Source organism: Pseudidiomarina xizangensis (assembly GCF_052541995.1).
In genome coordinates this window covers 57672-113854 of the sequence record NZ_JBOBQA010000001.1, presented here as the reverse complement: position 1 = coordinate 113854, position 56183 = coordinate 57672, and the positions used below count along the sequence as shown (strand labels likewise).

60 protein-coding genes and 4 tRNA genes (2 of these 64 cut by a window edge) are annotated in these 56183 nt (G+C 48.7%); 11 read left to right on the top strand and 53 right to left on the bottom strand.

The genetic code is table 11. From position 1 onward, the window contains the following. On the bottom strand, nucleotides 1-471 hold the 5' portion of the coding sequence (gene ffh / locus ACQ5ES_RS00555) for a signal recognition particle protein (RefSeq protein ID WP_445014016.1). Its footprint begins 903 nt before the window's first position; the window shows 471 of its 1374 coding nt (coding positions 1-471); it begins with the start codon at nucleotides 469-471; the stop codon falls past the left edge of the window. 157 nt (nucleotides 472-628) lie between these two features. Between ffh and ACQ5ES_RS00550 the strand changes: the two genes are divergently transcribed. Further along, a complete protein-coding gene (locus ACQ5ES_RS00550; protein ID WP_445014015.1) occupies nucleotides 629-1417 on the top strand; it encodes a cytochrome C assembly family protein in 789 nt (262 codons plus the stop codon). Between the two features lie 94 nt (nucleotides 1418-1511). After that, nucleotides 1512-2813, top strand: a complete 1302-nt coding sequence (locus tag ACQ5ES_RS00545; RefSeq protein ID WP_445014014.1) for an HlyC/CorC family transporter — start codon at nucleotides 1512-1514, stop codon at nucleotides 2811-2813. Nucleotides 2814-2827: 14 nt separating this feature from the next. Here the strand turns inward: ACQ5ES_RS00545 and ACQ5ES_RS00540 are convergent, their stop codons facing one another. Further along, complete coding sequence (locus ACQ5ES_RS00540) at nucleotides 2828-3448, bottom strand: transglycosylase SLT domain-containing protein (protein ID WP_445014013.1); 621 nt, start codon at nucleotides 3446-3448, stop codon at nucleotides 2828-2830. Further along, nucleotides 3445-5058, bottom strand: coding sequence for a glutamate--cysteine ligase (gshA, locus tag ACQ5ES_RS00535; RefSeq protein WP_445014012.1), 1614 nt, complete (start codon nucleotides 5056-5058; stop codon nucleotides 3445-3447). The genes ACQ5ES_RS00540 and gshA overlap by 4 nt, the downstream gene beginning before the upstream one ends. 179 nt (nucleotides 5059-5237) lie before the next feature. Between gshA and ACQ5ES_RS00530 the strand changes: the two genes are divergently transcribed. Then, nucleotides 5238-7271, top strand: a complete 2034-nt coding sequence (locus ACQ5ES_RS00530) for a response regulator (RefSeq protein WP_445014011.1) — start codon at nucleotides 5238-5240, stop codon at nucleotides 7269-7271. Nucleotides 7272-7286: 15 nt separating this feature from the next. Continuing rightward, the gene (locus ACQ5ES_RS00525; protein WP_445014010.1) at nucleotides 7287-7466 is read left to right on the top strand and encodes a hypothetical protein; all 180 of its coding nucleotides are present in this window, start codon (nucleotides 7287-7289) and stop codon (nucleotides 7464-7466) included. Between the two features lie 23 nt (nucleotides 7467-7489). Here ACQ5ES_RS00525 and ACQ5ES_RS00520 read toward each other — a convergent pair whose 3' ends face one another. The 9 genes from ACQ5ES_RS00520 to ACQ5ES_RS00480 all read right to left on the bottom strand — a co-directional run bounded on the left by ACQ5ES_RS00520 (nucleotide 7490) and on the right by ACQ5ES_RS00480 (nucleotide 14884). Then, entirely contained in the window at nucleotides 7490-8620 is a 1131-nt protein-coding gene (locus ACQ5ES_RS00520; RefSeq protein WP_445014009.1) for a sodium ion-translocating decarboxylase subunit beta, read from the bottom strand. Nucleotides 8621-8627: 7 nt separating this feature from the next. Beyond that, nucleotides 8628-10415, bottom strand: coding sequence for a sodium-extruding oxaloacetate decarboxylase subunit alpha (gene oadA, locus ACQ5ES_RS00515; RefSeq protein WP_445014008.1), 1788 nt, complete (start codon nucleotides 10413-10415; stop codon nucleotides 8628-8630). Between the two features lie 18 nt (nucleotides 10416-10433). After that, nucleotides 10434-10670, bottom strand: a complete 237-nt coding sequence (locus ACQ5ES_RS00510; protein ID WP_445014007.1) for an OadG family protein — start codon at nucleotides 10668-10670, stop codon at nucleotides 10434-10436. Between the two features lie 114 nt (nucleotides 10671-10784). Continuing rightward, a tRNA-Arg gene (locus ACQ5ES_RS00505) sits at nucleotides 10785-10861 on the bottom strand. Nucleotides 10862-10888: 27 nt separating this feature from the next. Next, nucleotides 10889-10965 (bottom strand) — tRNA-Arg (locus ACQ5ES_RS00500). 15 nt (nucleotides 10966-10980) lie between these two features. Beyond that, nucleotides 10981-11073, bottom strand: a tRNA-Ser gene (locus ACQ5ES_RS00495). 181 nt (nucleotides 11074-11254) lie between these two features. Further along, a complete protein-coding gene (csrA, locus tag ACQ5ES_RS00490; protein WP_445014006.1) occupies nucleotides 11255-11446 on the bottom strand; it encodes a carbon storage regulator CsrA in 192 nt (63 codons plus the stop codon). Nucleotides 11447-11631: 185 nt separating this feature from the next. Next, nucleotides 11632-14232, bottom strand: coding sequence for an alanine--tRNA ligase (gene alaS, locus ACQ5ES_RS00485; protein ID WP_445014005.1), 2601 nt, complete (start codon nucleotides 14230-14232; stop codon nucleotides 11632-11634). A 190-nt stretch (nucleotides 14233-14422) separates the two neighbouring features. Further along, nucleotides 14423-14884 (bottom strand): regulatory protein RecX, encoded by a 462-nt coding sequence (locus tag ACQ5ES_RS00480; RefSeq protein WP_445014004.1) that lies wholly within the window; start codon nucleotides 14882-14884, stop codon nucleotides 14423-14425. A gap of 76 nt (nucleotides 14885-14960) precedes the next feature. Between ACQ5ES_RS00480 and ACQ5ES_RS00475 the strand changes: the two genes are divergently transcribed. Beyond that, nucleotides 14961-15671, top strand: coding sequence for an SIMPL domain-containing protein (locus ACQ5ES_RS00475; protein ID WP_445014003.1), 711 nt, complete (start codon nucleotides 14961-14963; stop codon nucleotides 15669-15671). Here ACQ5ES_RS00475 and ACQ5ES_RS00470 read toward each other — a convergent pair. The 24 genes from ACQ5ES_RS00470 to ACQ5ES_RS00355 form a co-directional block, all read right to left on the bottom strand. Next, nucleotides 15647-16693 carry an agmatine deiminase family protein gene (locus ACQ5ES_RS00470; RefSeq protein ID WP_445014002.1) on the bottom strand — a complete coding sequence of 349 codons (1047 nt, stop codon included), beginning with the start codon at nucleotides 16691-16693 and terminating at the stop codon, nucleotides 15647-15649. The two genes, ACQ5ES_RS00475 and ACQ5ES_RS00470, sit on opposite strands and share 25 nt — an antisense overlap. Then, nucleotides 16690-17544, bottom strand: a complete 855-nt coding sequence (gene rluB / locus ACQ5ES_RS00465; protein ID WP_445014001.1) for a 23S rRNA pseudouridine(2605) synthase RluB — start codon at nucleotides 17542-17544, stop codon at nucleotides 16690-16692. Before rluB ends, ACQ5ES_RS00470 begins: the two co-directional genes overlap by 4 nt. Further along, nucleotides 17541-18143 carry an SMC-Scp complex subunit ScpB gene (gene scpB / locus ACQ5ES_RS00460; RefSeq protein ID WP_445014000.1) on the bottom strand — a complete coding sequence of 201 codons (603 nt, stop codon included), beginning with the start codon at nucleotides 18141-18143 and terminating at the stop codon, nucleotides 17541-17543. The genes rluB and scpB overlap by 4 nt, the downstream gene beginning before the upstream one ends. Next, on the bottom strand, nucleotides 18124-18954 hold the full coding sequence (locus tag ACQ5ES_RS00455) for a segregation and condensation protein A (protein WP_445013999.1): 831 nt from the start codon (nucleotides 18952-18954) through the stop codon (nucleotides 18124-18126). Before ACQ5ES_RS00455 ends, scpB begins: the two co-directional genes overlap by 20 nt. Nucleotides 18955-18956: 2 nt before the next feature. After that, nucleotides 18957-19586, bottom strand: a complete 630-nt coding sequence (locus ACQ5ES_RS00450; protein ID WP_445013998.1) for an L-threonylcarbamoyladenylate synthase — start codon at nucleotides 19584-19586, stop codon at nucleotides 18957-18959. A gap of 20 nt (nucleotides 19587-19606) precedes the next feature. After that, nucleotides 19607-20446: a PHP domain-containing protein gene (locus ACQ5ES_RS00445; protein ID WP_445013997.1), complete on the bottom strand. Its 840-nt coding sequence runs from the start codon at nucleotides 20444-20446 to the stop codon at nucleotides 19607-19609. Then, nucleotides 20443-22464: an oxidoreductase gene (locus ACQ5ES_RS00440; RefSeq protein WP_445013996.1), complete on the bottom strand. Its 2022-nt coding sequence runs from the start codon at nucleotides 22462-22464 to the stop codon at nucleotides 20443-20445. The genes ACQ5ES_RS00445 and ACQ5ES_RS00440 overlap by 4 nt, the downstream gene beginning before the upstream one ends. 97 nt (nucleotides 22465-22561) lie before the next feature. Next, entirely contained in the window at nucleotides 22562-23944 is a 1383-nt protein-coding gene (locus ACQ5ES_RS00435) for a putative porin (RefSeq protein ID WP_445013995.1), read from the bottom strand. A 14-nt stretch (nucleotides 23945-23958) separates the two neighbouring features. Beyond that, the gene (locus ACQ5ES_RS00430; protein ID WP_445013994.1) at nucleotides 23959-25926 is read right to left on the bottom strand and encodes a BCCT family transporter; all 1968 of its coding nucleotides are present in this window, start codon (nucleotides 25924-25926) and stop codon (nucleotides 23959-23961) included. 128 nt (nucleotides 25927-26054) lie between these two features. Next, nucleotides 26055-26318: a 30S ribosomal protein S17 gene (gene rpsQ, locus ACQ5ES_RS00425; protein WP_445013993.1), complete on the bottom strand. Its 264-nt coding sequence runs from the start codon at nucleotides 26316-26318 to the stop codon at nucleotides 26055-26057. Further along, entirely contained in the window at nucleotides 26318-26509 is a 192-nt protein-coding gene (gene rpmC / locus ACQ5ES_RS00420; RefSeq protein ID WP_126762620.1) for a 50S ribosomal protein L29, read from the bottom strand. Before rpmC ends, rpsQ begins: the two co-directional genes overlap by 1 nt. Then, on the bottom strand, nucleotides 26509-26922 hold the full coding sequence (gene rplP / locus ACQ5ES_RS00415; RefSeq protein WP_126762622.1) for a 50S ribosomal protein L16: 414 nt from the start codon (nucleotides 26920-26922) through the stop codon (nucleotides 26509-26511). Before rplP ends, rpmC begins: the two co-directional genes overlap by 1 nt. An 11-nt stretch (nucleotides 26923-26933) precedes the next feature. Continuing rightward, nucleotides 26934-27620: a 30S ribosomal protein S3 gene (gene rpsC, locus ACQ5ES_RS00410; RefSeq protein WP_301721751.1), complete on the bottom strand. Its 687-nt coding sequence runs from the start codon at nucleotides 27618-27620 to the stop codon at nucleotides 26934-26936. A gap of 11 nt (nucleotides 27621-27631) precedes the next feature. After that, nucleotides 27632-27964 (bottom strand): 50S ribosomal protein L22, encoded by a 333-nt coding sequence (gene rplV / locus ACQ5ES_RS00405; protein ID WP_445013992.1) that lies wholly within the window; start codon nucleotides 27962-27964, stop codon nucleotides 27632-27634. Between the two features lie 12 nt (nucleotides 27965-27976). Then, a complete protein-coding gene (rpsS, locus tag ACQ5ES_RS00400) occupies nucleotides 27977-28255 on the bottom strand; it encodes a 30S ribosomal protein S19 (protein ID WP_026860408.1) in 279 nt (92 codons plus the stop codon). Nucleotides 28256-28271: 16 nt separating this feature from the next. Beyond that, entirely contained in the window at nucleotides 28272-29096 is an 825-nt protein-coding gene (gene rplB, locus ACQ5ES_RS00395) for a 50S ribosomal protein L2 (protein ID WP_445013991.1), read from the bottom strand. A 14-nt stretch (nucleotides 29097-29110) separates the two neighbouring features. Then, nucleotides 29111-29413, bottom strand: a complete 303-nt coding sequence (gene rplW / locus ACQ5ES_RS00390; RefSeq protein WP_445013990.1) for a 50S ribosomal protein L23 — start codon at nucleotides 29411-29413, stop codon at nucleotides 29111-29113. Further along, on the bottom strand, nucleotides 29410-30015 hold the full coding sequence (gene rplD, locus ACQ5ES_RS00385) for a 50S ribosomal protein L4 (RefSeq protein ID WP_445013989.1): 606 nt from the start codon (nucleotides 30013-30015) through the stop codon (nucleotides 29410-29412). The genes rplW and rplD overlap by 4 nt, the downstream gene beginning before the upstream one ends. A gap of 18 nt (nucleotides 30016-30033) precedes the next feature. Continuing rightward, nucleotides 30034-30678, bottom strand: coding sequence for a 50S ribosomal protein L3 (gene rplC, locus ACQ5ES_RS00380; protein WP_445013988.1), 645 nt, complete (start codon nucleotides 30676-30678; stop codon nucleotides 30034-30036). A 38-nt stretch (nucleotides 30679-30716) separates the two neighbouring features. Continuing rightward, nucleotides 30717-31028: a 30S ribosomal protein S10 gene (gene rpsJ, locus ACQ5ES_RS00375; RefSeq protein WP_008488677.1), complete on the bottom strand. Its 312-nt coding sequence runs from the start codon at nucleotides 31026-31028 to the stop codon at nucleotides 30717-30719. A gap of 285 nt (nucleotides 31029-31313) precedes the next feature. Next, on the bottom strand, nucleotides 31314-32516 hold the full coding sequence (locus ACQ5ES_RS00370) for a dipeptidase (protein ID WP_445015344.1): 1203 nt from the start codon (nucleotides 32514-32516) through the stop codon (nucleotides 31314-31316). Between the two features lie 248 nt (nucleotides 32517-32764). Then, nucleotides 32765-33040, bottom strand: a complete 276-nt coding sequence (locus tag ACQ5ES_RS00365; protein ID WP_445013987.1) for a hypothetical protein — start codon at nucleotides 33038-33040, stop codon at nucleotides 32765-32767. 171 nt (nucleotides 33041-33211) lie between these two features. Then, nucleotides 33212-34252, bottom strand: a complete 1041-nt coding sequence (gene dusA / locus ACQ5ES_RS00360) for a tRNA dihydrouridine(20/20a) synthase DusA (RefSeq protein ID WP_445013986.1) — start codon at nucleotides 34250-34252, stop codon at nucleotides 33212-33214. 85 nt (nucleotides 34253-34337) lie between these two features. Next, nucleotides 34338-35933 (bottom strand): amidase, encoded by a 1596-nt coding sequence (locus ACQ5ES_RS00355; protein WP_445013985.1) that lies wholly within the window; start codon nucleotides 35931-35933, stop codon nucleotides 34338-34340. A gap of 75 nt (nucleotides 35934-36008) precedes the next feature. On the opposite strand from ACQ5ES_RS00355, the gene zur reads away from it, so the two are divergent. Then, entirely contained in the window at nucleotides 36009-36449 is a 441-nt protein-coding gene (gene zur / locus ACQ5ES_RS00350) for a zinc uptake transcriptional repressor Zur (protein ID WP_445015342.1), read from the top strand. Here the strand turns inward: zur and dnaB are convergent. The 11 genes from dnaB to rnr form a co-directional block, all read right to left on the bottom strand. Continuing rightward, on the bottom strand, nucleotides 36446-37858 hold the full coding sequence (dnaB, locus tag ACQ5ES_RS00345) for a replicative DNA helicase (protein ID WP_445013984.1): 1413 nt from the start codon (nucleotides 37856-37858) through the stop codon (nucleotides 36446-36448). The two genes, zur and dnaB, sit on opposite strands and share 4 nt — an antisense overlap. 92 nt (nucleotides 37859-37950) lie before the next feature. Continuing rightward, entirely contained in the window at nucleotides 37951-38907 is a 957-nt protein-coding gene (locus ACQ5ES_RS00340; protein ID WP_445013983.1) for a DUF4097 family beta strand repeat-containing protein, read from the bottom strand. A 26-nt stretch (nucleotides 38908-38933) separates the two neighbouring features. Further along, nucleotides 38934-39443 (bottom strand): hypothetical protein, encoded by a 510-nt coding sequence (locus ACQ5ES_RS00335; protein ID WP_445013982.1) that lies wholly within the window; start codon nucleotides 39441-39443, stop codon nucleotides 38934-38936. Beyond that, complete coding sequence (locus tag ACQ5ES_RS00330) at nucleotides 39427-39990, bottom strand: RNA polymerase sigma factor (RefSeq protein ID WP_445013981.1); 564 nt, start codon at nucleotides 39988-39990, stop codon at nucleotides 39427-39429. The genes ACQ5ES_RS00335 and ACQ5ES_RS00330 overlap by 17 nt, the downstream gene beginning before the upstream one ends. A 176-nt stretch (nucleotides 39991-40166) precedes the next feature. After that, nucleotides 40167-40619, bottom strand: a complete 453-nt coding sequence (gene rplI / locus ACQ5ES_RS00325) for a 50S ribosomal protein L9 (protein ID WP_445013980.1) — start codon at nucleotides 40617-40619, stop codon at nucleotides 40167-40169. Nucleotides 40620-40662: 43 nt separating this feature from the next. After that, complete coding sequence (rpsR, locus tag ACQ5ES_RS00320; protein WP_126762651.1) at nucleotides 40663-40890, bottom strand: 30S ribosomal protein S18; 228 nt, start codon at nucleotides 40888-40890, stop codon at nucleotides 40663-40665. A 10-nt stretch (nucleotides 40891-40900) separates the two neighbouring features. Then, nucleotides 40901-41209 carry a primosomal replication protein N gene (gene priB / locus ACQ5ES_RS00315; protein ID WP_445013979.1) on the bottom strand — a complete coding sequence of 103 codons (309 nt, stop codon included), beginning with the start codon at nucleotides 41207-41209 and terminating at the stop codon, nucleotides 40901-40903. A gap of 24 nt (nucleotides 41210-41233) precedes the next feature. Beyond that, nucleotides 41234-41605, bottom strand: coding sequence for a 30S ribosomal protein S6 (gene rpsF / locus ACQ5ES_RS00310; RefSeq protein WP_445013978.1), 372 nt, complete (start codon nucleotides 41603-41605; stop codon nucleotides 41234-41236). Nucleotides 41606-41734: 129 nt separating this feature from the next. After that, the gene (locus tag ACQ5ES_RS00305; protein ID WP_445013977.1) at nucleotides 41735-42196 is read right to left on the bottom strand and encodes a hypothetical protein; all 462 of its coding nucleotides are present in this window, start codon (nucleotides 42194-42196) and stop codon (nucleotides 41735-41737) included. Between the two features lie 2 nt (nucleotides 42197-42198). Beyond that, nucleotides 42199-42945, bottom strand: coding sequence for a 23S rRNA (guanosine(2251)-2'-O)-methyltransferase RlmB (rlmB, locus tag ACQ5ES_RS00300; RefSeq protein WP_445013976.1), 747 nt, complete (start codon nucleotides 42943-42945; stop codon nucleotides 42199-42201). Beyond that, on the bottom strand, nucleotides 42942-45290 hold the full coding sequence (gene rnr, locus ACQ5ES_RS00295; protein WP_445013975.1) for a ribonuclease R: 2349 nt from the start codon (nucleotides 45288-45290) through the stop codon (nucleotides 42942-42944). The genes rlmB and rnr overlap by 4 nt, the downstream gene beginning before the upstream one ends. 259 nt (nucleotides 45291-45549) lie before the next feature. On the opposite strand from rnr, the gene ACQ5ES_RS00290 reads away from it, so the two are divergent. Then, nucleotides 45550-46401, top strand: a complete 852-nt coding sequence (locus tag ACQ5ES_RS00290; protein WP_445013974.1) for a c-type cytochrome — start codon at nucleotides 45550-45552, stop codon at nucleotides 46399-46401. A 47-nt stretch (nucleotides 46402-46448) separates the two neighbouring features. Here the strand turns inward: ACQ5ES_RS00290 and ACQ5ES_RS00285 are convergent. Then, nucleotides 46449-46535: transfer RNA gene (locus ACQ5ES_RS00285), tRNA-Leu, on the bottom strand. A 213-nt stretch (nucleotides 46536-46748) separates the two neighbouring features. On the opposite strand from ACQ5ES_RS00285, the gene ACQ5ES_RS00280 reads away from it, so the two are divergent. Next, nucleotides 46749-47264 carry an RDD family protein gene (locus ACQ5ES_RS00280; RefSeq protein WP_445013973.1) on the top strand — a complete coding sequence of 172 codons (516 nt, stop codon included), beginning with the start codon at nucleotides 46749-46751 and terminating at the stop codon, nucleotides 47262-47264. Here the strand turns inward: ACQ5ES_RS00280 and lptG are convergent, their stop codons facing one another. Both lptG and lptF read right to left on the bottom strand, forming a co-directional pair. Next, on the bottom strand, nucleotides 47265-48341 hold the full coding sequence (lptG, locus tag ACQ5ES_RS00275) for an LPS export ABC transporter permease LptG (protein ID WP_445013972.1): 1077 nt from the start codon (nucleotides 48339-48341) through the stop codon (nucleotides 47265-47267). Then, entirely contained in the window at nucleotides 48338-49447 is a 1110-nt protein-coding gene (gene lptF / locus ACQ5ES_RS00270) for an LPS export ABC transporter permease LptF (RefSeq protein ID WP_445013971.1), read from the bottom strand. The genes lptG and lptF overlap by 4 nt, the downstream gene beginning before the upstream one ends. 123 nt (nucleotides 49448-49570) lie before the next feature. Between lptF and pepA the strand changes: the two genes are divergently transcribed. Genes pepA through ACQ5ES_RS00255 form a run of 3 tightly spaced genes read left to right on the top strand, consistent with a single transcriptional unit; the run spans nucleotide 49571 to nucleotide 54416 of the window. Further along, entirely contained in the window at nucleotides 49571-51076 is a 1506-nt protein-coding gene (gene pepA / locus ACQ5ES_RS00265; protein ID WP_445013970.1) for a leucyl aminopeptidase, read from the top strand. Between the two features lies 1 nt (nucleotide 51077). Further along, on the top strand, nucleotides 51078-51530 hold the full coding sequence (locus tag ACQ5ES_RS00260; RefSeq protein ID WP_445013969.1) for a DNA polymerase III subunit chi: 453 nt from the start codon (nucleotides 51078-51080) through the stop codon (nucleotides 51528-51530). Nucleotides 51531-51551: 21 nt separating this feature from the next. Beyond that, on the top strand, nucleotides 51552-54416 hold the full coding sequence (locus ACQ5ES_RS00255; RefSeq protein ID WP_445013968.1) for a valine--tRNA ligase: 2865 nt from the start codon (nucleotides 51552-51554) through the stop codon (nucleotides 54414-54416). A gap of 62 nt (nucleotides 54417-54478) precedes the next feature. On the opposite strand, the gene rraB is transcribed toward ACQ5ES_RS00255, so the two are convergent. The 3 genes in view from rraB to parC are tightly spaced (at most 59 nt apart) and all read right to left on the bottom strand, a layout consistent with a single transcriptional unit that may run on beyond the window. Continuing rightward, on the bottom strand, nucleotides 54479-54838 hold the full coding sequence (rraB, locus tag ACQ5ES_RS00250) for a ribonuclease E inhibitor RraB (RefSeq protein WP_445013967.1): 360 nt from the start codon (nucleotides 54836-54838) through the stop codon (nucleotides 54479-54481). A 12-nt stretch (nucleotides 54839-54850) separates the two neighbouring features. Further along, a complete protein-coding gene (locus ACQ5ES_RS00245) occupies nucleotides 54851-55579 on the bottom strand; it encodes a 1-acylglycerol-3-phosphate O-acyltransferase (protein ID WP_445013966.1) in 729 nt (242 codons plus the stop codon). 59 nt (nucleotides 55580-55638) lie between these two features. After that, nucleotides 55639-56183 carry the end of a DNA topoisomerase IV subunit A gene (gene parC / locus ACQ5ES_RS00240; RefSeq protein ID WP_445013965.1) on the bottom strand. It continues 1696 nt past the right edge of the window, so the window shows 545 of its 2241 coding nt (coding positions 1697-2241); its start codon lies off the right edge, out of view; its stop codon occupies nucleotides 55639-55641.

The window sequence follows — 56183 nt, the reverse complement described above, 5'->3', positions numbered from 1 at the left end:
AACCTCAACTTCCTGTGCCAAAGTTTCCAGCTGCTTGATTGCTGCGGGGCGATAAACATCGGCAGAAACCACTAGCACTTTCTTTTTCTCACGCTCGCGCAAGTAGCGCGCCAGTTTGCCAACACTGGTGGTTTTACCTGCGCCTTGCAAACCTGCCAGCAAAATAACTGCTGGCGGTTGCGTCGCCAGATTCAGCGGCACATTACCCTCACCCATAGCGTGCTCAAGTTCCTGTTGTACAATTTTCAGGAAAACTTGGCCTGGGGTAAGGCTTTTATTAACTTCCGTGCCAACTGCACGCTCGTTTACCCGCTTTATAAATTCACGCACCACGGGCAATGCAACATCCGCCTCTAACAAGGCCATGCGCACTTCGCGGAGCGTGTCTTTTATATTGTCATCAGTGAGCCGGCCACGACCGGTGATATTTTTTAATGACTGCGACAAGCGGTCGCTTAAATTCTCAAACATGGGATACTGTCCACCTACTGCTAGCTGACAATGATAGTGTGTCGAGTATATCGTAATTCAAGCAAAGTTTCCCAATCCTATTGGGTTTCGTCGTGACAATGCATATACTTGAGCAACAATCTCAGGAAGTTAGAAAACTTAATTTGTGGAAACCAACATGCTGAGCCTTTTCGTTCTTACTCTACTGCTTTATATTGCCAGTGCTAGCGTAATGTGGCGCCAATTGGCCACTGCCGGTGTGCCGCAAAAACTGACTTGGGCAATTGCGCTCGCAGCGGTGATTAGTCATGGTATTTTACTGTGGAGCTATCTTGCCGGCGACGACTTTGATCATTTAAACGTCGCCAGTAGCCTCAGTGTGGTTGCGTTTCTGCTAGCTTTATTTTCCTTGGTTCGAGTGAAACGTAACAGCGGCTTAATGTTGCGTCCGGTCATTTACCTCTTTGCCGCAGTGAGCTGTGTTATTTTGTGGCTTAGTCCTGCCAGTTGGGGGGCAACCATTACCGAAACCCACGGCCTGGTGATTCATATTGTTTTGAGTTTGCTTGCGTACGCTATTCTCATGTTGGCAACCTTATATGCGGTACAATTGCTCTATCTGACTTATCTTTTGAAAAACCACCGCATGAATACACTTGCAGGCTATCTCCCGCCACTGATGGTGGTCGAACGTTATTTTTTCCGGCTATTGAGTACCGGTACGCTGTTGCTGTTTGTTGCGATAGGTAGCGGCTTCGTATTTCTCAATGATATGTTCGCCCAAGAGCAAGCGCACAAAACCTTATTAAGCTCTATCGCCGCAATCATTTATCTGGCGGTGGTCGTGTTGCATGGGATACGCCATGTCCGCGGACGCAGCCTGGTCATTGCTAGTGTTATTGCTAGTATCATTCTTAGTTTAGGCTATTTCGGTAGTCGTTTTGTCCGTGATGTAATACTGAGCTAATTACGGATAAGGCAAGAAAACTCCCTTGCCAAACTTGACTTGTCTGCCAAGCTCATTAAATTAGGCATTCACGTATTAAATATAGGTAACCTTCTTGGACGAAATAGCCACATCGACCCTGTTAATGATATTGGGCCTATTACTGTTTCTCTCGGCGTATTTTTCAGGTTCGGAAACTGGCATGATGTCGGTCAACCGTTACCGCTTGCGCCACCTGTCACAACAAGATCATGCTGGAGCCAAGCGAGTCCAATATTTGCTGGATCGTCCAGATCGCCTCATCGGCCTTATTTTAATCGGCAACAACCTGGTCAATATTGCTGCGTCGGCAATCGCAACGGTCATCTGTATTCGCTGGTTTGGTGATGCTGGTATCGTTGTTGCAACCTTTGGACTGACTTTATTGGTACTTATTTTTGCTGAGGTGACGCCAAAAACCATTGCAGCATTGCACCCAGAGCGCGTGGCGTTCCCAAGTTCGGTGATTTTGAAGCCGTTACTTACCTTAATGTATCCTTTCGTTGCCTCGATAAACTTCATCACTAATGGTTTCATGCGCTTACTAGGGTTTAATCCTAACACCACGTTAGGTCAGGATGCGCTGAGTTCTGAAGAATTACGTACTGTGGTTAACGAAGCGCAGTCTATGATCCCCAGCAGTCACCAAGACATGCTACTCAGCATTCTCGACCTCGAGAAAGTGACGGTCGAAGACGTCATGATACCGCGCGCAGAAATCAGCGGTATTGACGTACAGGACGACATCAAGCTAATCATCAAACAGCTGTCGCAAGCTCAATACACACGCTTACTGTTGTACCGCAGCGAAATTGACGATGCGATTGGTTTCTTGCACGCTCGTGACATTATGCAAATCGTTACTAAAACCACCGGTGATGCCGATAAATCTGAGCTTATCCGTGCTGCCCGCGAGATCTACTATATTCCAGAGGGCACCCCGCTTAATGTGCAACTACTGAAGTTTCAGCACAACAAAGAGCGGATTGGTCTAGTCGTTGATGAATACGGCGATATTCAAGGTTTAGTGACACTGGAAGATATTTTAGAAGAGATTGTCGGTGACTTTACCACTAACATCACGCCGACCCCGAGTGAGTCGGTAAGCCCTCAAGAAGACGGCTCAATTATTGTTGAGGGTACCGCAAACATTCGCGAGCTCAATAAAGAATTAAATTGGGAATTACCCACTGACGGACCGAAAACAGTCAGTGGCCTGATTGTTGAGTTGCTTGGTGATATTCCGCAACATCCATTGTGTATGCGTATCGACGGGTATGCCTTGGAAATTTTAGAAAGTAGCGAAAGTATGGTGAAACAAATTCGTTTTCTGCCCTACGAGTCACGGCATCTCGAGCAACAGAATTTATTTAGCTGAATGCGCACAATGGGTTAACCAAAAAGCATGCGCCAGAACCAACCGCGCTTAAGATCGTCCTCACAACTGCGCAACTGCGCACCGTAGGTAGCAGCGCGTTGTTTCACGCGCTCCGCAGTGCGCATCAACCAAGCCTTAGACCGGTACGTCTGCCGCTGATAACCGCCCCAGCCTTCGTGATAATTTAAATACAGACCATACGCGTCCCATTTAGAGACACCATTAATACGATGACTTTTATCGATAAACCAACCCATGAAATCGATCGCATCGGCGAATGAATCCCGCGACGCCCAACTGTTCCCAGTTTCCCGTTCATAGTCATCCCAGGTCAGTGTTTTCGCTTGCGAGTAGCCGTAAGCACTGCTCACCCGGCCCCATGGGATAATCCACAGCAAGTAGTCGCGTGGCGGCACCGCATCGTGCTTGAAAGAACTTTCCTGATACATCATCGCCATTGGAATCTGGATGGGCACGCCCCACTGCTCATGCATCGCTGCAGCGGCATCGTACCAATCACGTTTCTCATAAAAAATCTCGCACAAGTTCTCTGGCTGCTTGGGCGGTGCCGATGCACACCCGACTACAGTTACAAGCAAACAACCGGAAAACACAGCCTTTAACTTTATACTCATGATTTAGCACATTCCGCTGCGGTACAGCGCGCCTGCTCGAAATAGGTGGCTAAGTAGTCATCGAATGAAGTCCCTGCGTCATCCTGTTCCCGCGCCTCCTGCTCAGCAATCGAAGCGGCGCGCCATTGCGCAAAGTCAGCTTCAGAAAAATAGTGCAACGGTTGGTCTAGCATAGTTTTGTATTGCTTTGCTAAACGCAATCCCAGATGACTGTTATCCAAGTTTTCATCGCGCAAGATCCGCAGCATTTGTCCAGAAAGTGTCAACTCAGGATTTAATACCATTTGATAGTGCTCTGCGACGGTTTGCTGATAGTGAGCTTCACCATCGGCATCGAGAAATTTGGCGATATCATGTAGATCGGCAAAGAGCTCTTCCAACCAATCCGCCACCGGTCGATCATACCCTTGGTCATTCAAACTCAAGCGCGGATCACGACCATCAAGCACAACCTTGGTGAAATTCCGCTCGGTCATCTGTTGTTGTTCCCAACTTAACTCGGGACTGGCACTCAACAAACACTGTAACAACAGCAGATCAAGCATGCGGATTTGAGCTTCGGTAATGCCGATAGGACTAAATGGATTTACATCTAACGCGCGAACTTCGATGTACTCAACGCCGCCTCGCTCAAGTGCCTGAGTCGGCGTTTCACTGCCTTTGGTGACACGTTTGGGCCGGATGGGGGAATAAAATTCATTTTCAATCTGCAAAATGTTGGCGTTCAATTGACGATAATCTGCTTGACCATTTTCGCCAACCTCTTTTACCCCTATTTTCGCAAAACGCTGTGACGGCGTGGTTATTGCTCGACGTAAATGTGACACATAATCCGCTAATGAATTATAGGTAATTTGCAGGTCAGCTTGCTCTTTATTAGTGTAGCCCAAGTCGCTCATACGCAGAGCAGTACCAAACTCGCGATAGACGGTTCCTTTCCCCAGCTTCTTCAACTCCATCGCACCATCGGTGTGTTCTAAAAACGACTGGCAAATGGCTGGGGATGCACCAAATAGATAGGGGATCACCCAACAAAGTCTTTTGTAGTTGCGAATTAGACCAAAGTAACGAGCCGAAATATATTCGGCTGTTAACGCTTCACCATCCTGCTCGGCAAGTGCTTGCCACATGGCCTGCGGAATTGAAAAGTTAAAGTGCACACCAGATATGATCTGCATACCGCCACCGTAGCGGTAGGTTAATCCTTGTCGATAAAGATTTTTCATCCTTCCACTATGGGATGCGCCGTAACGCGCGATGTGAATATCACTGGCATCACCCACAAAACACGGCATGCTTAATGGCCACATCAACTCATCATCTAAATAGCGATAAGTGTAGCTGTGAATATCGGTTAACTGATCAAGTGTGACCTGAATATCGGTCGCCACTGGGGTAATAAACTCCAACAACATCTCAGCATAATCAGTGGTAATGTGCGGATGCGTTAAGGTTTTACCCAGCGCAATAGGATGCGTTGTCGGCGCCAACTTACCCGTTGCAGTGATGCGCAGACACTCACGCTCAATACCTCGTTGGAAGCGGCACAACTCGGCCTGGTTCGGTAGCGTTTTAAAGTGCTCAAGTGTATTCAACAGAGATTTCTGCAAACTGGTTCCTGCCTGTTACTACTTCTGCATTAGATGATGCAAAGCTTACTGTTTATCTATAGCTACGTCCATGATCTGGGCGTAATTCCCCAGCATTTCCCTACTTGGCGAATGTATCATTGCGTGGCATCATGAAGCTAATCCTAAATCTCCCTTAAACGACTATGGCAGCAGACCAAATGGCGTCGGACAAAAAATCGCCCAATACCCAACAGCTCCGTGAACTTGCAGATATGGAGCAGGCAATAGCCGCTGCCAAAGCCGCAAATCAGGCCAAAGGTGAATTCTTGGCGAACATGAGCCATGAGATTCGTACCCCGATTAATGCGGTTTTGGGAATGACACAATTGTGTCTTAAGACCGAACTCGATAACAAACAGCGTGGCTATTTAAAATCAATTGAGAGTTCATCGAAGATTTTGCTGGGTATCATTAATGATCTTCTCGACTTTTCAAAGCTGGAAGCAGACAAGCTTACCATCGAAAAAATCCCGTTTGATTTAGAAGAAGTACTGCGCAATCTTGCTGATCTCTTCGCTTACCGTGCGCACGACAAGAACCTTGAGTTTATCATTCAATTACCGCCCAACTTACCTACCCGTTTAATCGGCGACCCGCTGCGCCTTAACCAAGTTTTGGTCAACCTCGTCAGTAACGCAATTAAGTTCACTGAGCATGGTGAAGTGGTGGTAGCGGTAACTAAGCTCGATGAAACTGACAGCCATCTTTACCTTCGGCTGTCGGTTACCGATACTGGGATCGGTATGGATGAAGAGCAGCGCCATCGGTTATTTCAAGCATTTACTCAAGCCGATACTTCGACCACCCGCAAATATGGTGGTACCGGCCTGGGCCTTGCCATTAGTCAGCGCATCGTAAAGTTAATGAATGAGCACGGCATCGGTGTGGTCAGTAGTAAAGGTCAGGGCACAACGTTTTTCATCGAATTACAGTTACCGCTGCAACAGCCAAGGCTGCAGCGTATCCCACAAGATATTTTATCGGCACTGGTCGGAAAGCGAGCGTTAGTCGTTGAAGATAACCTGACCACACGCGAAATGTTGAATGACATGCTGCGCAGTATTCAGCTGCAGGTGAGTAGTTTTCGAACTGCCGAAGATGCCTTGCAGGCGCTCGCGGATGAACCTTTCGATGTGTGCATTATCGATTGGCAGCTACCGGGAATGACGGGCCTTGATTTCTGCAGCAAAATTCTTGCCACGGCTGATGCGCCAGCCTGCATCCTCGCAACCAGCTACCACGCCAGTGAACTTATTGAGCGCGCGCGCCAGCTTGGAGTGCAAGGACATCTGCTTAAACCTTATACCAGTAACACTGTGATTCGTGCACTAGCTTCAGTACTCGCGCTGCAACCTGCAAGTCAAACACCAACGCAAAATCAAGATCAGCGACTTGATTCACTCAACGGAACACGGGTGTTGCTGGTCGAAGATAACGACATCAATCAGCATATTGCTAAAGAGATGCTTGAACATTTAGGCTTAAGCGTTGCAGTCGCAGCTAACGGCGAAGAAGCCCTTGCAGCTGTAGTCCGCAGTGATTATGGGCTGGTTTTGATGGATATTCAGATGCCGATTATGGATGGCTATAGTGCAGCCCGCGCGATTCGTGCGCAGTATTCTTATGAGCAGCTACCAATTGTCGCAATGACCGCGAATAATGCTAGTGAAGACATCGAACAGTCGCTTGCCGCGGGTATGCAAGATCATATTGGCAAACCCATTGACGAGCTAAAGCTGCGGCAAGTAGTAGAAAAATGGTGTCGCCATGATTGTAAGGAAACCTCTCATGAGGCGTCAGGCAAGACGAGTGGTCGACCAAAGGTTCGTTATCCAACACATCATGATATCGACTTTCAGAGCTCTATGGAGCGTCTGAACCACAACGTCGAACTCTACGTTGAGTTAGTAGAGCGATTAACAGCGACCTACAACGAAGCACCGTTGAAAGTTGTCGACTTTATGAGCAAAGGTCAGCATGATCAAGCATGCCGGTATTTCCATACCCTGAAAGGTTCTGCGGCTAACTTGGGACTTCATGGAGTGGAGCGTCTTGCTACGCAACTTGAACAAGCAATGAAAAATGCTGAACATGATCAGGTAGCGGATCACATCACACGACTTGCGCCAATGCTGCAACAAGCTGCATTAGCAGCTTCTGATTTAAAGTTATGGGTTGAACGACAACCTTAGATTAGGTGGTAAATTATGATTCGATTTTTGTTTTTGATTCCAGTTGTACTGTGCGTGCTTTGGTGGGTGTACTTGAGCGTCAATGGCCATACTTTAAAACAGGGACGCAAGGGGTTTATCTATATTTTAATTGTTAGCACCTTTATCGCCATCGTCTATAGCCTGATGCTGTGGATAACGGGACGTCAGTTCTAATTCTAACGTCCCTTTAACCACAACTACCCAACTAAGGCCAGCAAAATACCAGCCGCTACGGCCGAGCCCAGAACGCCAGCGACATTTGGCCCCATTGCATGCATTAACAGGAAGTTGCTTTGATTGGCTTCCAGGCCAACCTTGTTAACCACCCGTGCTGCCATAGGAACCGCCGATACCCCTGCTGCGCCAATTAATGGATTGATAGGCGACTTACTAAATTTCGCCATTATCTTCGCCATCAATACACCAGATGCGGTGCCAATACTGAACGCAACAGCACCCAAGCCTAAAATACCTAGAGTTTGTAAACTGAGAAACTCGTCGGCCGATAACTTTGAGCCGACAGCGAGACCAAGAAATATCGTCACTATATTAATGAGCTCATTTTGTGCAGTCTTACTCAGTCGCTCGACCACACCGGCCTCGCGCATTAAGTTACCTAAACAAAACATACCTACCAGCGGCGTTGCCGTCGGTAAAAATAACAATGTTAAGAACAGCACTGCCAGCGGAAATAAAATCTTTTCGCGACGCCCGACCTGGCGTAACTGCTCCATCTTCACCGCGCGCTCTGCTTTGGTCGTTAATAAACGCATAATGGGGGGCTGGATGATAGGTACCAAAGCCATATATGAGTAGGCAGCGACCGCGATCGCACCGAGCAAGTCTGGACTCAATTTAGATGCAAGAAAGATTGCCGTTGGCCCGTCCGCACCACCGATAATAGCTATGGCAGAGGCGTCTTGCATCGAGAAGTTAAAACCGGGCATCCCATTCAGTGCTATGGCTCCTAACAACGTCGCGAAAATACCAAACTGCGCCGCCGCACCTAATAGCAAGGTTCGTGGATTTGCTAACAGTGGACCAAAGTCCGTCATCGCTCCTACGCCCATAAAAATGAGCAGCGGAAAGACGCCGGTATCGATGCCGACCACGTAGATGTAATACAAAATTCCACCCGGGTCATTGAGACCGGCAAGTGGAATATTTGCTAAAATCGCACCAAATCCAATTGGCAGCAGCAACAAGGGTTCAAACTTTTTACGGATTGCTAAGTACAGTAATAACGCCCCGACCAGCATCATCCCCGCCTGGCCCCAAGTAAAAGCTGCTAGGGCGGTACTTTCCCATAAGGTTAGCCAACGATCCATGGCACTATTACTCCAATTCTATTAATACGTCCCCGACGGCAACACTGTCGCCTTCACGGGCGTGGACCTGTGCCACTGTACCTGCTCGATCCGCCTTAATGTCGGTTTCCATTTTCATCGCTTCGAGCACGATCAAAACTTCGCCATCAGTAACTTCCTGACCAGGCTTGACCAAAATTTTAAACACGTTACCAGCTAATGGCGCAGTCACCGGTTCCCCATCACTAACATTACCGCTATCTTCGTTGTCATCGGCAACCTCAGCTGAAGTAACCGCACCCGCGGGATCCACTTCAACAGTAAAAGATTTACCATCAACTTTTACCTTGTAAGTGGCTTTCCCACCTTTTGCGGGAGTTGATGTCGTCGGTTTTTCCGATTTCGCCGCAGGCGCTGCTGATGATTCAGTTTGCGGCGCTGGTTCAAAGGCATCGGGGTTATCACGATTAGCGAGAAACTTTAAACCGATCTGTGGAAACAAAGCATAGGTTAATACGTCATCCACCTCATTTTCAGCAATGCGCAAAGACTTCTCTTTCGCATGTTGCCGGAGCTCATCGGTGAGTTTATCCATTTCATTATCAATTAAATCAGCTGGGCGAACCGTAATAGGCTCATCGCCGTCGAGTATCTTAGCTTGTAGTTCTTTATTCACTGGTGCTGCTGTCGCGCCATATTCGCCTCGCAATACACCTTTGGTTTCCTTCGAAATCGATTTGTAACGCTCGCCACTTAGTACGTTCAGTACAGCTTGCGTACCAACGATTTGCGACGTGGGAGTAACCAAGGGTATGAATCCTAAGTCTTCGCGTACCCGCGGTATTTCAGCCAGCACTTCTTCAAACTTATCCGCGGCGCCTTGTTCACGCAGCTGATTTTCCATATTTGTCAGCATTCCACCAGGCACTTGTGCCAGTAGAATGCGGGCGTCAACACCTTTCAACGAACCTTCAAATTGCGCGTACTTTTTCCGCACCTCACGGAAGTAACTGGCAATATCAGTAAGTTGTTCGAGATCCAAACCAGTGTCGCGGTCGGTGTTTTCCGTCATCGCCACAATAGTTTCCGTCGCCGAGTGACCATAGGTCATGCTCATCGACGAAATTGCGGTATCGAGCATATCAATACCTGCGTCAATTGCTTTCTGATAGGTTGCAGTACTTAAGCCTGTAGTTGCATGACACTGCATCGCAATCGGTAGCCCAGTCGCCTCTTTTAAGCCCGTAATTAAGTCATAAGCCACCTGTGGACGCAGCAGTCCGGCCATATCTTTGATGCACAGCGAGTCACAACCTAAATCAGCAAGCTCTTTGCCCATTTCTAACCATTTTTCAAGGGTGTGCACTGGGCTAACCGTATAAGACATGGTGCCTTGCGCATGCCCATCAACATCTTTTGCTGCTTTGATTGCGGTTTCGAGATTGCGAACATCATTCATCGCATCAAAAATACGGAACACGTCAACGCCATTTTCTTTCGCGCGTTCGACAAAACGTCTTACCACATCATCTGCATAATGCCGATACCCCAACAGGTTCTGTCCCCGCAGCAACATTTGCTGTGGCGTCTTTGGCATCACCTTCTTTAATTCTCGAATGCGCTCCCAAGGATCTTCGCCCAGATAACGGATACAAGAGTCAAAGGTTGCGCCACCCCAGGATTCCATCGACCAGTAACCGACGTTATCAAGCTGTTCAGCAATCGGTAACATATCGTCCAAGCGCATGCGCGTCGCCAACAGCGACTGATGCGCGTCGCGCAAGACTAATTCGGTTAGCTTTAGTGGTTTCGTCATCCTTGGGCTCCTTTAAGTTTATTCGTGCTCGCGCCGATAAGCATGAATAGCCGCGGTAATTGCGGCCAGCCGCTGAGCATCGTTGTTTTTGGCAGTGCGCGTTGCAGTGGAGGAACGTGGTGCAGACAGGTTCTCTTCAGTGCCAACAAAACGGCGTAATACGCCCATAGCAATGAGAAGAAGAGTAAGGAATACAAACACCGTAATCATGCCGGTGAGCATAATCGTGAGTGCTTCTGAGAGTTGCTGCTGCATCGTCGTTAACCTGCCTTTTTAGCGTTATAAATAAGCGTAACTTAAAAGCAGAATAACACAACTTTCTGATGCGTAAGCCTTAGTTGAATTTATAGGAGATATAAATCTAGGAAATGGCGCGCTCGGGAGGACTCGAACCTCCAACCGCCTGGTTCGTAGCCAGGTACTCTATCCAGTTGAGCTACGAGCGCGTCGTTTAATTTTATGGGGCTTGCAAATGGCGCGCTCGGGAGGACTCGAACCTCCAACCGCCTGGTTCGTAGCCAGGTACTCTATCCAGTTGAGCTACGAGCGCATTGCAAACAAATAATGGCGGTGAGGGAGGGATTCGAACCCTCGATAGGGCTACAAACCCTATACTCCCTTAGCAGGGGAGCGCCTTCAGCCACTCGGCCACCTCACCTCTTACTTGTGGCGATGAATTCTAGCGGCACTGACAATAATGTCAAACGATTTTTTCCCTTTTACGGTGTGTTTGTGGGATTTTTAAACATCTCGGGCAAAATTCCCACAGAACTCGTCATTTTGACAGGTTATAGATCAAAAAAGCTGATGGCATGCATCAGCTTTTTCGCAGGGCTAATCTAGTCAGATGGTTCTGGCTTATCTTGGTTTTCAGCCTGAATACGCATATAAATTTCTTCTCGGTGCACTGAGACATCCTTGGGCGCGTTGACTCCAATGCGCACTTGATTCCCTTTGACACCCAATACCGTGACTGTGACCTCATCACCAATCATTAAGGTCTCACCCACTCGACGGGTTAAGATCAACATTTTACCTGCTCCTTCCCTACTATTTATTTGTGTGGGCATCCATGAGAAAACACCACACGACCAGCCTGAATTAATCTCAATAAATTGCATGAATCCTCACCAGATGTCATACAACATTTATGATAGCAAGGAAACCTAAACCATGACAGCTCGTTTACTTACGTCGATACCTTCTAGCCTACCGTTTATCGCAATAGCGCTTCGATACGACGTTGCGCGGCTGCCAAAGCTTCGCCTATTTTGCTACTGTCAGTGCCTCCTGCTTGCGCCATATCAGGACGACCACCGCCCTTACCTCCGACTTCCGCAGCAGCCACATTAACAATGTCACCGGCTTTTACTTTGCTGGTTAAATCTTTGGTCACGCCAACAATCAGGCTTACTTTGTTGTCGTTTGCAATACCCAGCACCACAATACCGCTGCCGATTTGATTTTTTAAATCGTCAACCATGCCACGCAATGCCTTACTCTCTACGTTCTCAAGTTGTGCCAAGATCACTTTTTGACCAGCAATTTCAAGCGCATCATCCAGCAGGCTTCCGCCAGCTTGAGCAGCCAGTTGCTGTTGTAAATCAGTTATCGAGCGTTCAAGCCCTCTCGCCCGCTCAAGTTGTTGCTGAAGGCGTTCTGGTAACTGTGCTGGATCAGCTTTTAATAACCCAGCGCTTTGTCGTAACAACTGTTGCTGCTGCTGACTATACTGCACAGCGGCTAACCCGCTTACCGCCTCGATACGACGTACTCCAGAAGCAATTCCGGCTTCACTAATAATGCGAAACATACCAATATCACCAGTACGCTCGACGTGCGTTCCGCCGCACAGCTCCATTGAGAAATCGCCCATACGCACGACTCGCACATCCTCGTCATATTTCTCACCAAACAGTGCCATTGCGCCCGCTTGCTTAGCTTCTTCTATCGGCATTAAAGCGGTTTTTAATTGGTGATTAGCGAAAATTTCCTCGTTTACTTGCAGTTCGATTGCATCAATTTCAGCTGCGGTCAAAGCAGCAAAATGGGAGAAGTCGAAACGTAATCGGTCAGCAGTTACTAAACTGCCTTTTTGCGTCACATGCTCGCCTAGACTATTACGTAATGCCGCATGCAGGAGATGCGTTGAGCTGTGATTTCGTTTAATCGCTGCGCGCCTTTGGGTATCAATTTCAACTTCAACTCGATCGCCGACCTTTAATTCGGCTTCTGCACGGCCATGGTGAGCAATGGCTTTGCCAATATATTGAGTATCTTCTACTACGAATACGGTGCCGTTTACCACAAAGCTACCAACATCACCGATTTGCCCACCGCTCTCCGCATAAAATGGTGTTTGCGAAAGTACCACTACACCCTGTTGTCCAGCATGCAACTGTTCGACCTTTTCGCCATCCGCAAAAAGTTCGATCACTTCACTGGCACCAGCGGTAGCATCGTACCCGGTGAACTCACTTCGCTGCGATGATTTAAGCCGCTCATTATAGTCAACACTGAATTGTGACGCTTGCTGCGCGCGCTTGCGCTGCTCGTCCATAGCCTGATCGAAACCCTCAACGTCTATGGTCAATTCTTTTTCACGGGCGATATCGGCCGTCAAATCGACAGGGAATCCGTAGGTATCATACAGTTTGAAAACAACTTCGCCTGGAATAACAGTGCCGGTTAGGTCAGTCAAAGCATCATTTAAGATGGTTAGACCTCGTTCTAAAGTCTTGCCAAACTGTTCTTCTTCACGCAGTAAGGCGTCACTGATAACTTTCTCTTTACTCTGTAACTCAGGATAAGCAGCTCCCATTTGCCGCAACAGTTCAGCCACCAGTTTATGAAAAAATGCGCCTTGCGCACCAAGCATATTGCCATGGCGAACCGCACGCCGAATGATACGTCGCAACACGTAGCCACGACCCTCGTTCGAAGGTTGAACACCATCAGCAATTAAGAAACTGCAGGAGCGTATATGGTCGGCAATCACCCGTAATGATTTATTATTCAGATCATCAGTGCCGACGATATCGGCGGCAGCTTTGATTAACGCCTGAAACAGATCGATTTCGTAATTGCTATGCACATGCTGTAATACCGCAGCAATACGTTCAAGCCCCATGCCAGTATCTACTGATGGCTTAGGCAACGGCTGTAACGTCCCGTCAGCTTGCCGATTGTATTGCATGAAGACCAGATTCCAGATCTCAATATAACGGTCGCCATCTTCTTCTGGTGTTCCCGGAGGACCGCCCCAGACATCCGCGCCGTGATCGTAAAATATTTCAGAACAAGGACCGCAAGGACCTGTGTCACCCATAGCCCAAAAGTTATCTTTTTCGCCAATCCGGGAAATACGATCTTCCGGCACGCCGATTTCATTAGCCCAAATTGCATAAGCCTCATCATCTTCGGTAAATACCGTGACCCAAAGCTTTTCTTTTGGTAGCTGCAGCACCTCGGTTAGAAAATCCCACGCATACTGAATCGCTTCGCGTTTGAAGTAGTCGCCAAAGCTGAAATTGCCGAGCATCTCAAAAAACGTATGATGGCGCGCCGTATACCCCACGTTCTCGAGGTCATTATGCTTACCACCGGCACGTAAACATCGTTGTGAAGAGGTGGCTCGGCTATAGTCACGCTGTTCATCGCCCAGAAACACGTCTTTAAATGGCACCATACCTGCGTTAGTAAATAACAGGGTTGGATCGTTACCAGGAATCAATGATGCCGATGCCACTCGCTGGTGACCACGGTCGGCAAAATAGGACAAAAACGCTTCACGGACTTGGGCGCTGGTCATACTCATGAACTCTTTCCTACGGCTGCTTATCAGGGTGAAAATTATCGTTGAATTAGCGCGAAAGACTACCATGAAAGCAGCCTTTCGACTAGTCTGCGGGCCGCGCATAAATATGTTAGGTACAGTTGTTGAAAAATATTCAAAAAAAGGTGTCAGAGCTGATTTTGGCTGCACCCACACATCGAGTAAAATAACATTACTCAGCTTGCCGTTGACGCTCCATGGCAGCCTTTATTTCGCCGAATCGAAAGCCACGACTTTGCAAGTGACGCATAATTTTGTCACGTTCTTGTCGGGTTTCTGGTGGCTGCTCACCAAATTTTCGACAAAGCCGCTCGAAGCATAGGTCCACCCAGTCAGGGTCGGCCGCTTCGGTCAGTTGTAATAAGAGCTCTTCAGCAACGCCTTTTGCTCCTGCTGCTGCCTTTATTTTCATCCAACCATTGCCGCTACCAATCATTTGCCGCAACCAAATCTCAGCATAACGTTCATCGGACTGCCACCCGTGCTGTTGTGCGGTCGCCAACGATTGTTGGATGACTGACTCTGAATATCCGCGCTGGCGCAACTTTTGGCGCAGCTCGTGCGCGCTGTGCTCACGCCGACCAAGCAATCTAACCACGGTTTCATCTGCTTGTTGCTGTTCTTCACTACTCATAAAGCACTCCAGCAAGGGAATTTTTTCGTCAGTTTACACTCTCAGCTAGTACCTGTTTAGGAAAAAGGACTTAATCATGCAACGCTTGCTCGTTATCTTACTTTTTAGTAGCACTTTAGCTTTAATCGGCTGTCAGCCGCAAATTCAGTCAACACTAGCAACAACCGCAACTTCCACACTTGCGGTCAGCGGTGGCGCGTCGGTTGAAGCGGTGCCTGATCGACTGCAATTAGGCCTTGCCGTCGAGCGCATGGGGCAAGATATTCCTAAACTCAAAACTGAGGTCGATGCCATCACCGCAAATCTGCTCGACTATTTAACAAAACAAGGTATCAACCACGACCACATTCAATCTTTCGCCATCCGTATTTATCCACAGTACCGATACGATGACGGGCAACAGCAATTAACCGGATATCAGGTTTCGCGGCGGATGACGATAAACTTCCTCAACCCTGAGCAGCATAGTCCGTTTCTTGAATATGCTTTAAACAACGGCGTACAACGAGTCGACGAACCGCAATTAACAATAAGTAACGTCGATGCGCTCTACCAGCAGGCACTAATCGAAGCGCTGCAATTAGCTCGCCAAAAAGCAGAAAAACTTGCAGCAGCAGCTGGTGTCAGCATTGTTGGTGTAGCCGACATTCGCGAAAGTTCCAACCAAGCTCCCGTGGTTCGTTATCGAATGGCGCAGGCAGAAATGAGTGCCGATGTTAGCCTACCAGGTCAGCAATCGGTTGAAGCTCGCGTGGATGTTGTTTATCGGCTTAACAGTGAGGACTGAAGTAAGTTTATCGGCACCGTGGCAAGCAGCGTGGTCAGACAGTGAGGGCCTCCCCCACCGCGGACAAATTCAATCGCGTCAATTGGCATAATCCTGAGCTTAGGAAAGGCTTCCCGCAGCGTAGTAACGGCTTGTGCGTCTTGCTCAATTCCAAATTGCGGCACCATCAACGCTTGCGGTAAAGAGATCAGGTTTGCATAACTCAACAGCAGAGGTCGACGACCACGCGGTAATACACCAGGATGCCGAACTACGTCGTGATAAATATTCGTTGGCTCATACAATTGCTGGGCTTGCGGCAGCTCTATCCAGCGGTAATCGCTAGCCCAAGGTTGTTGTTGCAACGCTAGCAGCTCGCGGTTCCACAGAGGATCACTCGCACTAGCTGCAAAAACAATCGAGCCCGAATCAACAAACTGCAGTTGATTGTCGACATGCCCTGAGGTTTCATCTGCGCCTAACCCATGTTGCAACCAAATCACGCGTTGCAATCCGAAGCTCTTCGCCAGCACCCGCTCCAGCTCAGCGAGACTTTTCCCGGGATTACGTAACTGCAAGCTACATCCATGCACCACTGCTGTTCCAGCGCCATCGTGAGTGAGCATTCCACCTTCGAAAACTAAAGGTACACGATGAAATGAAATACGCTGGCGTGATGCCAACTGACGGGCAAAACGTTGATCTCGGGCATGGCTTTGATTCACACCTTGCCAACCATTAAAGTGCCCGGCACTCGCCGTGCGTTGTGCTAAACATTGCAGATACAGGGGCGCAGTATCACGCACCCACGCATCATCGTAACCAATAGGAAACCACTGCAAGTTAGCTGGTAGTCGCGCTAAGGCTGAATGTACTTGTGGCGGATGCACCCCGAGACAAACCGGGTGGTGTGGAGCTATAGCTTCAAGCATGTTCAACAGCTGTTGTTGAACAGGTCTGGCATTGTCACGCCAAACATCATTTCGATAGGGCCACAAGGCTAGTAGTGGTCCTTCATGTTGCCAGTCGGCAAGCAGCTTCATTTGCGTGTACGTTGTTTCGCTTCTTGTAATCGCTTGCCTTGGCTACGACGTGCGCGCGAGTAACGTTTTTGCCGAGTCTCTGGCTTACGTCCATCAATAAAGCTACGGTTTTCCGGTTGCAGATCGACCATCTGACGCAAGTAGTTGATTTGCTCCAGCGATAGCTCGCCCCAACCACTTTGCGGAAGACCTTGTTCGAGCTTAATATTGCCGTAACGTACGCGTATTAATCGGCTTACCGTAGCCCCTTGTGACTCCCACAAGCGACGTACTTCACGATTACGTCCCTCAGTAAGCATCACCTGATACCATTGATTCATACCTTCGCCGCCACCGCGCTTAATTTCCTTAAACGAAGCAGGACCATCTTCCAGCTGTACACCTTTTAACAATCTGCGAATCATCGCATCGTCAACTTCGCCGAAAACGCGCACCGCATACTCACGCTCAATTTGATGACCAGGATGCATCAAACGATTAGCAAGTTCACCATCGGTGGTGAATAGCAGCAAGCCCGAAGTGTTCACGTCAAGTCGGCCCACTGCAACCCAGCGAGCACCTTGCACCCGCGGAAGTCGATCGTAGACCGTAGGACGGCCTTCAGGATCTTTGCGGGTACATAACTCCCCTTCAGGCTTGTGGTACATGAGCACGCGGCAAACCACATCTTCCGGTGGTTTAATCGCCACTTCATGACCATCGATCCGCACTTTAGCGTCGGTATCGATACGCTCGCCTAAGGTCGCAACCTTGCCATTCACACTGATACGGCCAGCGGCAATTTTGGTTTCTAATTCACGGCGAGAACCATGCCCAGAACGGGCTAAAACTTTCTGTAACTTTTCACTCATGGGGCGCTTTCACTCTCTTCGGTCGCTGTCTCAGCGGTTGTTTCTTGAGCAACTGGCCCTGTATTCGCTGTCCTTGTTGGAGGCTCTGGAATAGCAGGTAACTCAGATAGATCTTTCAGGTTAAAATAATCTAAGAACTCATTGGTAGTAGCGTACAATTGTGGACGCCCGGGCACCTCGCGGTGACCAATCACTTTAACCCAACCACGTTCTTGTAATGTTTTCATAATTTGCGAACTAACACTTACGCCGCGGATCTCTTCGATATCACCACGGGTAATTGGTTGTCGATACGCAATCAAAGCAAGGGTTTCCAACAACGCCTGCGAATAACGTGGTGGCTTCTCTTGCCAGAGGTTGGCGATTATACCACCTAATTCTGCGCGCGTCTGAAATCTGTAGCCCGAGGCGATCTCCTGCAGTTGCACGCCGCGCTCCTGATAATCGTGCTCCAACTCGACCAACACCTCGCGCACAGTTTTGCGTGTTGCATCCACGCCGTGTGCGAGCAAATAGTCGGTTAGCTGTGCCACCGACATCGGCGCTTCGGCAACAAACAAGACAGCTTCAATAAGTTGTTTAATCTGTTGATTCTGCATAAACCTGCTCGCGCGTTGAAATGTGAATTTCCGAAAAAGCATCGACTTGGGTGACATCCACCAGAGCCTCTTTCACCAGCTCCAATACCGCCAAAAAGCTTACTACGACCCCCTCTTTGCCTTCACTTGGCTCAAACAGCTGGGCGAATCGTAACCGCTGATGAGTCTGTAAAAGATCGATAATGCGACTCATACGTTCCCGCGTCGACAATCGCTCACGATGAATTTGATGATGTTGCTGTAATTCAGTTTGCGCCATAGCGTGACTAAAAGCGACCGCCAGTTCAGCTAGCGCAACATCGGGAAGCGGTTGCTTAACATAGTCCTTAGCATCAGTTTCGGCATGTACTACGAAGAGGTCGCGTTCAGTCTGTGGCATCTGATCGAGGTAGCCAGCACCAGTACGAATCGCTTCATATTCCTGCAATCGACGTACTAATTCGGCGCGCGGATCAGCTTCATCATCTTCTTCTGCTGGTGGTCGTGGTAACAGCATTCGACTCTTGATTTCCGCTAACATTGCCGCCATCACCAAATAATCCGCCGCCAGCTCAAGCTTGAGCTCTTTCATCATTTCGACGTATTCCATGTATTGCTTGGTGATGGGTAATATTGGTAAATCAACAATATCTAGTTTTTGTCGGCGAATGAGGTATAACAGCAGGTCCATCGGACCGGAAAAGCTCTCGAGAATAAGCTCAAGGGCATCTGGTGGGATATAGAGATCTTCGGGCTTGTCGATAACCGCCTCGCCGCGCACAAAGCCCAGCGGCAATGATTGTTGTTGGGGCGATGTAGTCGATTCCGCCATGGTTAGCCGAGGTGATCAAATGGCGCAGTGTCACCGGAACCAACGCGGGTCACTTGCACCGTATCATCAGCAAGATCAACAACCGTAGTAGGCGCTTCACCACGATGGTCGCCATCTACAATCACGTCAACTTGACGTTCGAGGCGCTCACGAATTTCATAGGGATCGGACTCAGCAAACTCATTTGTTCCCAAGATCAAGCTGGTCGACATCAAAGGTTCACCTAAAGCCCCGAGTAACGCCATAGTTATCGGATCATCAGAAACCCGAATGCCAATGGTTTTACGTTTCGGATTCAACAATCGTTTGGGAACTTCCTTGGTCGCCTTCAGAATAAAGGTGTAATGGCCAGGCGTGTTGTTTTTTAACAGACGAAACGCTGTGTTATCGACCCTTGCGTAAATCGAGAGCTCGGACAGGTCGCGGCACATAAGGGTAAAATGGTGGTCTTTATCTATTTCTCGAATTCGACAGATACGTTCCATCGCAGTTTTATCGCCAATACGGCAACCGATGGCGTAACCTGAATCCGTTGGGTACACCAGCACCCCACCCTGCATGACATGTTGTACCGCTTGTTGGATCAATCGCGGCTGTGGGTTTTCGGGGTGTATGGTGAAATACTGACTCATAGTTATGACTAAACCTTACGTTAGGCGTGTGATCCGTTCCAATGCCTCCATATTGGCACAGTGTCGGGCGGTAGACAAAGATTTTTGCCTAACTCGCGCCATGGTCGAGGCCCATGAAAATCAGAACCTGCAGACGCCGCCAAATCAAGTTCTCTGGCCATAGTTGCAAGCGCTGAGCGCTGTCCCGGACTTTGTTGGCTGATGGCAACTTCAAGGCCATCCAGCCCGTAGCCTTTCGCTTCATTTAGCAACTTACGCAACCATTTATTACTCAGCTGGTAGGCATGAGGGTGCGCAAGAACAGCTTGTCCGCCAGCCGCGTGAACTGCACCAATAGCAGCTTCCAAATCACACCAGTCCGTCGCCACATAAGCTTGTTGGCCTTTACCTAGATAACGTTGAAAAGCACTATCAAAATTTTTCACCCAGCCTTGCTCCACCAACGCCTCAGCCAGGTGTTTGCGGGTTGGCATGGTCAGTTCGGCAGCCAATGGTGGTGCTACTTCAATTCCGGCGTGGTGCAACTTATCGAGCATCAACTGATAGCGTTGTTGGCGCAATTGTTGCTGACCCTGTAACAACTCAAGTAAGGCAGGATGTTCGGGATTCACTTGCAAGCCAACCAGATGGATCTCGAAACTTTGCCAGCGACAAGTTATTTCAACCCCCGCGACAAGCTCAAGCTCGAGCTGATGTTCAACAATTGCGGCGGCTGCGTGTTGCAATCCAGCGATGGTATCATGGTCGGTCAGCGCCAGATAGGTTACCCCATGCTTTGCCGCCCGCTGAACCAGCTCTGCTGGCGCCAGTTCGCCATCAGAGAAATGGCTGTGACAGTGCAAATCATAAACTCTACTCATAAAGCTGCCGCTAATTCTGCGCCCTGACGAATGGCCCGTTTTGCATCTAACTCAGCGGCAACGTCGGCACCGCCAATCAGGTGTATCGCCTGACCTGCAGATTCGAGCTCTTGTTGTAGCTCACGCAATGGCAACTGCCCTGCACAAGTGACAATAGTGTCCACCGCAAGCAACTGCTCTTTGCCATCGGTTTCTATCCAAAGCCCCTCGTCTGTTATGCGCTGATAACTAACACCTGGCAGCATGTGCACACCTTTCTTTTTTAGGGTCGCACGATGCACCCAGCCTGACGTTTTACCTAAACCTTTTCCAACCTTGCTGGTCTTACGCTGCAGCAACCAGACTTCGCGCGGGGTAGTTTCCGGCTTCGGCTGCCTTAACGCGCCACGTTCCTGATAGTCTTTATCTACCCCCCAAATCGCTGACCACTCATCAGCATTTAGCGTTGGAGACGCCGTCGTCGTCAAGTATTCAGCAACGTCAAAACCGATACCGCCAGCTCCTATTAACGCAACTTTCGTGCCGACCGCTTTATGGTCACGCAGCACGTCGAGATAACTCATAACTTTTTCATTCTCAATTCCGTCTATGTTTATCTCGCGTGGCACCACACCGGTAGCCAATACCACTTCGTCAAATTTTTCTGCCAGTAATGACTCGGCAGTTTGTCTGGTACCAAGGTGAACCTTCACTCCAGTATCCGCCAAACGATGACTAAAAAACCGAATGGTTTCGTGAAATTCTTCTTTGCCAGGAATTTGCTTAGCATAGTTAAACTGCCCGCCAATTTCGGTTTTCGATTCGAACAGATGCACCTCATGACCACGTTCAGCGGCATAACACGAAAAAGCCAAGCCCGCAGGGCCGGCTCCAACCACTGCTATACGTTTTTGCTTAGTTGCGGGAATCATGACCAATTCGGTTTCATAGCAAGCTTGAGGATTCACCAGACAACTTGCTCGCTTATTCTCAAATACATGATCCAAACATGCTTGGTTACAGGCAATGCAAGTATTAATGCGATCACTTTGTTGCGCTTCAGCTTTAGCAACAAAATTGGCATCCGCAAGCAATGGCCGTGCCATTGACACCATATCCGCCTCGCCTTTCGCAAGAATCTGTTCACCAATTTCTGGCGTGTTGATACGATTAACTGCGACCACTGGAATGGAAACTTGTTCTCGTACTCTTGCCGTTATCCAACTGAACGCGCCCCGTGGCACCGAGGTGACGATGGTCGGTACCCGTGCTTCGTGCCAGCCGATGCCACTATTAATCAGTGTCGCTCCAGCCGCTTCAATGCCTTTGGCGAGCTCGATTACTTCATCGTACTCATGCCCCCCTGGCACTAAGTCGAGCATCGACAACCGGTAAATAATAATGAAGTCAGAACCTACCGCGGCACGTACCGCTTGCATAATCTCCAACGCAAACCGTGACCGATTGGCAAAAGTTCCGCCCCAACGATCCGTGCGTTTATTAGTTCGCGGACACAAGAATTGATTGATCAAATAGCCTTCTGATCCCATAACCTCAACACCATCGTACCCACCTTTTTGGGCCAACTTTGCACAGCGGGCAAAATGCTTGATAGTGGTATGAATTTGGCGTTCAGACATTGCGCTCGGCGTAAACGGCGAAATCGGAGCTTTAATTTTGCTTGGTGCAACAGAAAACGGGTGATACGCATAACGGCCAGTATGCAGAATCTGTAAACAAATCTTACTGTCATGTCGATGCACCGCTGCGGTTATTTTACGATGCTTGGCTAGGTGCCAAGGTCGACTGAGTTCAGAGCCGAAAGGTTGTACCCGACCACGAAAGTTCGGGCTGATACCGCCAGTGACAATGAGCCCTACCCCGCCCTTTGCTCGCGCTTCGTAAAAGGCTGCCAATTTGTCGAAACCATGCTTTTCCTCTTCAAGTCCAGTATGCATCGAGCCCATCAGGACGCGGTTCCGCAATTGTGTAAAGCCTAAATCTAAGGGTTTTAACAGGTGGGGGTATGCGCTTGCCACAGTAACCTCAACTTAAACAGCTGTTTGAATTAGTTTACTGTACTGATTTCACCGCTTGGCGGCAAGTGCTAAGAATCCCAAGCGGTGACATCACAGGCTAAAAATAATACCCGATATTGATATTAAAGCGAGTCTTGGTCTCCGTTGAATCTCCTGCCATAGACCCACCAATAAACGGCTGATTCTTCGCCGTCACCAGATCGAAATAGGTGTAGAGCCCACCGGCTGCGACGGCAACGCCTAACACATTCATTACGGTATCTTCTCCACCTCCACGCTTATTGGTCATCAGACTATAGTCGTTGTAGAAGGTCAGATTTGATATCGGCCCAACATTTACTGGCCAGCTATAGGCGATGTTCGCCGTATACAATGTAGCTCTGCTTGGGATGGTATCGTAAAACGCATAAGCACCAACGACGATCCCTTCATTGGCCATATCCATATCGTAATCGTATTGACTTACTTGTCCCATAAAGGTCCAGCGGTCGACACTGTAAACACCATGTACAGCAAAGGCCTCACGATCGCCGACATCATCAGTACCATCGTGCATCTTGCCTAATTGTCCCGACAGACCCCATTCAAAGCTACTTCCGTCGCTTAAAGCATACTTACGTGCCACGCGCGCAGCGAAGCTGTTGGTTTCACCCACCGCCAACACTGGCGTATCATAAATGCCTTCGCCACTCAGACGCACTCCCAACGCATCATAGGCATAGCGATCTTCACGACCACTGACGTAACCATCTACACCGCCCTGTTCATCATTTTTGAAAAAGGCTATGTCAAAATCCCACTCTGGATCGCGATAAAGGAACTTCACGCCAGCATCATGATCGTCTTCCAGGCCAACATAGAAATTTGAACTAAAAAAGTAGTTGTTAGAGTTATAAGGCGTGTTACCAAAAGGTACCTTGGTGATGCCTACTTGCCCCTGCCAGTTTTCAGTGAAGTTATAGCCGACCCATGCGTGTTGCACGGATTCCATGTATTGGAACCAACGGTACTGTGCTGATAGGATCACGTCACCGATAGTCCCACTATAGTCAAGTCGAATCAGATCGAAGTCGATGTCGCCACTTCGGTCTTTGTTGCCGTTATTATAGTCTTCCCAAACAAACTGCGTGCGCACCGCACCACCAATGGTGATGGGTGCATTTTGGGCGGATTCGACATCTTCTTCTAACCGTTCAACACGTGCCGCAATCGCGGTATTCGCATTGATACGCTCGCGCGGTGCAACAGCCCCCGCTCGCGGTGCCTGCTGGAGCGCAGCTTTTGCAGTGGCTTCCTCTTCTTGTTCTTGCTTGTCAGCCAGTTGCGCTTCGAGTTCAGCGACACGCTGTTGCAAACGCTGCATTTGCTGCATGACTTCTTGCAACTGCGTAGCTGTCACTTCGCCACCACCTTGTTGCTGCGCTAATACAGGAGTACTCAAAACCGCACCTATACAAACTGCGAGTATTTGTTTTTTCATCGTTTATTCTCCCTTTAGCGCAACACGTGCAAGAAGTGCATGTGTTTGTGATAGTGGTCGATAACATCGCCGATCACCGCATCACGCGACCAACCCAAGATGTCATAATCCTGACCACCTTCACGTAAATGTACCTCGGCACGATAATACTTTTTCTCTTCCGCAATATCGGTCGGATCGCTATCGGCCAGAATAAACGCTGGTTGTACGTGGCTTTGCAGATGAACTTGGTAAACAAAGTCTATTTCATCACCATGGACAACACGGTAGATCAGTTGTTCACCATTATCGGCACTGATCTCAACCTGCAGGCCGCTTTCACGCATTTCCTCGGCAACTTCATCAAAAGCTGGTTTAACGACCTGCTGGATGAAGCGTTGGCCAACCTGTTTACTTGGGAAGTCGATAATATTATGCAACCGCTCACGCCAGTTTTTGTTACTTACCGATGAGCCCATCAGATAGTTATTCTGCAATGCCTCTTTTTTGTGCACATCAACCCGCAACGCTTTGACCAGACCGTAAGTCGCAATCATCAAAATAATCGTAAAGGGTAATGCACTGGCAATAGTCATGGTCTGCAGTGCACCTAAGCCCCCGGCAAGCAATAATACAATAGCTACAATACCCTCGCCACTTGCCCAAAAAATACGTTGCCATACAGGTGTATCATCACGACCGTTAGAGCACAGCATGTCGACCACCATCGAACCAGAGTCAGACGACGTGACGAAGAACACAATCACCATCACGGTCGCCAAACCAGATAAGAAGGTACTGAAAGGGAACCCCTCTAAAAATGCAAACAGCGCCACAGATACGTCATTTTGCACCAGATCAGCTAGCTCAGTTGCGCCCTCGTTGAGAATCATATCGATAGCCGAATTACCAAAGAAAGTCATCCACATCAAGGTGAAACCGGCGGGTATTAACAACACTCCAGAGACAAATTCACGAATGGTGCGGCCACGTGAAACGCGCGCGATAAATAAGCCAACAAACGGCGCCCAGCTTAACCACCACCCCCAGTAGAAAACGGTCCAACCACCGATCCAGTCCGTTTTCTCATAGGCAAATAAATTAAATGTATTGCTCACAATGTCGGCGACATAAGAACCGGTGTTTTGTACAAAGGCTTGCAACAAGAATACCGTAGGGCCGGCAATGAGAACGAACAACAACAACAGTACGGCAAGACCCATATTCAGTTCTGATAAACGGCGGATGCCTTTATCCAAGCCAGTGGTAACCGAGATGATAGCCAACATGGTTACCCCGATAATGAGCATCACTTGCACCATGGTGGATACCGGAATACCAAATAGATAACCGAGTCCCGAATTAATTTGCGCAACACCATAGCCCAATGAAGTGGCAACACCAAACACTGTACCTATAACCGCAAACACGTCCACCACATGCCCGATAGGACCATATATACGATTGCCAATCATAGGGTATAAGGCGGAACGAAGGGTCAGCGGTAAGCCATGACGATAGGCGAAGAACGCCAGAATGAGTGCCACTATCGCGTAAATTGCCCACGCGTGTAGACCCCAGTGGAAGAAGGTGATTTTCATTGCTTCGCGTGCAGCCTCATTGGTGCCCGCTTCTGCCACCGGCGGTGACAAGAAATGCATGACCGGCTCTGCGACACCAAAAAACATCAGCCCTATACCCATACCGGCAGAAAACAGCATTGAGAACCAAGTCAGGTTCGAGTAGTCCGGTGCTGAGTGATCAGGACCCAATTTTATAGTGCCGTAACGCGAAAAGCCGAGAAATACTACTGTCAGCAGAATAATCGCAACCGCCATTACGTAGAACCAACTCAAGTTGGTGATAATGGATGACTGTACGGTTGAAAACACACTGTTCGCGCCTTCAGGGAAAACTGTAGTTAACAAAAGAATGATAAAGATAAGACCAGCCGCACTATAAAAAACGGGTGGATTCAGACGTGCTTTATCGGGAGATGCCATGCGTCTTACTCCTGTCGGTTTTTTTATTTCTATTTATTATAGATAGTTATGCCTAAGATGCTAACTTAGATCAAAAAAAAGGCTTCCACAAGGAAGCCTTTTTATCATCACATCTGGTTATCTAGTCATTAGATAACTTCTGCGCGCTCTACAATTTCAACCAATGCCCAAGACTTAGTCTTAGATACTGGGCGAGTTTCGCGAATAATCACGGTATCGCCAGTATTGCACGAGTTGTCTTCGTCGTGTGCGTGTAATTTAGTAGTACGAGAAATGTACTTACCGTATACAGGGTGTTTAACCCGACGCTCGATAGCAACTGTGATGGACTTGTCCATCTTATCGCTAATTACACGACCTTGCAGAGTACGAACACGTTTTTCATCAGTCATTACGCACCTGCCTTCTGATTCAGAATAGTTTTCACACGTGCAATATCACGACGCACTTGTTTCAACATGTGAGTTTGATTCAGCTGACCAGTCGCTGCTTGCATGCGCAGATTAAACTGCTCACGACGCAAACCCAGCAATTCTTCTTGCAGCTGCTCAACGGTTTTATCTTTAAGTTCGTTCGCTTTCATTACATCACCGTCCGAGATACAAAGATGGTTTTGAATGGCAGCTTACGTGCCGCAAGAGTAAACGCTTCACGCGCCAGCTCTTCCGAAACACCGTCGATTTCATACAGGACACGACCTGGCTGAATTTGAGCTACCCAGTATTCCACGTTACCTTTACCTTTACCCATCCGCACTTCAAGAGGCTTTTGAGTAATTGGTTTATCAGGGAATACGCGGATCCAAATTTTACCCTGACGTTTAACGTGACGCGTCATGGCACGACGAGCCGCTTCGATTTGACGCGCAGTCATACGACCACGGTCAACAGCTTTCAATCCGAAAGTGCCGAAGCTAACTTTGTTACCTGCTTGCGCCATACCACGGTTGCGGCCTTTGTGGACCTTACGGAATTTAGTACGCTTTGGTTGTAACATTTAGTATCTCCTTACTTACGGCCTTTAGGGCGTTTGGCTGGAGCTTGTGGCTTTTCTTCGACTGGCATACCGCCCAGTACTTCACCACGGAAGACCCAAACTTTCACACCGATGATGCCGTAAGTGGTATTTGCTTCAGCAGTTGCGTAATCGATATCTGCACGCAATGTGTGCAGCGGTACGCGACCTTCACGGTACCATTCAGTACGAGCAATTTCTGCTCCGCCTAAACGACCGCTAACTTCCACTTTGATACCCTTGGCGCCAAGACGCATTGCGTTCTGTACAGCACGCTTCATAGCGCGACGGAACATAACACGACGTTCTAGCTGACCAGCAATGTTTTCCGCAACCAGTTGCGCATCCAATTCAGGCTTACGCACTTCTGAAATGTTGATTTGAGCTGGCACGCCAGTCAATTTTGAAACTGCTTGACGCAGCTTCTCAACATCTTCACCTTTCTTACCGATGACCACGCCTGGGCGTGCAGTATGAATAGTGACACGGATGCTCTTCGCAGGACGCTCAATTACGATACGAGAAACTGAAGCGTTGCTTAGTTTCTTGCGTAGTAATTCGCGAACCTGATGATCACTGTGCAGGTTATCGGCAAAATCTTTTGTATTCGCGAACCAGGTCGCATTCCATGGTTTGGTGATACCTAGGCGAATACCATTAGGATGAACTTTCTGACCCATAACTTTATCTCCTAGCTATCTGAAACAACCACAGTAATGTGGCTGGTACGCTTTAGGATACGATCAGCACGACCTTTCGCACGAGGTTTGATGCGTTTCATGGTAGGACCTTCGTCAACCATTACTTGTGCAACTTTAAGCTCGTCGATGTCGGCACCTTCGTTGTGTTCAGCATTCGCGATAGCTGACTCCAGCACCTTTTTCAGCAGACCAGCTGCATCTTTAGGGCTATAGTTCAATACGTCCAGCGCTTTCGCCACTGGTAAACCGCGAATTTGGTCAGCAACCAACCGGCCTTTCTGCGGAGATAGGCGGGCGAACTTGTGAATAGCAATAGCTTCCATCTTGTGTCTCCCTTACCGTTTCTTCGCTTTCTTATCAGCAGCGTGGCCGCGATAAGTACGGGTTGGTGCAAATTCACCAAGCTTGTGACCAATCATTTCGTCAGAAACGAAAACTGGCACATGCTGGCGACCGTTATGAACAGCAATAGTAAGGCCGATCATATCAGGGATAATCATTGAACGACGGGACCAAGTCTTAATTGGCTTTTTGTCCCCGGCTTCCAACGCTTTCTCCACCTTATTTAGCAGGTGAAGGTCTATAAATGGACCTTTTTTAAGAGAACGTGGCATGTTTAATCCTCAACTCTTATTTGTTGCGACGACGTACGATGAATTTATCAGTACGCTTGTTCTTACGGGTCTTGTAACCCTTAGTCGGTGTACCCCATGGGCTCACCGGATGACGACCACCTGAAGTACGACCTTCACCACCACCGTGTGGGTGATCAACTGGGTTCATCGCCACACCGCGTACGGTAGGACGAACACCACGCCAGCGCGTTGCACCAGCTTTACCCAATTGACGCAGCATGTGTTCTGCGTTGCCGACTTCACCGATGGTTGCACGACAATCCGACTGAATTCGGCGAACTTCGCCAGAACGCAGACGTAAAGTTACGTAACCGCCATCGCGAGCCAAAACCTGAACATAAGCACCAGCTGAACGAGCCAACTGAGCGCCTTTACCAGGCTTCATTTCGATTGCGTGTACAACAGAACCTACTGGAATGTTACGCAGAGGTAATGCGTTACCCGCTTTGATCGGTGCATCTGAACCAGACTTAATTTGATCACCAGCTTTCATGCCCTTAGGAGCAAGAATGTAGCGACGTTCACCGTCTGCATACAGAACCAATGCGATGTTTGCTGAACGGTTTGGATCATATTCCAAACGCTCAACTTTCGCAGGGATACCGTCTTTGTCGCGTTTAAAGTCGACCACACGGTAGTGATGCTTGTGACCACCACCAATATGACGAACGGTAATACGACCGTTATTGTTACGACCACCTTTCTTGCTGTTTTTATCCAGCAAAGGCGCATAAGGCTTGCCTTTATACAGGTCTTCGTTAACCACTTTAATTACGTGGCGACGACCTGGAGACGTAGGCTTACACTTAACTAATGCCATGTGAATTCCTCCTATTACTCAGCGCCGCCGACGAAGTCGATGTCAGCACCTTCTTTCAGGGTGACATACGCTTTTTTCCAGTCACTACGCTTACCGAAGCGCATGCCTGAGCGTTTGGTTTTGCCTTTCACGTTGACAGTACGAACGCGTTCAACTTCAACCTCGAACAGTTTTTCAACTGCAGCTTTGATTTCAGATTTGTTCGCATCGGTAGCAACCTTGAAAACAACAGTGTTGCTGGTTTCAGCTGCAACTGTTGATTTCTCAGAAACGTGAGGAGCAATGATCACTTTAAGTAAACGTTCTTCACGCATCATGATAATACCTCCTCAAGTTGCTTCACCGCGTCCGCAGTCATCAGAACTTTTTCGAAAGCAATCAGGCTAACCGGATCAACACCCTGAACATCACGTGCGTCAACCTTGTGCAGGTTGCGTGACGCTAAGAACAAGTTTTCGTCAAGTTCTTTAGTCACGATTAACACGTCGTTCAAGCCCATTTCTTTCAGCTTAGCGGACAATTGCTTAGTCTTTGGTGCATCAACACCAAAGCTCTCTACCACGACCAAACGATCCTGACGAACCAGTTCAGACAAGATGCTTTTCATCGCACCGCGGTACATTTTCTTGTTTACTTTCTGTGCGTGGTTTTGTGGTTTCGCTGCGAAAGTTACACCACCACTACGCCAGATTGGGCTACTAGCTGTACCTGCACGAGCACGACCAGTTCCCTTTTGACGCCACGGCTTTTTGCCGCCGCCAGAAACTTCAGAACGCGTCTTCTGTGCTTTCGAGCCCTGACGAGCACCAGCAGCATAAGCGACGACTACCTGATGAATCAGAGCCTCATTGAACTCACGTCCAAAGGTAGCTTCGGAAACCTCAAGAGCGCCTTTTGCGTCTTTAAATGTTAATTCCATCACCATTCTCCTCAGACGTTACGCCTTTGCCTTGACTGCTGGCTTGATGATTACATCACCACCAGTAGCACCAGGGACAGCGCCGCGAATTAGCAACAAACCACGCTCAGCGTCTACACGTACGATATCAAGCGTCTGTACGGTAATTTGTTTGTTACCCATTTGGCCTGCCATTTTCTTGCCTTTGAATACCCGACCAGGAGACTGGTTTTGTCCGATAGAACCCGGTGCACGATGTGACAACGAGTTACCATGGGTAGCGTCCTGGGTACGGAAATTCCAGCGCTTAACAGCACCTTGAAAACCTTTACCTTTAGAGGTGCCGGTAACGTCTACTTTTTTGGTGTCCGCAAATAATTCTACGGTGATTTCAGAACCTACTGCGAAATCATCACCTTCGCCGTCTTCCAGGCGGAATTCCCAGAGACCACGACCTGCTTCAACACCCGCTTTCGCGAAGTGGCCAGCAGCTGGTTTGTTTACGCGGTTCGCTTTTTTGTCACCTGTTGTAACCTGAAGCGCACGATAGCCGTCCGTTTCCTCAGTTTTTACCTGAGTCACACGGTTTGCAGTCACTTCAATCACAGTAACAGGTACAGAAGCGCCGTCTTCTTGGAAGACACGTGTCATTCCTACTTTACGACCGACTAGACCAATAGCCATTGTTAAAACCTCTCGTGTGTAATCCTATTACTGCCCGCTTAACCCAGGCTGATTTGAACATCAACGCCAGCTGCAAGGTCAAGACGCATTAGCGCATCAACAGTCTTGTCAGTTGGGTCCATGATATCAATCAGACGCTTGTGGGTACGGATCTCGTACTGGTCACGCGCATCTTTATTCACGTGTGGTGAAATCAACACGGTGAAACGTTCTTTGCGCGTAGGCAGAGGGATTGGACCACGTACCTGAGCACCAGTGCGTTTTGCAGTCTCGACAATCTCTGCAGTCGACTGGTCAATCAGACGGTGATCGAACGCTTTCAGTCGAATCCGAATTCTTTGATTAGCCATATAAAATCAAAGCCTCAAATAATAAAGAGCATTTAAAAAAGAGCACAGAAAAAAACCTACACCCTGGCAGCATACCGGGAGAGGTATTTTCAACGAAATATCCATTCAATCCCCTATCGGGATTGCTGTGGCAACCAACTACCGATTGTATTTTTCCTTTAAGAGATCAACAACCGTGGCGGCGAATTATACATAGAAAACATGGAAAAGCAAGAGCAATGTTCGCTATTGGCTGTTCGCTGTTGGTTTAAACCAACAGCGAACAGCCAATAGCGACGAACGGTTTTAGTGGTGAGCAGCGTAGGTTTCTACTTCGCGCCAAACGCGGAGAATATTCTCATTTAGAATCTTTTTAATATCAGCATCGGAATAGCCGCGGTCAATCAAACCTTGCACCAGATTCGGGTAACTCGAGACGTCTTTTAAACCAACCGGCAACGAATCACCAACACCGTCATAATCTGAGCCTATACCGATATGATCGATACCTACCAGGTCGACCACGTAGTCAATGTGGTTAAGCACTTGCTCCAGGGTAGCGTATGGGAACGGGTTGTCAGAGCGCAATTCAGCAATGCGTTTTTCTGCTTCTTTACTCGCTTCACCAAACTCTTCTTTTACTTGTTCAATTTGCTGGTCCAGCATATCGCGCCAGCGGTTGGCTGCTTGTGTAACAAAACTGGAGCCAAAGTTGATCATAATCACACCGCCATTATCGGCTAATGCTTTGATCATGTCATCGCTCATATTACGTTCAAAGCCTGGCGTGTAACGACGTAACGATGAATGTGAGGCAATCACCGGAGCTTTACTGATGTCGATGGTTTGCCAAAATGCATCATCGGAGACGTGGGAGATATCGACCATCATGCCGATGTTGTTCATCTCCACCACCAGCTCTTTACCAAATGCACTTAAGCCATCCCACTGGCGGCGGATATCATAGGATGAATCGGCAATGTGGTTTGATAATGAGTGGGACAAAGTAATGTAACGAATGCCACGATCGTAGAATTCTTTAAGGTTGGCCATGTCACCTTCCATCGGCGAACCATTTTCCATACCTAGTGCCAACGAAATCAATCCTTGTTCATACTGTTGCATCACGTCTTCAACGTTATAGGCCATCGCGAACTTGTCTGGAGCTCGCCATGCTAAGGCTTCCATACTATCGATCAAGCGGTGGGCGAGTTGCTTACTTGCTCCCGGCGTTTGTTCCAACTGGGCTGGAATATAAATCGACATAAAAGGCACATTTAAACCACCAGCAACCGCTCGCGGGTAATCAAAATCTCCACCTTCTGTGGCTTTACTCACATCATCCCAGTTTTTTGTCAGGCGATAAGGCACATCAATATGGGTGTCGATAAGCAGATTTTCTTTACTCAGTTGCACTGCGCGTGCGCTAGCACTGTATTGCTCTTCAGTGTTGATTGGTGCCGCTAGTGCGGTTGAAACCGCCATAGCCGTTGTCAGAACTGTGGTCAAACTTAAGGTGCTGACCTTACCGAACCATGCGTACTTGTTCACTGCACATTCCTCTGTAATTAAAGATTACGTATTATTGTGATATATGATGAACAGCAGACTAGCACAAATATTTATCCAAAATCACCCTGTCTTGATCCCGTTAAGCGCATGGTTCGTGGCAACGACCGCAGCTGCAGCTAAGATGCTGGCGACCGGTGCAAAGGTCAGAATGATCAGCCATGTGGTAATTGAAGCAAACATTAGAATTACTCCGGCTGAATCCGTTTCGAGCTGTGATTAATGTCACTCTGCGAAGCTTCAACTGACGCATAGACCACTACCCGGTAAGGGATTTCTTTACGCATCTCTGCCAGGTTATGGACACTTGAGCGTTTGGTCTGTTGCGCAAGCTGATGCTTTACGATCTGAGTTTGGGCCGCCAACGACTGGCTGATAGCTTCATGTAACGTGGGTTGCTGGGCCATAGCTGGTGCAGCAATAGTGGCGCAAACAATGGCCAGACTTAAAACTAACTTTTTCATTCTCTTCTCCTAGCTTTGGTGTTGAATACTCACCGTCGTCACAACGGTATGAGTTAAGTCGCTAGAAGTAATACAAAGGTTGTGCCAACTTTCTAATGGAGAAATCAAGTCATTGTTTTTCAGATTATTTATTTTTAAACTCAAAATAGCTGTAGCAGCATTGAATTGGTTTTATTGCGCACTTTCGGCTACTTTTTGGTCAAAAACCTCACGCGCACTGAACACTAAAGCTAACCCCTCACGCAGCAACTGTTCAGCTGACTCAGCACCTGGACCTTGCTGACTCAGCCACTGCCGCCAGCGCTTAGCACCAGGCTGGCCCTGGAACAACCCCAGCATGTGCCGGGCAACGTGCCAGCAACGCCCGCCCTGCTCTAAGTGGGCCTGCATATAAGGGAGCATTTGCTCAACCGCAGCCACCTGGGTAGTGAAATCAGCTGTATCATTCTGCGGGCTGTGCTGCGCTGCCGCGAGGAGTTCATCAAAGCAGCCAAGAAAAGCGGGATTCTGATAAGCCTCGCGACCTATCATTACACCATCCACATGTTCCAGGTGAGTAGCAATCGCAGCGGTACTGGTGATGCCACCATTAATCATCATATGTAACTGCGGGTAGCGTTGCTTCGCTTGATACACGCGCTCGTACTGTAATGGTGGTATTTCACGATTTTGCTTCGGACTTAAACCCTGCAACCATGCCTTGCGAGCATGCAGGGTAAGATGTTCAGATCCTGCTTCTCTGATGTTATCGATAAACCGGTAAAGAAAGTCATCACTATCAAGTTCATCTATTCCGAGCCTGGTCTTTACCGAGACTCTTAACTCGGGCGCAGCCTGACGCATCGCCCTTATACATGCCGCAACGACTTCCGGGTCGGCCATCAGACAAGCACCGAAGCTTCCATTTTTAACCCGATCGGAAGGGCAACCTACGTTAATATCTACTCCTGAGTAGCCACGTTCGTAGGCACGTGCGGCACATTCAGCCATAGCACCGGGATCACTGCCACCAAGCTGTAGCACAACGGGTTGTTCTGCAGCATTAAACGCAAGAAAATCATACTTGCCGTGTATTATAGCACCAGTAGTCACCATTTCAGTGAAAAGCACGGTTTTTGTCGTAAATAACCGATGAAAATACCGGCAGTGACGGTCGGTCCAATCCAGCATGGGTGCTACGGCAAGTGTCGGAGCTGCGAGTTTCTGGACCATGATGACCCCTGATAGTAAAGCGGAGGCCGTATTCTACGTTTTCGGCCTCGCTTTGCAAGTTTGCCTTAGCTTGATCGGTGCTGAACTAGTGGTTTCGCGGCATCAACGACGGCGCTTTACGGGCTTTCGTCGCCTGTTCAAAACCATACGCGGCTTCAATCAAGGTAGCCTCGCTATTGGCCCCGGCAAAGAAGCTTAAGCCGACCGGTAAATGCTGCACAAATCCCATAGGCACAGTGATGTGGGGGTAGCCAGCAACCGCTGCAGGCGAGCTCGCTGAGCCAAGGTAATGATCACCGTTGATCAGGTCGATTTTCCAAGCTGGTGCTGTGGTTGGTGCAATCAGCAGATCAAGGTTATTCGCCTGCAGCGTTGCATCGATACCGTCTACTCCCGCAGCTTGTTTGGCACGTTGAAGAGCCGCTTCATATTCTTCTTGTTGTGCATCGGTACGCGCGGCAGCCATGGTGAATAGCTCTTGCCCAAAGAATGGCATAATACTGTCAGCCTGAGCCTCGTTAGCGGCAACCAGATCCGCCAGACTACGATACGGTGATTGCGGATGCTGTGCAAAATACGCCGCCATGTCGACTTTGAATTCATGTAAAAGCACGGTGAACTCATCCTGACTCCAGCCGCGACCATTCACGAATTCGACATCGTCGACGATAATGGCGCCGGCATTACGCAGCGACTCAAGTTGTGCGTCCAATACCGCGTCAAGACCAGCATGATACCCCATTAAATCGCGCATTACGCCAATGCGTTTGCCACGTAATCCATCCGTATTCAGATGAGCAGTGAAGTCAGTTTCAACTGCGTAACCCGCGTTGTCCGCTGCATCTTTACCCTGCATTGCTGCCAGCATGTACACTGCATCGCGCACTGAACGCGCCATCGGCCCGGCAGTATCCTGACTGTGTGAAATTGGAATAATGCCACTGCGGCTAATCAAACCAATGGTCGGTTTAATAGTTACGATACCGGTAATCGCCGCGGGGCAGACCAGCGAGCCATCGGTCTCAGTTCCTACCGCTAACGGGATAAGGTTCGCACTCACTGCTGCTGCTGAGCCGGCACTCGATCCACAGGTACTGCGAGAGGTATCAAACGGGTTCTTTGCTTGCCCGCCCACACTGCTCCAGCCCGAGCTTGATGCGGTTGAACGAAAATTCGCCCACTCGCTCAAGTTAGCTTTGCCAATAATAATTGCGCCCGCTTCACGTAAGCGCTCAACCACAAAGGCATCTTTTGCTGGAAAGTGGTCTTTCAGCAACAGTGAACCTGCAGTGTTCGGCAGGCCTTCAGCGGTGTCGATATTGTCCTTAAGAAGTACGGGAATACCGTGCAAGGGTCCGCGCACATTGCCGCTATCGCGTTCAGCGTCGAGGCTGCGGGCGACGACCAAGGCTTGCTCTAACGGCAACAATTGATTCACCGCCCGCAAGTCTGCACCGCGACGATTGTGTTGTGCGATTTGCTGATAATAGTGGCGAACAATCGCTTCAGCATCGAGTTGTCCCGTAGCCATTGCGCCTTGCAACTCATCCACCTGAACTTCCTGATAGTCAAAGTCTGTTGCCGCGATAGCTTGGCTTTGCCACAGTAATCCAGCGCTAACTAAAGCCGCTAAAAGGTGACGCCAGCTGCGACCTGTGGGTTGTTTTAAGGTTGTTGTCATTGTTGTTTTCCTCGTAGAAGTTAATCCATGGCTGCAGTCTATCCCATCGCAGACGAGCGTGGTAAACTTTGCGACATGACGACAAAAGAAACCGTTCGACTGGTCACTAAGGCCGAAAAATTATGCGAACAACGGGGTGCGCGGCTAACGCCTGCACGCCGGGAAGTTTTTGAGATCCTCGCAGCCGAGACTGGTGCAGTCGGCGCTTACGACCTGTTGGATAAACTCAGGTCTGCAGTTCCCAACGCAAAACCACCAACTATTTACCGCGCTCTGGACTTTTTGCAAGAGCAGGGGTTTGTGCATAAAATCACGTCGTCAAACAGCTACGTGCTATGCAGTCATTTCGACCACCAACACCCGGTGCAAATGCTAATTTGCGAGCGCTGTGGTTCTGTACAAGAAATTCAATCGGACGGTGTCTACAACGCGCTACGAAAACAAGCTGAGGACCAGGGGTTCCAAGTCGTCAGCCAATCCATTGAAGCGCATGGTGTGTGCCGCGACTGCGTCTAATACTCCGGTCCGTCAGGGATCTCATGTTGAGCCAGATTATCGAACCGCGAGTATTGACCCTGGAACTTTAATTTTATCGTGCCAATCGGTCCATTCCGTTGCTTACCCAGAATAACCTCAGCGATACCCTTCTCTTCACTATCCGGATGATAAACTTCATCGCGATAGATAAACATAATCACATCGGCATCCTGCTCTATCGAACCTGATTCACGCAGATCTGAGTTTACCGGACGGCGATTCGAGCGCTGCTCCAGCGATCGGTTTAACTGCGACAAGGCTACGACTGGAACTTCCAATTCTTTCGCTAACGCTTTTAATGAGCGCGAAATTTCGGCAATTTCTAAGGTCCGGTTTTCAGATATACCCGGCACTGTCATCAGCTGAAGATAATCAACCATGATCACCGATAGTCCTCCGTGTTCACGGAAAACACGGCGCGAACGCGATCGCACTTCGGTTGGGGTAAGTCCCGAAGAGTCATCGATGTAGATATTATTGCGGTCTTTCAAAATTGAGATCGTTGATGCAACCCGGCTCCAATCTTCTTCTTTTAACTGACCATTACGAATTCGCGTCTGATCGACGTGGCTCAGTGAAGCCATCATCCGCATCATTATCTGTTCCGACGGCATCTCTAAACTAAAAACCAATACCGGTTTATCTTCTTTTAATGCGATATTTTCGCACAAGTTCATAGCAAAGGTAGTTTTACCCATCGATGGCCGCGCCGCCACAATAATCAAGTCTGACGATTGCAGCCCTGCGGTCATGCGGTCTAAGTCGGTAAACCCCGTCGAACGCCCAGTTACACCATTGGGGTTTTTACTGCGGCTGAGTTCATCAATACGATCCACAGTTCGCTGTAAAATAGGCGCAATTGCCTGTGGTCCTTCGCTCGCCGTTGTGCGTTTCTCGGCAATGTGAAATACCTTACTTTCGGCAAGATCCAATAACTCAGCACTTGGTCGGTTCTGTGTATCAAAACAGGATTCCGCTATTTCGTTAGACGCCGCAATCATTTCGCGCAATATGGCTCGCTCTCTCACAATCTGTGCATAAGCCCTGATATTTGCTGCACTCGGCGTGTTTTTAGCAATTTCCCCTAAATAAGCGAAACCACCCACGTCTTTCAGTTCTCCGGCCGCTTCAAGAGTCTCCGAAACCGTGATCAAATCAATCGGCTGATTTTGCTCAGACAAGCGATGCATAGCACGAAAAATCTGTCGATGTCCACGATGGTAAAAATCATCACTAATAATATCGCCAGAAATAGCATCCCACGCCTGGTTGTCGAGCATTAATCCGCCCAGCACCGATTGTTCTGCTTCAATCGAATGGGGGGGCGTTTTAATCGCAGCAAGTTTAGCGTCGTTGCGTTGGTGCTTATCCGGGCGGTTGCCTGCCATAGCTCTCTCAGATGATTCGGAAGAATGGGTACGACTATACAAAAACCTGAGGAAGGAGGGAAGCGGATCCGCACGGATCCGCCTCTTATTCGTCATTTTTTGCGAACGATGATATCGCCACTCATGGTCGTGAGCTCAATGTTGCCCGCGCCGCTACCAAGTTTTGTTGAAAGACTGGCACCAATGCCCCACTCAGATTCCCGAACTTTGGTATCATTCAGCTGGTTTACGATGTCGCCACCACCGCTCACATCAGCATCAAGCTTGGCATTCACAGCACCGGTAAAGATCAACTCAACATTACCACTAACCGAATTTGCCTCTACGCGGCCATTTTCCGCCAGGCTTAATTGGGCTCGCACGTCACCACTTACTGATTTCAAGATCAGCCGCGAAACATTTTGCAAATTAAGGCCGACGTCTCCAGAGACACTTTCCGCCGAGATATCTGTCGCTGAAGTCCTTGCCTCTACATCACCACTTGTTGAAGCATAGCTCGCACTGTTGGCTGAACCATCGCGATCAGTTATATCGCCACTTACTGATTTCAGCGAAATATCACCACCCAAACCTTTACTATTAACGTCGCCACTTACTGTGGATAACTTAATATCACCAGCTAAGTTAGTCGCCGCAATATCGCCGCTTACAGTATTTAAACGAATACCGCTTTCGAAGCCTGACACATCAAAGTCACTTGAAACGCCATTCACATGCAACTCAGCAGTATGTGGAAGGCGGACGTTCAACTCAGTAGCATCATTACCGGAAAAGGTGCCGCGATCTGGCATCTCAACCCGAATCGTTAAGTTATCCCCATCCAGCTCAAAGGTAAAACCGGTCGCATACTCATCAAGCTTTCCTTTCACTTTTGCATAATTATTATCAGTACCGACAATCGTGACCTTACCGCGCATATTATCTATACTCACCACCACATTAGCCGGAACTTCAATTTGTTTATCGACCGTTTCTTGCTTAGCAAGCGCGTTAGTTGATGCAAAACTTAACCCTAAAAATACAGTTGCGTTAAGTACTAAATTTGTCATTGTCTTCATCATTAATCCCTCGTTTATTAAACCTGTTGTAACTGATCGCTGACCTTGAACTGCGACTCCAGCAGTTCCAGTTCTTTGTTGTACAACCATTGCAATAATTGCCATAGCTGCTGATTATTCGGTTCTTGCACGAGTTGTGCACTCACCTCTTTAATACTCGCTCGGATTTGCCCCAGCTCTTGCTGTAAATAGTTACTCTGGCCATTCCAACCTACCGTCTGGTAGTGGATTAATAGTTGTTGCCGTTGTTGGTCATGCTGTTGATTGAGCATGGTCAGCAATAACTCGGCCTGGGGTGTCGCTGAGTGAATTGTCGACTGCATACTATTAAACGTCACCAATCCTACTGCAAGTACAGTGCAGGCAGCGCTTGCCCACACCCAGTTCAGCCATTTATTGGAGCGCATTTCACGACGTGAAATGCTGTGTTCAATTCCTTGCCATAGGTCCTTGCTAGGTTGTGGTGCTTGCTTACCGTCGGCCGCCGCACGCACCAGCTGGTTTAACTTTTCATTCGCTGTGCTCATCGCTTAACCACTCCTCTAACATTGTTCGTGCCCGATGTACTTGTGCTTTACTGGTGCCTACTGCAATACCCATTTCCGCCGCAACGTCTTCGTGCCGTAGTCCTTCGATGCAATGCAACACGAAGGCCCAACGCGTTTGCTCTGGCAAGCGTTTGATCAGCTGATCAAGTTCACTCAAATCTGCACTTTCTTGATACTCTAAGGTATCGGCATAACTCGCTTCGCCGGTGAGTCGTATGCGCTGCCAGCGCTTCGCTTTGCGTAGTTCAGTAATAGCCACCCGCGTTGTGACCGTATGCAACCAGGTACTAAATTTACTCTCACCGCGAAAACTACTCAGGTTATCCCACAACTTAACAAATACTTCCTGCGTCAAATCGTGTGCAGCGTCGGTATCTCCCGCTAAGCGCCATACCAGTCCATATACCCGTCGGTAATGACGTTCAAAAAGTCTCTGAAAGGCGCGCATATCGCCTTTCGCTGCTTGCGCCACCAACCCTTTATCGGGGTCCTCGAATGCGCTATGGCTGATCACTTGTGCGGTCACTGGTAGTCCTTTTTAAAATGCCGATACAGCTTATTTCGCAGTTCTTACAAGATAGGTCGCAAATCATCATCTAAAGGTTTACACGGTTCGCAGAAAAAGCAAAAAAAAACCGCAACCTGTTGAACAGGATGCGGTCTTATATAAGTTGTTTGCTTGACTAAGCGTGCTTGCGCAACTTAGTTAGCTGCAACCACTTGCAATTTGATGCTAGCAAATACATCAGCGTGCAGGTGCAGTTCGATAGCGAACTCGCCAGTTTCACGCAATGTACCGTTTGGCAACAATACTTCGCTTTTTTGCACTTCAACACCAGCAGCAGTTACTGCATCAGAGATGTCTTTAGTACCGATAGAGCCAAACAGCTTCCCTTCGTCACCAGCTTTAGAAGTGATTACGATCGGGTCAAGTGCATTGATTTTCTCTGCACGTTTTTCTGCAGCAGCTAAGTCTTCAGCGATTTTCGCTTCTAATTCAGCACGGCGCTCTTCGAATACCTTAATGTTCGCTTGGGTTGCAGGAACTGCTTTACCTTGCGGGAACAAAAAGTTACGTGCATAGCCAGACTTAACGGAAACTTGGTCACCCAAGCCACCTAAGTTGGCGATTTTGTCTAATAGAATGATTTCCATTTTTCGCTACCTCTGAGTTTCTGAGATCGTTCGCGATGCCGACTTACTGATGTGAATCAGTATAAGGCAGCAACGACAAATAACGTGCACGTTTGATGGCACGCGCCAACTGACGCTGGTACTTCGCAGAAGTGCCAGTGATGCGGCTAGGAACGATTTTGCCACTCTCAGTAACGTAGTTTTTCAGAGTAGCGATATCTTTATAATCAATTTCTTTTACGCCTTCAGCCTTAAAACGGCAGAATTTACGGCGACGGAAAAAACGAGCCATGATGGTCTCCTCAAATCTTCACAAGTTGCTGGGCATGCAGTACAAGTTTTCCAACTCCGTTTTTATCTTCAATACGATTCAAAAAACCAGTTACTTGCAATTCCGTCCCAACGGTCAATTCGTTAGCCCACTGTGCTGCTTCACTACCACTTAACACCACCAGAATTCTTACAAAACTGCGGCGTGCTAATCCAGCTTCTTGTTGCTCCGATTGATGATCGAAGACAAAGCGTAAATGCTTTATGCCAGCTGGGCTGGTAGTTAACTTCGGTGGTTTGCTTACGCTGCCACCTAAATTCAGTTGATTACTAAATTCCACAATGGTTAGACGTTACAAATCAGCTTACGCTGCTTCGTTATCGTCTTGTTCTTCGTTGCGGCTATCACCTTTACGCTCTTCTTTTTTAGTCAAAGGAGAAGGTTCAGTGACGGCATCTTTCTTACGCATAATCATGTTACGTAGCACTGCGTCGTTATAACGGAAAGCTGTTTCAAGCTCTTCGATAACTTCGTTAGATGCTTCGATGTTCATCAATACGTAATGTGCTTTGTGCAACTTGTTGATTGGGTAAGCCAATTGACGACGGCCCCAGTCTTCCAAACGATGAATGGTGCCGTTACCTTGTGTGATCGTGTCGCTGTAACGCTCGATCATACCCGGTACTTGCTCGCTCTGGTCCGGATGGACCATGAATACGATTTCATAATGACGCATTTCTGCTCCTTATGGTTCATAGCTACTTGGAGGCTCAGTCACACCTGCAGCAGCAAGGAACGCTTTTGATAGTTTAGTAAAACATTTGACTGATTTAAGCGGCGGGAGTGTAGCCGAAATAGGTTCAGATCACAAGCTTGCGCGGTAGTTTTCTGCGTTTTCGATTAAATCGATTAGCACTTTCACAAATTGTTCAGGCAGCGCACCTACCGCATCTTGCGGTCCCTGTATCTTAAACCGTTGCACATGAGGTGTCGCAGAGCCGGCCTCATTTAAAGGAGCGATCAGCACGCCATGGATAACCATTTGCTCAGCTAGGCTAACGTTTATATCAAGCTGCCATGCGTAATCTTGCTTGCTTTCCACCAGTCGCCATTCGTGCCGTTGCTCAATGCGCTGTTGCAGATCGAACAACACATCGTCCAGCAGAGATGGACCATTTGCTGCTATGTAATTTACGTGCAGTTGCGGTTTGTTGGTCCGCTCGCCCGGCAGGAAATTACCGGTTGGTAACCAAGCCAGCGCCAGCAGAACCATGACCAATAGCGACAGTACTACCGGTCGCATACGCAGCAATGGGGTTTTGCGCATGTTTAAGCCCTTTGCCGCTGACGAACAGCTTCAAACAGGCACACGCCGGTCGCTACGGAAACGTTCAGACTCGAGACCGAGCCTAGTAATGGGATCTTTATCAGTTCATCGCAGGTTTCTCGGGTCAGACGGCGCATACCGTCACCTTCAGCCCCCATCACCAAAGCGATAGAGCTCGTCAGATCGACTTGATAAACGGATTTCTCCGCTTCACCAGCGGTACCCATAATCCACACCTGTAGATCTTGTAGTTGTTTCAACGCCCGCGCCAGATTGGTGACTTGCACCAGCGGCACAGTTTCCGCAGCGCCACTTGCTACTTTACGCACCGTTGGATTCATCGACGCCGACTTGTCCTTCGGCACAATCACTGCCGTCACACCAGCAGCATCAGCGGTACGCAAGCAGGCTCCCAGGTTGTGCGGGTCAGTGATACCATCAAGAATCAAAAACAATGCCTTGCCGTCACTTTTAGCCACTAAGTCCGGCAAATCGTTATCACTCAAAAGTGGTGCCTCAACTGCTGTTACGACAATCCCTTGGTGATTACCGCCTTCGGCTTTTTTGTCCAACGTCTGCTTTGGCACAAATTGCGGCCGCGTTCCCATTTTTTGAGCGTCTTGCAGCAAGCTTTGCAGAGCTTTATCCTGCCGCTCGCGCAAGGCGAATACTTCAACCACACGTTCAGGGTGGCTCGCAATGAGTGCGCGTACGGTATGCAAGCCAAATACTGAAATTTTCTTACTCATTTCTTACCGCTGCCTTTGGTTCGTGAGCTGCTTTTGCCACTACTCTTGGTGCTACTTTTGCTACGTTTGCCTTTACCCGACGGCTTCTTGCGCGATTTGCGTGCTGGTTTGTTATCTTCAGCAACGTTCTCTTCGCCAGGCATACGATCTTTACCCAAAGGACTTTCGGCCGCCAACAAGGTTAAATCGATCTTACGTTCATCAAGGTTTACGCTACGAACACGTATGCGTACTTTGTCACCCAGACGATAGACCCGGCGGCTATTCTCACCAATCAATAAATGCCGCTCGTTGTCATAGCGGTAGTAATCATTATCGAGGTTGCTGACATGCACTAACCCATCAATCGAAAGATCGTCGATACGAATGAACAAACCAAAGTTTGTGACCGAAGCTATAACCCCAGTAAACTCTTCACCCACGTGATCCTGCATGTACTCACATTTCAGCCAATCGGCAACCTGACGAGTAGCATCGTCTGCACGCCGTTCGGTGGTTGAGCAATGCTGTCCAAGTTCGTCGAGCTGTTCGGTCGAGTGCATCCACGCGCCAGCTAAAGCTTGATTTGGCCCCTGCTGCTTCTTCAACAACGCCTTAATAGCACGATGCAGAATCAAATCAGGATAACGTCGAATCGGTGAGGTAAAGTGCGCATACTCTTCCAATGCAAGACCAAAGTGGCCGGCGTTATCCGGACTATAAACAGCTTGTTGCATTGAACGTAACAACATGGTCTGAATCAATTCAGCATCCGGTCGGTCACCCACTTGTTCAAGCACTGCAGCATAGTCGGCAGGACTTGGATCATCCGCACCTTTCATAGTTAAGCCCAACTCACCCAAAAAGCTGCGGAAATTAGTTAACCGCTCAGAGGAAGGCGGCTCATGAACGCGAAATAGCGCGCCGGCTTCCTCATGCTCTTCAATCAGGCGTGCAGTCGCTACGTTCGCCATGATCATGCATTCTTCGATAATGGTATGAGCGACATTTCGGCGTACCGGCTCAATGCTTTCAATTTTTCGTTGCGCGTTAAAAATAAAGCGCGTTTCCAACGTCTCAAACTCAATTGCCGAACGTTGTTGGCGCGCTGTTTTTAGCACTTTAAACAACTCGTGCAAGTGATCAACTTGGCTTAACACATGTTGGTAATCCTGGCGTAATTTCGGATCGCCATCGAGAATATCCGCAACCTTGTTGTAAGTTAGCCGCGCATGGGACTTCATCACCGCTGGATAGAATTTCGACTCGCGCAATTTACCTTTAGCGGTAACTCGCATCTCTGCGACCATACATAAACGGTCAACGTCTGGATTCAGTGAACAAAGGCCATTTGAGAGTTTCTCTGGCAACATTGGTACCACAAAATTTGGAAAGTAAACTGAGTTACCACGTTCCAAAGCGTCTTTATCCAGCGAAGTATTGGGGCGAACGTAGTAACTGACATCGGCAATCGCCACCCATAAACGCCAGCCGTCACCATCAGGCTCAGCACAGACCGCATCATCAAAATCGCGGGAGTCTTCGCCATCAATTGTAACTAAAGGTAGTTCACGCAAGTCGACTCGGTCTGCGTAAGCTTCCTGCGGCACGGTTTCGCCAAACTTTTCAATTTCTTTAAGCGTAGCTGGACTCCATTCCGTTGGAATGTCGTGTTCACGAATAGCTACTTCAATTTCCATTCCTGGTGCCATATGCTCACCAAGAATTTCACTGACCTCACCTATTGGACTGGTTCTGCGATTTGGCCGCCGGGTAATATCAACCACCACGATTTGACCATGACGAGCACCGTTACGCGCATCTTCCGGAATCAGAATATCTTGGTTGAGTCGGCTATCATCGGGAACCACAATGCCAAGATCGTGATCGATAAAGAAACGGCCGACAATGCCACCCTGCCGCGGCTCAATCACGCGCACAATCCGCCCTTCACGTCGACCTTTGCTATCGCTGCCCTGCTCTTGCACCAACACCCGGTCGCCGTGTAATACACTGTACATCTGGCTCGGCGGAATGAATAAGTCGCTGCCACCCTCATCCGGATGGCAAAACCCGAAACCATCACGATGCCCGATAACGCGACCTTTAATCAGGTTCATACGTGCTGGCAAACCGTAGGCATTGGCCTTGGTAAAAATTAGCTGACCATCACGTTCCATTGCCCGTAAGCGACGCTTGAGGCCAATATGCTGGCGCTCATCATCAAGCTTAAACCGCTCGATAATCTCTTCAAATGTGGTCGGCTTTAAGCGTGCTTCAATAGCTTCAAGTAGCGCTTCACGCGACGGAATTTCCACCTCATACTCTGGAGTCGAGGAGGCGTCTTGTTCTTTTTTGTGACTCATATCACCTCAAATTTTATGTTTCTGGCACCTGACTAAGTTGCTCTTACTATAGCAGAATTCAGACGTGACGTCGCTAATTCCGTAGCCAGATCCGAGTCACATTATTAACTATTTTTTTGTTCGCGTCGTTGCCCTTTTTGAAGTTTTCATAACCTCTGCTAGGCTTAAAACTTCGGGCACTGCGAACAATACAACGCGTTTTTACTCACGATCACTGCGGCGCTTGAAATGGGGGCAAGTTAAACAAGGAGACCTAAAAATGCTCAATACGCAAATCATCAACGCGGTTCTTATTTGCAGTTTATTCACTGGGTTTTCCGCGCAGGCCTCGTCTAATGACGAGCAAGAGCTCATTAAACGCGGCGATTATCTGATCAACAATGTAATGGCATGTGGTCACTGCCATGGTAAAAACCTTGCCGGTGGCATCGTCATTCCTGAGGACTTTGGCGACATCCACGTGCCAAATATAACACCTCACCCAGCTACCGGAATTGGTACCTGGTCGCGACAAGACATCGTTCACGCACTACGCAACGGCCGGCGACCTGATGGCAGTATGATCGGAATGCCCATGCCAATAGGTAAGTACAAAAACTTGTCGGATGCGGACGCATACGCAATAGCTGCATACTTGCAGACTATTCCACCAATTGAACACAAAACGCCCAAGACAAATTACCCAGCAGGTCTTTTGGAAGGTTTAAATAAGGTTCGTCAACCACTCGTGAGTTCTGTCGAAGCTGTTGATCGTAGCGACCATCTCGCCTGGGGGAAATACGTTGCAACCCAGGCTCATTGCTTCTCTTGCCACACGCCCTGGCAATCTCGTGAGCTAACTGGGGCCGGAGGAAACCCGTTGCCAGTACAACGCGGTATTTACATCTATTCAAAAAATATTACCCCTGCAAGCAGGGTCAAAGACTATTCCGATGAAGAATTGGAACATGTAATTCGAACGGGTGAGTTACCTGATGGCAGCATACTGCATGAAATGATGCCAGCCGCCTTTTATTCGGAAATGAGTTCAGCGGACATGAGTGCCTTGATCGCTTACCTTCGCTCACTGCCACCGGTCGAAACGGAAAACACGTCTGAACGCCAACGCTAAGCGCTAAATTAGAATTAAAAGATGGACAAAAATGTCAGCAAGATGAGTGGTGCCGAAGGGGGGACTTGAACCCCCACGCTGTTACCAGCGGCGGATTTTGAATCCGCTGCGTCTACCAATTCCGCCACTTCGGCATTGAAGATTTGACTTACTTGTCGGTAGTGCGACGCATTATACGCAAGGGATTTTTGCAATCAAGAGAATTATTTCAGAATTCGCCTGTTCGGCTAAAACATAAACAACTTAGGCTTTTTCACAAGCTGCCTTGCTTCTGTGGCAGTAGATCATGATAATCACCACTCCTGTTTCATTGCCCTAGATCACTGTTCTAAAATAAAGGAAGCGCCATGCCTGAAGTCAGTCCATCTCACAACCTGCACGCGTCATTTCCAAGTGCCGGCTTCGGACGCCGTGTTGCAGCATGGATTTATGACGTTTTGGTCGCAGTCGCGGTCATCATGTTGTCATCGGCATTAGCGTTGGGCTTTGCCGCTGTTATGACACGCGCCGGCTGGTTAACCCTACCAGCAGGCATGGATCATGCTGCTTGGCTCAATAGCTCGCCGCTTTATAGTATCTACTTATTAAGCATACTAGGATTTTTCTTTGGTTGGTTCTGGCGGCGCAGCGGTCAAACCTTGGGTATGCGTGCTTGGCGTTTAAAAGTACAACAGCGCAATGGTGCTCGAATTACCAATAAGCAAGCGTTAATTCGCGTACTTACTTGCGCCTTTGGCCTGGGCAACCTATGGGTGTTGGTCGATTTCAAAAACCGTCGAGCATGGCATGATTATGCTGCCGCAACTGAGCTGGTCACGCTATCGAAAGAAGCTAACCAGCTGTACTATTGGCGTGACCTGTAGCTAACCACTACGCCGCTGCATGAGCCACAGCGCAGCACCAGCGAAGAGCAAACTTGGTAATAAAGCGCCAAGTAACGGCGGTAACTGATACACCTGCGCCAATGGGCCAAAAATCTCATTACTAACATGAAAACCGAAGCCAGTGATAACCCCTAGCAGAATCCGTGCTCCCATAGTGGTCGACCTTAGGGGACCAAAAATAAACGACAACGCCACCAGCAACATAACGGCGACGGTAACGGGCGCAAAAATCTTGCGCCATAACGCTAACTCATAACGCTCTGTAGCCTGCTGGTTCGCCGATAAATAATCCAGATACTCCATTAACCCACTGATCGACAAAGCCTCCGGTTTCACCGTGACCACGCCTAACTTATCAGGTGTCAACGACGACGCCCATACCCAATGCGGCAGTGTTCGTCGCGTGATCTGCTCGATGTCATGATCTGTGATAATGACATCAGTTAGCACCCATTGCCCACTCTGATAGGTCGCACTTTGCCCTTGCACTACGGAATCCAGTTGCCGGTCAGCAGTAAATCGATACACCGTTAAATCACGTAATCGGCCGGTATCCTCAACTTCAGAAATATTAACGAAATGCGCACCATCTTTAGCCCACACACCTTGTTGAGCAGAAATCAGACTGCCTCCAGAAATAGCTGACGCTCGCAATTCACGACCTTGCGCTTCCAGTTGCGGCGCTACCCATTCTCCCATAGCCATCACTGCCAACATCATGATAATAGCGGCTTTCATGACTGACCCGACAATATTCAATCGCGAACGACCAGCTGCCAGCATCACCACTAACTCGGAGTTACTGGCTAACATACCCATGCCAATAAGGCCGCCGAGTAATGCTGCCATTGGGAAAAATACTTCGATGTCACGGGGCAAACTGTACAACACAAAAAGTCCTGCCTCTGCCACGGAATACGTGCCTTTACCGACCGACTTTAATTGTTCTACAAAGCGGATAAGCGACGACAAACCACTTAAAACTGCGAGGCTTAATAACGACGTCATCAGTACCGAGCGAGCAATGTAACGGTCGAGAATTGAAAACTGCATCATACTGGTGACCTCCGCAGCCGCGCCAGGAAGCGCAATCCGAAGGGTCTCCCCTTACCTACCAAAATAAAACCAAAAATCAGCAACAGCACATGAATCCACCAAAGTCCGATCGCCGCCGGAATCACACCATCAGCGACCGCAGACTTAGCCGCCATCAGCAACAAAAAGTAGCCCAGGTAAATCAGCAGGGCGGGCGCCATGCGCGCAAACTTTCCTTGCCGTGGATTGACCCGACTAAGTGGGACCGCAATTAACGTCAGCAATGGCATAGCTAGTGGTATAGCGATCCGCCACTGCCACTCAGCTGCTGCTTCGGGGTTGTTCTCACGCCACAATTCCGTAGTTTTATAAGCTTCTAACTTACGAATATACTCCGCTGCCTCTTGCTCCTTGATCTGCAGCTGATAGCTGGCAAATTCCATCACCTGGTAGTCGCCTTCGCCGACATTTCGCGCATAACGGGTACCATTGTTAAGAACCAGCTGCTGTGAACCACTCTCATTGGCAATAACATTACCAGTGTCGGCCATCACCACACTACCGCCAACCACGCGATTTTCTTCATCGCGGAGCGATTGCGCGACAAAAACTTCGTCTAATTCACCGGTTTCGGTAAGGCCCTGAACAAAAATAACTGCTTTTTGGTTACTTGCTTGCTGAAAACGTCCCGGCATGATCACCGACAAACCAGAGTCACTGCGGGCACGCTCTTCAACCTGGCGTTCTTGCTCAAGTGACCAGGGCACCAACCATAAGGTTAATGAAGCAGTCGCTAATGCCAATGCGGTAGCCAACACCAATGTGACTCGGGTGACGTACCATTCACTCACTCCGCAGGCATGTAAAACGGTCATTTCGTTATCAGCGTAAATACGCCCGTGAGCAAGAAGAATGCCCAGGAACAAACTAAGTGGTAGAATTAAAGCTGCCAATGCTGGAAGGTTTAAGCCAAGTAGTTTTATTACCAGATCGCCGGGGATTTCACCCGCAGAGGCGTCTGCCAGCACGCGAACAAACTTTTGGCTAACGAAAATGGTCATCAACACCGTTAAAACGGCGATCTGAGATTTAAATGTTTCTCGCATTAAATAGCGGAATATACGCACTGGTGACCACTCTTAACTTTGGTTTTTGCTGGAAAATACGCAATTTTTCAGTAAACTTGTCATTTTAACAAGAATTATTCTATGGCAGCCCTACCCTGTCAACCGCCGAAAACGGGAGTAAGTATGGAGTTTAGCGTCAAAAGTGGCAGTCCGGAAAAGCAACGTTCAGCCTGTATCGTGGTCGGGGTCTTCGAACCGCGCCGCTTATCAGGCGTCGCCGAGCAGTTGGACCAAGTCAGCGAAGGCTACCTCAGCAACCTGTTACGCCGAGGTGACCTTGAAGGTAAAGCAGGCCAAATGTTGCTGTTACACCATGTGCCAAACATTTTAAGTGAACGCGTACTCCTGGTTGGTTGCGGGAAAGAGCGTGAGCTTGATGAACGTCAGTATAAACAAATTATTGAAAAAACTATTCATACTTTAAATGAAACCGGTTCAATGGAGGCGGTTTGCTTCCTTAGCGAGCTGCACGTTAAAGGTCGCGACACATACTGGAAGGTGCGTCAGGCAGTGGAAGCTGCACAAGCTGGTTTATATACCTTCAACCAACTCAAAACACGTAAAGAAGAACCGCGCCGGCCGCTCCGTAAATTGGTATTCAATGTACCAACCCGTCGCGAGTTACCGCTCGGTGAGCGAGCTATTCAGCATGCGCTAGCGGTGAGCAAGGGCGTTACCCTATGTCGTGATGTCGCCAACATGCCGCCCAACATTTGTACCCCGCGCTACCTTGCTGACCAAGCCGAAGCTATGGCGGAAAAATACGATAATCTAACCTTCAGCGCGGTCGATGAACAACAAATGACCGAGCTGGGTATGAATGCCTACCTCGCAGTAGGACGTGGCTCCGAACATGAATCAGTATTGTCGCTGCTGCATTACCAAGGAGCTGCTGACGATGTCGCACCACTGGTGTTAGTCGGTAAAGGATTAACCTTTGATGCTGGTGGTATCTCCATTAAGCCATCCGCCAACATGGATGAGATGAAATACGATATGGGCGGTGCCGCATCAGTATTGGGGGCAATGCAGGCATTGGCGGAATTACAACTCCCTATTAACGTGATTGGCGCGATTGCCGGTTGCGAGAATATGCCTGATGGTAAAGCGTATCGCCCGGGCGACATCTTAACCACCATGAGCGGACAAACCGTAGAAGTTCTCAACACTGATGCGGAAGGTCGCTTGGTGCTGTGTGATACCTTGACCTACGTCGAGCGTTTCGCCCCTGACACTGTTATCGATGTCGCGACTCTTACCGGAGCCTGTATTATCGCTTTGGGGCATCATGCCAGTGCCTTAATGAGTACCCACAACCCGCTCGCTCACGAGCTGTTAAATGCCTCAGAGCAAAGCGGTGATCGTGCTTGGCGCCTACCTTTATGGGACGAGTATCAAGACGCTCTCGATAGTCCATTCGCTGATATGGCCAATCTCGGCGGTCGTGATGCAGGTTCTATTGCAGCCGGATGTTTCTTGTCGCGTTTCACCAAAAAATATCATTGGGCGCATCTTGATATCGCCGGAACTGCCTGGCGCAGTGGTGCAAAAAAAGGTGCGACCGGCCGCCCTGTGCCGTTACTAACGCAGTTTTTGATCAATCGCACGGCAACAGGTCAACAAGATTAATATGGCACAAGGCATCTTTTATGTACTCGATGGGCTAAGCGAAGAGCAGCAATTAGAGTTGTTCTGTAAACTTATCAGCGAGCGTTGGCGCGAATTAGGCAGTATGCGGGTCTGGTGTCGCGACCAACAGCATGCAGAAGATTTAGATCAAGCCTTATGGCAGCAACCTGCCGATGCCTTTGTGCCACACAATCTGGTTGGCGAAGGCCCGCCTTATGGCGCCCCTGTTGAGCTCTGCTGGCCCACCGCCACAGTCAGTTCGCGCCGTTGTAAGGTCATTGTCAACTTTATGCCCACAGCACCACAATTCGCTGGCGCACAGGTTATTTTAGATCAAGTTCCAAGTGCCCCTGAGCAGCGCCAGGAAGCGCGCGAACGTTTCAAGTGGTATCGCCAACAAGGGGTGAACCTCAGCACCGTTAATGCGGCTGAGCTAGCAACACATTCAAACTAATTAAAGTCGTGAAGGTTACTCATGGATAAAACGTATTCGCCCAATGCTATAGAGCAAGCGCTCTACCAAAAATGGGAGCAGGCAGGTTATTTCAAACCCTCAGGCCAAGGCAGTAGTTACTGCATTATGATACCGCCGCCGAATGTCACCGGTAGTCTGCACATGGGGCATGCTTTCCAGCACACCATCATGGATACGCTGACGCGGTACAAACGCATGGACGGTTTCAATACTCTCTGGCAAGTGGGTTCGGATCACGCTGGTATCGCCACCCAAATGGTAGTTGAGCGTCAACTCGCCGCGCAAGGCACCACCCGCACTGAAGTCGGCCGGGATGCTTTCATTGATAAAATTTGGCAGTGGAAAAATCAGTCTGGTGGCACTATTACGCAGCAGATGCGGCGGCTTGGTGACTCAGTCGACTGGGATCGCGAACGTTTCACCATGGATGACGGCCTTTCCAATGCGGTGAAAGAAGTGTTCGTACGTCTGCATAAAGAAAAGCTGATTTACCGAGGTAAACGTCTGGTCAATTGGGATCCCAAGTTGCAAACAGCAATTTCTGATCTCGAAGTAGAAAATAAAGAACAGCAAGGACATATTTGGCACTTACGCTACCCGTTAGCTGACGGCGCTCAGACCGCCGATGGTAAAAATCATCTGGTCGTTGCCACTACGCGCCCAGAAACCATGCTTGGCGACGTTTGTGTTGCCGTCCATCCCGATGACGAGCGTTATCAAGCGCTGGTCGGTAAGTTTATTGACTTACCTCTGGTCAAGCGTCGCATTCCAATTATCGCTGACAGTTATGTTGATCAAGATTTCGGCACTGGTTGTGTCAAAATTACACCGGCCCACGATTTCAATGATTATGAAATCAGCAAACGCAATAAACTGGCCATGATTGCGGTGCTCGACGACCACGCTCACGTGCGCCAGCGTGCCGGCCTGTATACAACTACTGGCGAAGCTATCGACGACATTGATGGTTTTGATGGTACCTTACCAGCCGCCTATCAGGGACTGGAACGCTTCGCCGTCCGCCAACAAATCATTGCCGATTTTGATGCTGCTGGGTTACTCGATAAAGTCGAAAAACACACCAATAAAGTCCCTTATGGTGATCGTGGCGGCGTGCCGATTGAGCCTCATCTTACCGATCAATGGTATGTGCGTGTCGCACCATTAGCCGAAGTTGCAACGCGCGCAGTTGAAGATGGTGAAATTCAATTTGTCCCCAAACAATATGAAAATATGTACTTTTCCTGGATGCGCGATATTCAGGACTGGTGTATTTCAAGGCAACTTTGGTGGGGACATCGCATTCCTGCCTGGTACGATGAACAAGGCAATATCTATGTTGGTCGTGATGAAGACGAGGTACGTAAAGAGCATAGCATTGGTGCCGACGTCATGTTGCAGCAAGATGAAGATGTGCTCGACACCTGGTTTTCATCGGCCTTATGGACCTTCTCGACGTTGGGCTGGCCAGAGACCACTGACGACTTAAAAACCTTTCATCCGACAGATGTACTGGTCACCGGGTTTGATATTATTTTCTTCTGGGTCGCACGCATGATCATGATGACCATGCACTTTCTCAAAGACCAAGACGGGAAACCCCAAGTCCCGTTCAAAACCGTTTATGTTACCGGCCTAATTCGTGACGAAGAAGGTCAAAAAATGTCGAAGTCGAAAGGTAACGTACTCGATCCACTCGATATGATTGATGGTATTGAACTTGCACCGCTGGTTGAAAAACGCACTGCCAACATGATGCAGCCGCAACTTGAAGCGAAAATAAAAAAACGCACCGAGAAACAATTCCCCGAAGGCATCACCGCCCACGGCACCGATGCGCTGCGCTTTACTCTGGCAGCTTTGGCATCAACCGGTCGTGACATCAACTGGGACATGAAACGGCTGGAGGGGTATCGTAACTTTTGCAACAAGCTTTGGAATGCCAGCCGGTACGCGCTGATGAACACCGAACACCACGACTGCGGTACTGAGCTTAAAAGTAATGGCAGCGACATGCAATTATCGCTGGCTGATCAATGGATTATCGAATGCTTTAACGACACCGTAAAACAGTTCCGCAATGCTTTGGATAATTACCGCTTTGATCAAGCCGCAGCCATCGCCTACGAGTTCACCTGGAACCAATTCTGTGACTGGTATCTGGAATTGACCAAGCCGGTGTTGTTCAACGGCGACGAGGCCCAGTTGCGTGGCACCCGCCACACCCTGGTTACCGTACTTGAACAGTTGTTACGATTGTTGCATCCATTGCTACCTTTTATCACTGAAGAGATTTGGCAGCGCGTAGCGCCACTTGTCGGTATTCAAGGTGACACCATTATGTTGCAGGCCTACCCGCAAGTTCAGCAAGAACGCTTTGCCACAGCACGTGACGATATGGAATGGTTGAAGCAGGTGATCATCGCTATCCGCAACATCCGCGGTGAAATGAACCTGTCACCAAACACGCCTTTACCGGTGTTGATCGCGAATTCTGATGCTCAAAGCCGTACACGGTTGCAGCAAAATGCAAGTTTCTTAAGCGCATTGGCGAAGTTGGAATCGGTTGATTTCCTCACCTCAACAGACGATGCCCCAGCAAGTGCAACAGCTCTGGTCGGTCGTATGGAGTTACATATTCCGATGGCAGGATTGATCGATACCGCGGCAGAATTGGCCCGACTCGATAAAGCTATCGAAAAAGCTGAAAAAGAAGTTGCAATCTTTTCCCGCAAGCTAGGTAACGAGAGCTTCGTCAGTAAAGCGCCAGCCGAGGTCATCGCCAAGGAACGTGAGAAACTGCAAAACGCAGAAGAAACGCTGCAGCAGTTGCAACAACAACGCGAGAAAATAGCTGCGTTATAGGAAGCGCAGTGCCATTACGCCACGCCCCTTTTATTCTTACATTAAAGGGGCGTGGTGGTTCATTACTCTTCTTCATCGTCACCGAAATACGTGCCCCAACCGTCATATTCGACGCCTGTTTCCGCAGCCAACTCCGCCACTTCTATCGCTTGTGCTTCAATTTTGTCGCGTTCTAGTGGCAACTCACTAACCGCCGCAAAAGCGAACCAACGACTGCCGTCATCAAGTTCAAATTCATCTGCATCGTCAACATGATAGCCCGCCTTGACTAGCTCGACAGCTGCTTTTTCGAGTTTGGTAAAATCGGGACTGGCGAGATGATGTTCGATAGTATAAATATCATCTGCAGACGCACCATCAGCTAACAGCGCAGCTATGGTTTCTGCGGTTTGTTCCTGGATTGCTTGTTTATCCACGCTCATAAATTGCTCCGGTTAGCTTGTTGCTTCTTTTGCCAACTCATGATCGAGTTCGCTAATTTTTAGTTGCATCTGTTGGTGGCAGTTGGCCATCAACCCACGTACGTTATCACTAGAATAATCGCTCACCGCAATCGGCGGCAACATCTCGATGATCACTTTGCCGTTATTCCAACGATTGAGTTTAATCCGTCCATGCAGGTTCGACACGCATATCGGCACCACAGGAACCTTGGCTTGCAACGCGGTACGAAATGCGCCCGTTTTAAAAGGTAACAGCCCGCGGCCGTTACTACGGGTACCTTCAGGAAACAGCAGTACTGATATTTGCCGATCTCTAATCGCCTGTGCGGCTTGTTCGATGGTGCCACGAGCGCGACCGGTATTCTTGCGGTCAATCAAAATATTACCCGACAACCAATACAGTTGGCCAAAAAAGGGAATCCACTTCAGGCTTTTCTTGCCAATACTCACTGAGCGTGGCGGCATTGCGCGACTAAGGGTGAATATGTCGTAGGTATTTTGGTGATTGGCTACGTAAACATAGGGCGCACCCTCGTATAGACCTTCGGGTACACGAATTTCCAGCTGCACACCCAATAATCGATGAGTGCGGCCGTACCAATGGGCGAAAATAGGGGTGTTATTAGGGTGAAACGGGCGTGCCAGGCAAAATAATAGTCCTAACACACCACAAATAATCACAAAACAGCCAAGTAAAATCAGTCGTACAACAGCGAGCATGCAATCTCCTCTTTTTGCTGCCCGCTAGTATACCTGTTTCGGCAATAAAAAACGTCCGATCAGTCCTGACTATCTGCGGTAATCGCATCAACCCGTTGTAATCCACGCGGCAATTTATTACCACGCCGGCCTCGTTCGCCAAGATAATGCTCAAGGTCAGCAGGTTTCAGCGTCAATTTACGTTTACCAGCTAACAAGGTTATAGCGGCATCGGCTGGGACAACATTTGTCGCTACCACATACTCTTCGCGAGATTGCGCACGCAACGTAGGAATGCTGATCATTTTGTTGCCTTTACCTTTCGACAACTCAGGTAATTCAGTGATAGGGAAAATCAACATACGCCCTTCATTGGAAACGACGACCACCATATCTGTCGTTACATCGCTAACTCTGTTTGGCGGCAAGATCTTTGCCCCAGCTGGCAAGTTAAGAACAGCTTTACCATTTTTGTTACGGCTAACTAAATCGCTGAACTTGCACAAAAATCCATAACCAGCATCAGAGGCTAATAGATACCGTTGTTCGTCTTGTGCCATCAATACTTGTTCAACAATCTCGCCTGAAACCAAACTAAACCGTCCAGTTAGTGGTTCACCCTGAG

What these genes read in the sequence shown, in the direction of transcription:
- ACQ5ES_RS00550 (WP_445014015.1), top strand. Translation starts at nt 629, where the DNA reads ATGCTGAGCCTTTTCGTTCTTACTCTACTGCTTTATATTGCCAGTGCT.
- ACQ5ES_RS00540 (WP_445014013.1), bottom strand. Translation starts at nt 3,448, where the DNA reads ATGAGTATAAAGTTAAAGGCTGTGTTTTCCGGTTGTTTGCTTGTAACT.
- ACQ5ES_RS00530 (WP_445014011.1), top strand. Translation starts at nt 5,238, where the DNA reads ATGGCGTCGGACAAAAAATCGCCCAATACCCAACAGCTCCGTGAACTT.
- ACQ5ES_RS00525 (WP_445014010.1), top strand. Translation starts at nt 7,287, where the DNA reads ATGATTCGATTTTTGTTTTTGATTCCAGTTGTACTGTGCGTGCTTTGG.
- ACQ5ES_RS00520 (WP_445014009.1), bottom strand. Translation starts at nt 8,620, where the DNA reads ATGGATCGTTGGCTAACCTTATGGGAAAGTACCGCCCTAGCAGCTTTT.
- oadA (WP_445014008.1), bottom strand. Translation starts at nt 10,415, where the DNA reads ATGACGAAACCACTAAAGCTAACCGAATTAGTCTTGCGCGACGCGCAT.
- ACQ5ES_RS00510 (WP_445014007.1), bottom strand. Translation starts at nt 10,670, where the DNA reads ATGCAGCAGCAACTCTCAGAAGCACTCACGATTATGCTCACCGGCATG.
- csrA (WP_445014006.1), bottom strand. Translation starts at nt 11,446, where the DNA reads ATGTTGATCTTAACCCGTCGAGTGGGTGAGACCTTAATGATTGGTGAT.
- alaS (WP_445014005.1), bottom strand. Translation starts at nt 14,232, where the DNA reads ATGAGTATGACCAGCGCCCAAGTCCGTGAAGCGTTTTTGTCCTATTTT.
- ACQ5ES_RS00480 (WP_445014004.1), bottom strand. Translation starts at nt 14,884, where the DNA reads ATGAGTAGTGAAGAACAGCAACAAGCAGATGAAACCGTGGTTAGATTG.
- ACQ5ES_RS00475 (WP_445014003.1), top strand. Translation starts at nt 14,961, where the DNA reads ATGCAACGCTTGCTCGTTATCTTACTTTTTAGTAGCACTTTAGCTTTA.
- ACQ5ES_RS00470 (WP_445014002.1), bottom strand. Translation starts at nt 16,693, where the DNA reads ATGAAGCTGCTTGCCGACTGGCAACATGAAGGACCACTACTAGCCTTG.
- rluB (WP_445014001.1), bottom strand. Translation starts at nt 17,544, where the DNA reads ATGAGTGAAAAGTTACAGAAAGTTTTAGCCCGTTCTGGGCATGGTTCT.
- scpB (WP_445014000.1), bottom strand. Translation starts at nt 18,143, where the DNA reads ATGCAGAATCAACAGATTAAACAACTTATTGAAGCTGTCTTGTTTGTT.
- ACQ5ES_RS00455 (WP_445013999.1), bottom strand. Translation starts at nt 18,954, where the DNA reads ATGGCGGAATCGACTACATCGCCCCAACAACAATCATTGCCGCTGGGC.
- ACQ5ES_RS00450 (WP_445013998.1), bottom strand. Translation starts at nt 19,586, where the DNA reads ATGAGTCAGTATTTCACCATACACCCCGAAAACCCACAGCCGCGATTG.
- ACQ5ES_RS00445 (WP_445013997.1), bottom strand. Translation starts at nt 20,446, where the DNA reads ATGAGTAGAGTTTATGATTTGCACTGTCACAGCCATTTCTCTGATGGC.
- ACQ5ES_RS00435 (WP_445013995.1), bottom strand. Translation starts at nt 23,944, where the DNA reads ATGAAAAAACAAATACTCGCAGTTTGTATAGGTGCGGTTTTGAGTACT.
- ACQ5ES_RS00430 (WP_445013994.1), bottom strand. Translation starts at nt 25,926, where the DNA reads ATGGCATCTCCCGATAAAGCACGTCTGAATCCACCCGTTTTTTATAGT.
- rpsQ (WP_445013993.1), bottom strand. Translation starts at nt 26,318, where the DNA reads ATGACTGATGAAAAACGTGTTCGTACTCTGCAAGGTCGTGTAATTAGC.
- rpmC (WP_126762620.1), bottom strand. Translation starts at nt 26,509, where the DNA reads ATGAAAGCGAACGAACTTAAAGATAAAACCGTTGAGCAGCTGCAAGAA.
- rplP (WP_126762622.1), bottom strand. Translation starts at nt 26,922, where the DNA reads ATGTTACAACCAAAGCGTACTAAATTCCGTAAGGTCCACAAAGGCCGC.
- rpsC (WP_301721751.1), bottom strand. Translation starts at nt 27,620, where the DNA reads ATGGGTCAGAAAGTTCATCCTAATGGTATTCGCCTAGGTATCACCAAA.
- rplV (WP_445013992.1), bottom strand. Translation starts at nt 27,964, where the DNA reads ATGGAAGCTATTGCTATTCACAAGTTCGCCCGCCTATCTCCGCAGAAA.
- rpsS (WP_026860408.1), bottom strand. Translation starts at nt 28,255, where the DNA reads ATGCCACGTTCTCTTAAAAAAGGTCCATTTATAGACCTTCACCTGCTA.
- rplB (WP_445013991.1), bottom strand. Translation starts at nt 29,096, where the DNA reads ATGGCATTAGTTAAGTGTAAGCCTACGTCTCCAGGTCGTCGCCACGTA.
- rplW (WP_445013990.1), bottom strand. Translation starts at nt 29,413, where the DNA reads ATGATGCGTGAAGAACGTTTACTTAAAGTGATCATTGCTCCTCACGTT.
- rplD (WP_445013989.1), bottom strand. Translation starts at nt 30,015, where the DNA reads ATGGAATTAACATTTAAAGACGCAAAAGGCGCTCTTGAGGTTTCCGAA.
- rplC (WP_445013988.1), bottom strand. Translation starts at nt 30,678, where the DNA reads ATGGCTATTGGTCTAGTCGGTCGTAAAGTAGGAATGACACGTGTCTTC.
- rpsJ (WP_008488677.1), bottom strand. Translation starts at nt 31,028, where the DNA reads ATGGCTAATCAAAGAATTCGGATTCGACTGAAAGCGTTCGATCACCGT.
- ACQ5ES_RS00365 (WP_445013987.1), bottom strand. Translation starts at nt 33,040, where the DNA reads ATGAAAAAGTTAGTTTTAAGTCTGGCCATTGTTTGCGCCACTATTGCT.
- dusA (WP_445013986.1), bottom strand. Translation starts at nt 34,252, where the DNA reads ATGGTCCAGAAACTCGCAGCTCCGACACTTGCCGTAGCACCCATGCTG.
- ACQ5ES_RS00355 (WP_445013985.1), bottom strand. Translation starts at nt 35,933, where the DNA reads ATGACAACAACCTTAAAACAACCCACAGGTCGCAGCTGGCGTCACCTT.
- zur (WP_445015342.1), top strand. Translation starts at nt 36,009, where the DNA reads ATGACGACAAAAGAAACCGTTCGACTGGTCACTAAGGCCGAAAAATTA.
- dnaB (WP_445013984.1), bottom strand. Translation starts at nt 37,858, where the DNA reads ATGGCAGGCAACCGCCCGGATAAGCACCAACGCAACGACGCTAAACTT.
- ACQ5ES_RS00340 (WP_445013983.1), bottom strand. Translation starts at nt 38,907, where the DNA reads ATGACAAATTTAGTACTTAACGCAACTGTATTTTTAGGGTTAAGTTTT.
- ACQ5ES_RS00335 (WP_445013982.1), bottom strand. Translation starts at nt 39,443, where the DNA reads ATGAGCACAGCGAATGAAAAGTTAAACCAGCTGGTGCGTGCGGCGGCC.
- rplI (WP_445013980.1), bottom strand. Translation starts at nt 40,619, where the DNA reads ATGGAAATCATTCTATTAGACAAAATCGCCAACTTAGGTGGCTTGGGT.
- rpsR (WP_126762651.1), bottom strand. Translation starts at nt 40,890, where the DNA reads ATGGCTCGTTTTTTCCGTCGCCGTAAATTCTGCCGTTTTAAGGCTGAA.
- rpsF (WP_445013978.1), bottom strand. Translation starts at nt 41,605, where the DNA reads ATGCGTCATTATGAAATCGTATTCATGGTCCATCCGGACCAGAGCGAG.
- ACQ5ES_RS00305 (WP_445013977.1), bottom strand. Translation starts at nt 42,196, where the DNA reads ATGCGCAAAACCCCATTGCTGCGTATGCGACCGGTAGTACTGTCGCTA.
- rlmB (WP_445013976.1), bottom strand. Translation starts at nt 42,945, where the DNA reads ATGAGTAAGAAAATTTCAGTATTTGGCTTGCATACCGTACGCGCACTC.
- rnr (WP_445013975.1), bottom strand. Translation starts at nt 45,290, where the DNA reads ATGAGTCACAAAAAAGAACAAGACGCCTCCTCGACTCCAGAGTATGAG.
- ACQ5ES_RS00290 (WP_445013974.1), top strand. Translation starts at nt 45,550, where the DNA reads ATGCTCAATACGCAAATCATCAACGCGGTTCTTATTTGCAGTTTATTC.
- ACQ5ES_RS00280 (WP_445013973.1), top strand. Translation starts at nt 46,749, where the DNA reads ATGCCTGAAGTCAGTCCATCTCACAACCTGCACGCGTCATTTCCAAGT.
- lptG (WP_445013972.1), bottom strand. Translation starts at nt 48,341, where the DNA reads ATGATGCAGTTTTCAATTCTCGACCGTTACATTGCTCGCTCGGTACTG.
- pepA (WP_445013970.1), top strand. Translation starts at nt 49,571, where the DNA reads ATGGAGTTTAGCGTCAAAAGTGGCAGTCCGGAAAAGCAACGTTCAGCC.
- ACQ5ES_RS00260 (WP_445013969.1), top strand. Translation starts at nt 51,078, where the DNA reads ATGGCACAAGGCATCTTTTATGTACTCGATGGGCTAAGCGAAGAGCAG.
- ACQ5ES_RS00255 (WP_445013968.1), top strand. Translation starts at nt 51,552, where the DNA reads ATGGATAAAACGTATTCGCCCAATGCTATAGAGCAAGCGCTCTACCAA.
- rraB (WP_445013967.1), bottom strand. Translation starts at nt 54,838, where the DNA reads ATGAGCGTGGATAAACAAGCAATCCAGGAACAAACCGCAGAAACCATA.
- ACQ5ES_RS00245 (WP_445013966.1), bottom strand. Translation starts at nt 55,579, where the DNA reads ATGCTCGCTGTTGTACGACTGATTTTACTTGGCTGTTTTGTGATTATT.